Here is a 45,322-nt window from a genome sequence, read left to right as displayed (position 1 = left end):
CTATCAGACTCTTTCGTGTCCGATTCCCCGTCGGAGCGGGGTTCGCTTTCCAGTTCTTCGCTTTCGCGTTTCCCTTTCCGGCGGTTCCGACTCTACCAGACCCTTTCAGCGTGTTCTGCCTCAAGAATTCCGGTGGCCTTTGGATTGGCCTTTTGTCTTTCGACTGACCCGACTTTAGCAGAAGGATGGAGGCCCGAATTTCACAGGCCGGAATCAGCTGCTTGTCGAATCGAGGGGTGCTCCGTGGAAATTATGATCCATCAGGAGCAACGTAGATGTTAATCAGCGAACCCAGAGCTTGTCCAACTCCGAGGCAACCGTTCAAATCTACCTCCCCACTCCAGCCGTGTCAACGGTTTTTGTGGGGCGAAGAGGAGACTAACAGGTCGGGTACGCCTCATGCACATCAGCCTGCGGCAGGGAGCGCGGCGCTGCGGCCGGCTGCCTCCAGGTCGCCCGTCTCGCCTTCCCGGGCCGCCCTGCCACCGAGGACATAGACATAGGCGAGGAAGGCCAGTTCTGCGACTACTCCTATGGTGATACGCGCCCAGGTGGGCAGGCCGGACGGGGTGACGAAGCCTTCGATCACACCCGACACGAAGAGGACCAGCGCCAGGCCGATGGCCATGCCGAGCGCGGCGCGGCCCTGCTGGGCCATGGCTGTTCGGCGGCTGTACGGACCCGGGTCGATGAGGGTCCACCCCAGGCGCAGACCGGTGCCTGCCGCGACGAAGACCGCCGTCAGTTCCAGTAGGCCGTGGGGCAGGATCAGGCCGAGGAACGTGTCGAGGCGGCCCGCCGAGGACATCAGCCCGATGCCGACGCCCAGGTTGAGCACGTTGACGAAGAGGATCCAGATCACCGGCAGGCAGAGAAAGGCCCCCAGGACGAGACACATGGCCGCGGCCTGCGCGTTGTTCGTCCAGACCTGTGCCGCGAACGACGCCGCAGGATGGCTGGAGTAATACGTCTCGTACTCGCCGCCCGGCCGGGTCATCTGGCGCAGTTCCTCGGGTGCGCCGATCGCCGCCTGCACCTCCGGGTGAGCGCCGGTCCACCAGCCGATGGCGGCGGCGAGAAGGGTGGAGAGGAGCGCGGTCGGTATCCACCACCGCCGGGCTCGGTAGACGGCTGCGGGGAACCCCGCCTTAAGGAACAGCGCGGCGTCCCGCCAGCCGGCCCGGCGCGTACCGGTGACCGTCGCACGGGCGCGGGCCACGAGCTGGGTGAGGCGGGTGATGAGTACCGGATCCGGAGCACTGGACTGAACCAGCGAGAGGTGTGTGGCGGTGCGCTGGTAGAGGCCGACGAGTTCATCGGCCTCGGCGCCGGTGAGACGCCGGCCGCGGCCCAGGAGGTGGTCCAGGCGGTCCCACTCGGCGCGGTGGCTGGTCACGAAGACATCGAGGTCCATGGGCGGCTGCTGCTCCAGGCACTGGGTGCGAACGGTCCGTACGTACTACTGGCGTCCGTACTACTGACGTCGGCACGGCTGACTGCGGCGTGTTGTGGGCCAGCTTGGCAGACTGGCCTTCTCCAGAGCGGGGAAGGTAGGCGAAGGGTGGGCACCGGTGGATGAGCTTGTGACGGGCGACGCGGTCGTACTGGGGCTGCGCCCGGCGCGGCTGCCGAGCCGGGCGCTGGCGACGGCGATCGATCTCTCGGTGGCCGGTGCCGCGTATCTGATGGTGTCGGTCGGCATCGTGCTGTCGGCCGGCTCGCTGGACGAGGCCGCGGTCGCGGCCCTGGCCGTCGCCTCGTTCCTTCTGGTGCTGGTCGGTGGTCCGATCGCCGTGGAGACCCTCAGCCACGGGCGCTCGCTTGGCAAGCTGGCCTGCGGGCTGCGGGTCGTACGGGACGACGGCGGGCCCATCCGGTTCCGGCACGCGCTGGTGCGTGGGGCGATGGGCGTGGTCGAGATTCTGTTCTCGGTCGGGGTGGTCGCCTGTGTCGCGTCGCTGACCTCGGCGCGGGGGCGGCGGATCGGGGACGTGTTCGCGGGGACCCTCGTCGTACGGGAGAGGGTCCCGACGTCGTACATGGAGGCGGTGCCGCCGCCTCCGCCGTGGCTCGTGGGGCGCTTCGCGGAGCTGGATCTGTCTGCCGTGCCGGATGATCTGTGGCTCGCGATACGTCAGTACCTGACGCGGATGGGGCAGCTCGACGCGGGGGTGGGCCGGTCGATGGCCGAGCGTCTGGCGGGTGATCTGGCGGCTCGTACCGGTACCCCGGCGCCTCAGGGGGTGCCTGCGGGCGCGTATCTCGCGGCTGTGGTGAACGAGCGGCAGTCACGGGACGCGCGGCGGGCCTTCGGCCGCGCCCTTCCGACCGCGGGAGCCCCGGGGGCCATGGGAACCCCGGGGGGTCCGGGATCCGCTGTCAGTTCTTCGGCGCTTCCTCTCGCTCCGCCTGCCGTCCCTCCCGGGGGCTCCTCGTCTTCCCCCTCTACCCCTTCTTCCGCGTCTCCTGCCCCGCCCGTGGCCCCGGCGCCCGGCGCCGGGTCGCCCCCTCCGCCCACCACGGGGTTCGTCCCGCCCGCGTAGGCGTACATGGCTGTGGAACCGGTCAGGTCCGTGGCGAGGGCGGGGTTTCCAGGTCTTCCAGCTCGATGCCGGGGGCCGAGAGCACCACGTCGCCGGCGATGTGAACGGTGTGCTGTTCACCGGTGTCCAGTGCGCTGACCTGGTACTCGTCCACGATCAGAGGTCCGTTGTCAGTGGCGTGCGCTTCACTGTTCACCAGGGCCCAGGACTGGTCAAGCGTGCGGGGGGCGAGGACCGGATCGGTGAAGGCCACGAGGCGGACGCGCGTCGTGGGGGAATCGGGAGTGAGGCGCAGGAGGCGGGTCGTCGCGACGAGAAAGGCGGGGGATGTGCCGGTGAAGGCGTGAGCTTTGACGTTGCCTTCTGTGGCATGGGTGCCGGTGGGGTCGGTACGGACCCAGGTGACGCCGTCGAGGGCGGCGCCGCGGATCTGCCAGCTCGCCGCGTGGAGTTGCAGCCGGATGGGGCGGCCGAGCTCGTCGAGGGCCAGATCGACGGAGCCCGAGTGGTCGCCGGAGGGAGTGGTGATCTGGGAGACGTAGCGCCAGCCGGAGGGGCCGGGCGCGCAGTGGAAGTGTTCGTCGCCGAGAGGGGTGTGATCGTGCGGGTCATGGAGCGAATAACGGCCGCGGGGCATGGGGTCTTCCGGGTCCTTCGGGTACGCGGCGGCTGACAGCACACCGTACGTCAACGCCCTGGCGGCTCGGCGCCGTGTGCACGGAACAAGCCCCCGACACGGGGGTGCGGGGGCCTGTTCTGTGAGCTACGGAATGCCGGGTGCCGAGGGGCCGGGGCGGTGTCGGTGATCCGTCACCACCGGCCGGCCCGTCGGCGGGCGTGCCCGCGCGGGCGCACGCTGTGGATCAGTAGCGGTAGTGGTCCGGCTTGTACGGGCCCTCGACCTCGACACCGATGTACGCGGCCTGCTCCGGGCGGAGCGTCGTGAGCTTCACCCCGAGCGCGTCGAGGTGGAGACGGGCGACCTTCTCGTCCAGGGCCTTGGGGAGCACGTAGACGTCGGTCGGGTACTCCTCCGGCTTGGTGAAGAGCTCGATCTGGGCCAGGGTCTGGTCCGCGAACGAGTTCGACATCACGAACGAGGGGTGACCGGTCGCGTTGCCCAGGTTGAGCAGGCGGCCCTCGGACAGGACGATGAGCGTCTTGCCGTCGGGGAAGGTCCAGGTGTGGACCTGGGGCTTCACCTCGTCCTTGACGATGCCCTCGATCTTGGCCAGGCCGGCCATGTCGATCTCGTTGTCGAAGTGGCCGATGTTGCCCACGATCGCCTGGTGCTTCATCTTGGCCATGTCCGAGGCCATGATGATGTCCTTGTTGCCCGTCGTGGTGACGAAGATGTCGGCGATGCCGACGACGTCGTCCAGCGTCGAGACCTGGTAGCCGTCCATCGCCGCCTGGAGCGCGCAGATCGGGTCGATCTCGGTGATGATCACACGGGCGCCCTGGCCGCGCAGGGACTCCGCGCAGCCCTTGCCGACGTCGCCGTAGCCGAAGACGACCGCGACCTTGCCGCCGATGAGGACGTCGGTGGCGCGGTTGATGCCGTCGATCAGGGAGTGGCGGCAGCCGTACTTGTTGTCGAACTTGGACTTGGTGACCGCGTCGTTGACGTTGATCGCCGGGAAGAGGAGGACGCCGTCGCGCTGCATCTCGTACAGGCGGTGCACACCGGTCGTGGTCTCCTCCGTGACGCCGCGGATCTCGGACGCCAGACGGGTCCACTTCTGCGGGCTGTCGGAGAGGGTGCGGTTCAGCAGGGTGAGGATGTGGGCGTACTCCTCGCTGTCCGCCGTCGCCGGGTCGGGGGCCGCGCCGGCCTTCTCGAACTCGACGCCCTTGTGGACCAGGAGGGTGGCGTCACCGCCGTCGTCCAGGATCATGTTCGGGCCGCCGGTGGGCGTGTTCGGCCAGGTCAGAGCCTGCTCCGTGCACCACCAGTACTCCTCCAGCGTCTCGCCCTTCCAGGCGAAGACGGGGACACCCTTGGGGTCCTCCGGGGTGCCCTCGGGGCCGACCGCGATGGCGGCGGCGGCGTGGTCCTGGGTGGAGAAGATGTTGCAGGACGCCCAGCGGACCTCCGCGCCCAGCGCGGTCAGCGTCTCGATGAGGACCGCGGTCTGCACGGTCATGTGCAGGGATCCCGTGATGCGGGCACCGGCCAGGGGCTGCGTCGCCGCGTACTCCTTGCGGATCGACATCAGGCCGGGCATCTCGTGCTCGGCGAGGGTGATCTCCTTGCGGCCGAACTCGGCGAGCGAGAGGTCGGCGACCTTGAAGTCCTGTCGGTTGGCGACAGTCGTCATAACGAGCTGCTCCTCGTAAATCGGGTCGAGGGTGAATACGTACGGCTGACTCTGCGGCGGCGGGCATACGAATGCCCGGGCTACGCGGGGCAGTCCGTCGGAGGCCCTCTCTCCCTCGGCCGGTCCGCAGCGCGGACCGCCCGACCGCCATCAGCAGCGACGTCTGGCTCTGGTCACGAACCTACACCGATCGGCCCAGCGACCTACAGCCGAACCAGGAAGGAGCAGAACGCGTGTGGGGGAACACACGCCGGGAGAGAGCCCGGGAGAGCCGTACGGGAGGGAGGTGGGGGCCTCGGGTCGGCGCCGCGGGCTACTCCGTCGCGTCCGGGCTCGTGGAGGTGTTCGCGGAGGTGTGCGTGTCCTTGGCCGGGTTGGTGCCCGCGGCGGCGGCCGAGGCGCTGTAGATGTCCGGCTCCAGGTAGATCACCCGGGCGATCGGGACGGCCTCGCGGATGCGGGACTCCGCGGCGTTGATCGCGGCGGCCACCTCGCCCGCCGTGTCGTCGTGCTCGACCGCGATCTTCGCCGCGACCAGAAGCTCCTCGGGGCCGAGGTGGAGCGTGCGCATGTGGATGATGCCGGTCACGACATCGCCGTCGACGATCGCGCCCTTGATCTTCTCGACGTCCTCCGTGCCCGCGGCCTCGCCGAGGAGCAGGGACTTCGTCTCGGCCGCGAGGACGAGGGCGATCACGATGAGGAGGATGCCGATGCAGAGCGTGCCGATGCCGTCCCAGATGCCGTCGCCGGTCGCGAGGGAGAGACCGACGCCGCCGAGGGCGAGGACCAGACCGATCAGCGCGCCGAAGTCCTCCAGCAGGACCACCGGCAGCTCGGGGGCCTTGGCCCGGCGGATGAAGTCCTTCCAGGAGAGCGCGCCGCGCAGGGCGTTCGACTCCAGGATGGCCGTACGGAAGGAGATCGACTCGGCGATGATCGCGAAGACCAGTACCCCGACCGGCCAGTACCAGGCTTCGATCTCGTGCGGGTGCTTGATCTTCTCGTAGCCCTCGTAGATCGCGAACATGCCGCCGACCGAGAACAGCACGATGGAGACGAGGAACGCGTAGATGTAGCGCTCACGCCCGTAACCGAAGGGGTGCTCCGGCGTTGCCTCGCGCTTCGCCTTCTTGCCGCCGAGGAGCAGCAGCCCCTGGTTGCCGGAGTCGGCGAGGGAGTGCACACCCTCGGCGAGCATCGACGACGACCCGCTGAAGGCGAATGCCACGAACTTGGCTACTGCGATCGCGAGGTTGGCGCCGAGCGCCGCCACAATCGCCTTGGTTCCGCCGGACGCGCTCATGGGTGCGTGGTGTCCCTTCCTAGGTCTGCGGCCCTGGCGCCGCCGTACGGCGGGACATTGTTGCAGCCGCCGCAGCGGCCGGACCATCAGACCACCACTGTGGCCCTGAACACCGTGCCGGTACCGGACAGTTCGGTCTTCTCGCCCGCCGGTACGAAGACCGCGCCGCCGGGCGTCAGCCCGAGGTCGCCCGCCGTGGGGGCGCCCGCGGTGCAGAGCAGGATCTGCGGGGTGGCGGCCGTCAGGTCGCGCGGGGCGGCGCCCGGCGCGAGGGTGAAGCGGGAGAGCCGGAACTCGTCGATGGGGGTGTCGTACAGCTCCTCGCCGGAGGCGGACGCCTCGGGGCGCAGAACGGCCGGCTCGGTCGCTTCGAAGCGCACGATCCGCAGGAGTTCGGGGACGTCCACGTGCTTGGGGGTGAGGCCGCACCGCAGGACGTTGTCCGAGTTGGCCATGATCTCGACACCGAGGCCGTCGAGGTACGCGTGCGGCACACCGGCGCCGAGGAAGAGCGCCTCGCCCGGCTGGAGTTGTACGTGGTTGAGCAGCATGGCGGCGATGACACCCGGGTCGCCCGGGTAGTGGCGGGCGATCGACGCGTACGGGGCGTACGCGCCGCCGAGCCGGTCCGCGGCGGCCGCGGCCTCGGTCACCGTGGCGGCCATCTCCTGCGGGTCCGCGCCCAGTACGGCGGTCAGGACCTCGCGCAGCGCGGCCTCTTCGGGGTGGGCGCGCAGCAGGTCGACGTACGGCTTGAGCGCGTCGACGCCGAGCCCCGCGAGGAGTTCGGCGGCGTCCTCCGGGGCGCGGAATCCGCAGAGCCCCTCGAAGGGGGTGAGCGCGCAGATCAGTTCGGGCTTGTGGTTGGCGTCCTTGTAGTTGCGGTGCGCGGCGTCGATCGGGACGCCGCGGCGCTCCTCGTCCGCGTACCCCTCCTTCGCCTGGGCGAGGTCGGGGTGCACCTGGAGGGAGAGCGGCGATCCCGCGGCGAGCAGCTTGAGCAGGAAGGGCAGCCGGGGGCCGAACTTCCGTGTGGTGGCCGCCCCGAGCTCCGCCTCGGGGTCGGCGGTGATGAGGTCCGAGAGCGCCTGTTCACCCGCGCCGTGTCCGCGGTCGAGCCGCGAGGGGGCGCCGGGGTGGGCGCCGAGCCACATCTCGGCCTGCGGCTCGCCCGTGGGCGGGGTGCCGAGCAGTTCCGGGATGGCGGTCGTCGAGCCCCAGGCGTAGGGGCGCACGGTGTTCGAGAGGCGGTCCATGGGGTGAGCCTTCTGGTGCGAGGTGGCGGCGCGGTGGCGGTGGGATGGCGCCCTGGTGCTGGTGAGGTGCTGGTGAGGTGCTGGTGAAGTGCTGGGCGGATGCCGGTCAGGCGCCGGCCAGGTGCCGGTAGGGCTGAGCTGACCGGGCAACGGGGAGCGGACGTGCGAGGGCGTACGGGTGCGCGGGTGCGCGGCGCGCTGTCGGTACGGGACGGGAACGGCATGCGGGGGGCGTGTCAGGTCATACGGGAGTGCCCGCGGCCAGTGTCAGGTAGACCGTGGCGAAGTCGGTGACGGCGATCAGCTCGGCCAGGGCTTCGATGTCGGTGCCCTCCTCCGGCTCCAGCTCGCTGATGGCCGTGTCGTGGCCGAGGGCGAGTTCGCGGGCGGCGGGGGCGGCGGTGAGGCCGCCTGCCGGACGGTCCCTGAGCAGGACGACGCGGGCGCGCAGGGCCTGGCTCTCCTCGACCCGGTCGCGGAAGAAGTCGTCGGGGTCGGCGCCGCCCGCGAGGTCTCCGGCGAGCAGCGTGCCGTGGGCCTGCAGCGCCTCGGGCAGTTCGGCGGCGAGCGCGGGACGGCCGCTCAGCTCGGAGAGCACGGCGGCGAAGCGGCGTCCGGCGGGGGCCGCGGCCGTTCCCTCGGTCCAGATCAGCGGGAGGCTGTCGGCGAGTTCGGCGGCGAGGGTCTTCGCGGGATTGCTGTACGTGACGATGGCCGGGCCGCAGCGCTCGGCGGTACGGTCCAGCCGGTCGGCGACGCGCTGAAGGGTCTCCGGTGGCGCGGTGAGGAGTCCCACCCGGTCGAGCAGGGCGAGCAGCGGGACGAGCAGGGCCCAGAGTGCGCCGGGTCCGGTCGCGCGGGTGTCCTCCTCGACGGTGTCGGCCCATTCGTTCGGTGCCGTCGCCATCGGTACGAGCAGTCCGTGCGAACCGCTGAGTGACTCGCTCAGCGGGGAGTGGCCGGGTGCGACACCGACGACCGTGCAGCCGCGCCGGTACGCCTGCTCGGCGAGGAGGGCCAGGCCGGGCTCGCTGCCGTCGGTGGTGGCGATCAGCAGCAGGTCCACGGGGCCGGCCCAGCCGGGGAGCGCCCAGCGCAGGGCGCCCGCGGCGGGGGCGACACCCGTGGGGCGCAAGCGGGTCACCGGCGCGGTTCCGCCCGCCAGCGCGGCGACAAGGTCGGCGGCGGCGGTCGCGGCGGCGCCGGAACCGGCGATCAGCACACCACGGGGGCGGCCTTCCGGTGCCAGGTCGCCGACGCCGGCCTCGGCGGTCTGCCGCAGCGCGGTACGGACCCTGGCCCCGGCTTCGGCGGCGTCACGGAGCAGACCGTGGTGGTCGGCGCGGGTGAGCGCGTCGGGAGCGTCGAGCAGCGACTCGTCGAGCATGAGGGGTGGGCCTCCGCTGGTGTGGCACATGAGCAGGGCTGATGCGAGCGATGCAGTTGTTACGGGTGGTACGCGGCGTGTCTGCGCGGTGCGCGCCTACGTACCTGCGCGGTACGTACGCGGTGCGTACGTGGTGCGACTCTGCGCGTTGTGCGTGCGTGTACGAAGCGCGCTGACGCGAGGCGCGCCTGCGCAGGGCGCCGATTACGCGGGCCGGCGCGCCTCGTCCACGAGGAGCACCGGGATGTCGTCCCTGACCGGGTACGCCAGGCCGCACTCCGCACCGGTGCAGACGAGCTCGGGCGTCTCGGCCGTGGTGCGGTCGCTGAGCGGCGCGTGACAGGCCGGGCAGGCCAGGATCTCCAGGAGGCCGGCTTCGAGCGGCATGGGGTGGGTGTCCTTTCGAACAGGTGGCTAGACGCCTGTCAGCCTACCGCCGCGGGCCCCGCGCCCGCCGTCCCGGAGCCGGGAACGGCGGGTGTCCGAGGGGCGGTGGTGACGGTCGGTCCCGGTCAGTCTCTGATCAGGGCCAGGGCCTCGTCCCGGAGCCCCGCCATCGTCGCCGCGTCCCGCGCCTCCACGTTCAGGCGCAGCAGCGGCTCCGTGTTGGAGGGGCGGACGTTGACCCACCAGTCCGCCGACGCCACCGTCAGGCCGTCGAGGTCGTCGAGGGTGACCCCCTCGCGCGCCGCGAACGCCGCGCGGACCGCCGCCAGCCGGGCCTCCTGGTCGTCCACCGTGGAGTTGATCTCGCCCGAGCCCGCGTACCGGTCGTACGAGGAGACCAGTTCGGAGAGCGGGCCGTCCTGGCCGCCGAGGGCCGCCAGGACGTGGAGCGCGGCGAGCATGCCGGTGTCCGCGTTCCAGAAGTCGCGGAAGTAGTAGTGCGCGGAGTGCTCGCCGCCGAAGACCGCGCCCGTCGTGGCCATCTCCTGCTTGATGAAGGAGTGGCCGACGCGGGTGCGGACCGGGGTGCCGCCGTTCTCCCTGACGACCTCGGGGACCGACCAGGACGTGATCAGGTTGTGGATGACCGTCGCCCCCGGGTGCTTGGCCAGTTCGCGCGCCGCGACCAGGGCCGTGATCGCGGACGGCGAGACGCCCTGGCCGCGTTCGTCCACGACGAAGCAGCGGTCCGCGTCGCCGTCGAAGGCCAGGCCGAGGTCGGCGCCCTCGGCGAGGACACGGGCCTGGAGGTCGACGATGTTCTTCGGGTCCAGGGGGTTCGCCTCGTGGTTCGGGAACGTACCGTCCAACTCGAAGTACATGGGCACGACATCGAGCGGCAGGCCGGCGAAGACGGTCGGGACCGTGTGGCCGCCCATGCCGTTGCCCGCGTCCACGACGACCTTCAGCGGGCGCATCGCGGAGAGGTCGACCAGGGAGAGCAGATATGCGGCGTAATCGTCCAACGTGTCACGCCGCGTGAGGGTTCCCGTGCCCTCCGGTGTCTCCCCCGTGTCCCGCGGCGGTGTCTCCCCCGTGCCCCGCAGCCAACTCTCCACCAGGGCACGGATCTCCGCGAGTCCCGTGTCCTGGCCCACCGGCGCGGCGCCCGCGCGGCACATCTTGATCCCGTTGTACCGGGCCGGGTTGTGCGACGCCGTGAACATCGCGCCGGGGACGTTCAGGCTCCCGGACGCGTAGTAGAGCTGGTCCGTGGAGCACAGCCCGATGAGGGTGGCGTCGGCGCCGCGCGAGAGGGCGCCCCGCGCGAAGGCCGACGCCAGACCGGGCGAGGAGGGCCGCATGTCGTGGCCGACGACGATCGCCCCGGCGCCGGTGACCTCGACGAAGGCGGCGCCGAAGAGTTCCACGAGCCGGTCGTCGAGCTGGTCCGGGTACACCCCTCGTACGTCGTACGCCTTCACGATCTGCGCCAGGTCCGGCACATGTGGCACATGCGGCGCATGCGAAACGTCGGCCACGGTCACGCCCTCCAGAGGTTCCTGTCACCGCGGTCGGTTCACTGCGGTCAGTTCACCGCGCTCGGTTCAGTGCGGCAATTCGTGCGGTGCGGTGAGTCGGTTCAACCTACCCGGGCCGGATGACACCGTTACGGCAGCATCCACCCCAGTACCGCCGTACTCTGCCCCACCACGATCAGGCACATCACCAGCAGCAGCCCCAGGCTCCACGGCAGCACCTTGCGCAGTACGTCTCCCTCCTTGCCCGCCAGCCCCACCGCCGCGCACGCGATCGTCAGGTTCTGCGGGGAGATCATCTTGCCCAGCACACCCCCGGAGCTGTTCGCCGCGGCCAGCAGCTCCGGCGCCAGTCCCGACTGGTGCGCCGCGGTCACCTGGAGTGCGCCGAACAGGGCGTTGGCCGAGGTGTCCGAGCCCGATACCGCGACGCCGAACCAGCCGAGGATCGGCGAGAGGAACGCCAGCCCGGCCCCCGCCGCGGCGACGAAGTGGCCGATGGTCGCGGCCTGCCCGGACAGGTTCATGACGTACGCGAGGGCCAGCACGGAGGTGACGGTGAGGATCGCGTACCGCAGTTCGTGCACGGTCGCCGCCCACTCGCGCGCCGCGTCCCCCGCCCGTACGCCCAGCACCACGGCCGTGACCAGCCCCGCGAGGAGGACGAGCGTGCCACCCGTGCCGACCAGGGGCAGCGTGAAGACATTGGCGCCCACGCGGTCCCCGTCGGCGTTCGCGACATCCAGGAAGGGCCAGTCGAAGACCTGTGTCGCCTTGGCCAGCAGCTCCTTGACCGGCGGGATCTGCGCGACGGAGAAGATCGCGACGATCAGCGCGTACGGGGCGTAGGCGCGCACCACTTCGGGGCGCGGGTCCTCGCGGTCCAGGTCCTCGCTCCGTACGCCCGTGAGCACGGCGGCGCGTACCGGCTCCGCCGCGGGCCGGCGCGCCGAGGGCACCGCTACCAGCGCGGCGGCCCCGGCCAGCGCGGCCGCGATGTCGGCGAGTTGGGCCGAGACGTAGTTGGCGGCGGCGAACTGCGCGACGGCGAAGGCGACTCCGCACGCCAGCGCGGGCACCCAGGTCTCGCGCAGCCCGCGCCGCCCGTCGACGAGGCCGATGAGCACCAGCGGTACGACGAGGGCGAGGAGCGGGGTCTGCCGGCCGACGACGGCGGCGACCGTGTCCAGCGGCAACCCGGTGACCTGTGCGAGCGTCACGACCGGTGTGCCCATCGCGCCGAAGGCCACGGGCGCGGTGTTGGCGACGAGCGAGACGACGGCGGCCTTCACCGGGTCGAAGCCGAGCGCCACCAGCATCACCGAGCAGATCGCGACCGGCGCGCCGAACCCCGCGAGCGCTTCGAGGAGCGCGCCGAAGCAGAAGGCGACGACGAGCGCCTGGATACGGGGATCGTCGGAGAGGCGTCCGAAGGAGCGCCGCAGGATGTCGAAGTGCTGGGTCCTGACCGTCATCCGGTAGACCCAGAGGGCGTTGACGACGATCCACATGATGGGGAAGAGCCCGAAGAGCACGCCCTGCGCGCCGGCCGAGAGCGTCTGGCCGAGGGGCATCGAGAAGGCGAGCCAGCCGACGAGTACGGCGACGGCGAGGCCGGTGAGCCCGGCGAGGTGGGCTCGCATACGGACGCCGCCGAGCAGGATCAGCACGGTGGCCAGGGGCAGTGCGGCGACGAGAGCGGAGAGTGCGAGCGAATCGGCGACAGGTTCCAGTTGCTGTACGAACACGACAGTCCTCCGGAATTCCGCGATACGGAAAGTGATCTCTCACGGATGGAGGAATGGTCGTGTCCGCGCCAAGAGAAGGTCAATGGTCCGCACAGGATCCGTGGCGGAAACCCTGGACGGGCCCCCGGCCGGGGACCCGGAAGGCTTGTCGGTACGACGCGGGGGCCGGGCAGGGCGGCGCGGGGCTCAGGACTCGGGTGAGCGCAGCACCCGCAGATGCCCCCGGCGCCCGACCTCCATCGGGTCCGCCCCGCGCGCCCCCTTGCCGGGGCCCTCGGGTGACCGCTCCGGCGGGCGGGCGGCCTCCCGTACGGCATTGGCCAGGGCTTCGAGATCGTCGCCGCTCGGCTGCGCGGGGGCCGAGCCGTCCGTGAGCCGGACGACCTCCCAGCCGCGTGGCGCCGTCAGCCGCTGACCGTGTTCCGCACACAGGTCGTAGCAGTGAGGCTCGGCGTAGGTGGCGAGCGGGCCGAGGACCGCGGTCGAGTCGGCATAGACGTACGTCAGTGTCGCGACAGCAGGGCGGCCGCACGCGGTGCGCGAACAGCGACGTACAGGGCTCACGATGTTGGACGGTACCGCACTCTTGAGCGGGCTGCGACGACTCACCACCAGGTCACTCCACCGTGTCGCGGCGTGATATGCCGCACAAGTTGGCTGGAATCAACTGCCCTGACCTGCACGGAAAGAGGAGTGACGGGCCGACGACAGCCCGTGACACGGTCGCGACTTGGGACAAACCCGTCAATGCGCGAGGGATCGACGATCATGCGTACGTCGGGAATCGAGCTCAAGCTTGGCCTGAATGCTCAATATGCGACATGGCGTGCGACATGGCCTCCGACGAGGTCCGAGCCTCGATGGTGGAGGGCCCCGGAGAGCTACGCTGCGTCAGTGATGGACAGTCCAGTACCGCCCCGGTCGCCCGAGCCCCGGCCGCGCCGCCGCGACCGCCACGGCCGGGGGATGCGCGGGCCGGTCGCCCCGCCCCAGGTGCCGCTCTCGACCAGCCGCTCGGAGTCGTTCCGTGATCTCGTACGGGACTCCGTGGACCGGCTGGAGCGACGCTGGCCGCAGCTCGCGGATGTCGAGTTCCTCGTCATGGAGGTGCCCGGCACCCTGGAGGAGACCGTTCCGCTCGGCAGCTCCGCCCCGGCGGACAAGGATCATCCGGCACGCATCCTCGTCTACCGCCGCCCTGTGGAGATCCGTACCAAAGGCCGCGACGACCGCGCGCTGCTGGTGCACGAGGTCGTCGTCGAACAGGTCGCGGAGCTGCTGGGGCTGGCGCCCGAGTCCGTCGACCCCCGGTACGGGCAGGAGTGACCGGGGGTCCCTGAAGGGCGCTACTTTCCGTCGTCCAGGATGGACAGGTCTTCCCTGGCCCTCGGTACGGACACGGTGCCCCGGTCGTCCGGCAGCGTCTGCACCGTGAACATCGGCACCCCGTCCTCCGGCAGCTCCAGCGTGCGCGACGCGTGGACGGGGCCGCCCGACTCCGGCTCGACCGTCAGCGCGTACGCGCCCTTCAGCCCGGCCGGCGCCTTCGGGGTGACGGCCAGCGTCGACCGCGCCTTCACGTCGTACGTCTCCACCGTCGGCTCGCCCCCCTCGGTGCCCGGCGAGGACGTGACCCTGACCTTCGCGGCGGCGCCGGGGGCGGTCAGCGAGAGCGTCGAACCCTTGGCGCGGTTGTCGGCCACGGTCGCGCGCGCCGTGATGGGGGCGGTCGCCGGGATGAACGCGATCTCCCGCTTCTCGCCCTTGCCCCGCACGACGCGGAGCGCCGCGACCACGGGGGCGGGACTCCCGGACGGGGAGAGCACCAGGGAGCCGGCCTCGCCCTTGGTGACGTCCGCGAGTTCGAGCGCGGCCGTCATCTGCGACTTGACGTGAAGGCTTTCGAGTCCCGCCGGGGTGATCGTGCCCTCGGGGGTCGCGAGCTGCACCTTCAGGTCGGCGTCGGCGGACCCGGTCGCGAAGACCACCAGCCGCACGTCCGTCGCGTCCTTCGGGATGCCGGGCAGCACCACACTGCCCGCCGGGGCACCGGAGGCGGTCAGCCAGTCGCTGCCGCCCGCGTCGTCCGCGGCACGCACCGCCGCGCCGACCCGGCCCGCGCGGGTGGTGACATGGACGGTCACATTGGGCGCGGACTCACTGGTCAGCGTGGAGAGCAGCACCGGGACGCTGGACCTCGCGGGCACCGGAATGCCCTCCCCCGTCTCGGACTTGACGGCGCCGTCCGCCCCGTACAGCTCGATGTCCACGATGGCGACGGTGTCGTCGGGGTTGGTGAGGTGGACGTAGTCCTGGCGGGAGCGTTCGGTGCTGGCGCCGGGGAACCAGAAGTCGGTGTCGGGCGCGGTGCAGGTCATCCCGAGCAGCCCGCGCGCGCCGCCCACGGTCACCGTGGTGGTCTGCTGCGTGGTCCAGCCGGGGGCGAAGCGGCCGGTGGCCGTGCCGACGAGCGCGGGTGAGGTGGCGCCGCTCGCCTCGGCGGAGACGGGGGTGCCGGGTTCCTTGAGGGTCATGAAGGACTTCCCGTCCTCGCCGGTGGCCGCCTTCCCCGCGTCGTCCTGCGCCGATTCACCCTCCTTGTCGTCCTTCTTGCCGTCGTCCGCCTTGTCGCCGTCCGCTCCGCCCGGGTCGGCCAGCGTGACCGTGGACTCCTTGAGCTCGGCCGTGCCGCCCGCGTCGGCGGCGGGCGCGCTGTCCGCGCCGCCCTTCCCCGTGGGGGTGACGGAGGTGTACGTGGTCTCCGCTACGTCCGAGACGCTGGGCGCCGGGCATAGCTGGCTGGTGCGCTCGACGGGGAGCCGGGCAGCGGCGCCGGCGGCCGTCGTGTCCGCGTCCGCGGGGGCGGACAACGAGGCGAACCCGGTGACGGCGGCGAGGGCGGTGGCGGCCGCGATGAGGGAGAGGCTCGTACGGTTCACTGGTTGCTGCTCCCGTCGGGGCGCTGACGCGGCTCGTTCTGCCGGCCGTCGGCGTAGGGCTGCTGCTGTCCGTAGCCGTACGGGTCGTACTGCTGCTGGTGCTGCTGGTACGGCTGCTGGTCGTACGGGCCGGGCTCCGCGTACGTGCCCTGCTGCTGGTACGGATCGCCCTGATAGGGCTGTTGCTGTTGCTGTTGCTGTTGCTGTTGCTGGTACTGCTGCTGGTACGGGTCCTGGCCGGGCGCCGACGCGGGTGCGGGTGCGTTCGCGTACGTGGAGCTGTCCCACTCGTCGTACGCCGGCTGCGCGGGCACCGCTCCGTACGCCGCTTGCTCGTCGGTCTTGGTGGCTGCTTCGGCCGCCTCGGCCGCTGCGGCCGAAGCAGCCCCTTCGGCCTCGGCCCCGGCCTCGGCTCCGGCCTCCGCCTCGGCCGCCGCCCGGAGGCGGCGCGCCCTGCGGCCCTCGCCCTCCACGGGCTGGGCCGGGATCCCCTCGTCCTCGTCGGGCAGGTCGTCGTCGATCTCCCGGCGGCGCCCCGGCAGGGCGAGCACCAGCAGGACGAGGGCGAGCGCGCCCTGCGTCCAGACCCACGCGGTGTGGGTGATCGGGTCCTCGTAGGTGAGGTCGAGCCGGCCGCCCTCGGAGGGGAGTTCGAAGCCCTGGGCCCAGCCGTCGACGGTCTTCCTCGTCAGCTCCTTGCCGTCGAGGGTGGCCTGCCACCCCTCGTCGGCCCGGTCCGCGATCCGCAGCACGCGTCCGGCGGCGCCCGCCGGGATCTCCGTGTGCGCCTCGACCGGCCCCGCGGCGACCGCGAGCGACTCGCCGTCGCCCTTGCCGTCGACGATCGTGGCGCGCGAGATCTGCCGGTCGACCCGCCACAGCGCGCTGCCGTCGAGCTGGCTCAGCCGGGTCAGTCCCGGGGTGGTGTCGAGAACGCGGCCGGTCTCGGCGGGGGCTCCGTCCCGTACCAGGACGTAGCGGATCGCGAAACCGCTGAGCGTGTCGGTCTGGTCGGCGCCGGAGCCCGCGACGAGGTTGGCGACGACCTTGTCGAGCCGTGCGTCGCCGCCGCCCGCCGCGGTCAGCTCGGCGTCACCGAGGCGCCCGCCCGAGCCGCGGACCAGGGAGTACGAGACCTCTGCGGGCGAGGTGCCGCCGAGGACCAGGGTGCGCGGCTGGTCGCGGGTGATGCTCTCCTCCGCGACGAAGGCGGGCACCTGCACCGGGTCGCGGCGCTCCAGCGGGCCCGCCGCGCCGCTGAACATCCAGCCGACGGCGGCGATCAGCGGGCCGAGTCCGGCGGCGGCCGCGATGAGCACGGCGACGGGCTGGCGCCAGCCGAAGCTCTCGGCGGCGACCCGGATCCGGGCGCCGTCCGCGCCGAGGATGGCCGCGGCGATCATCGCGAGGCCGTAGACAAGGGTGGCGGGGCCCGCCCAGCCGGAGTTGTTGGTCAGGACGGCGAAGACCAGCGCGACCAGCGCGACGGTCCACGCCGAGCCGATGGCGAACCGCCGCTCGGCGCGGAGCAGCGCCGCCAGCGCGGCCAGCACGATGCCCAGCATCAGGACACCGCCGACGGCCTTCGGGCCACCGGGGCTCATCCCGAGCAGGTCGAGCGCGGAGGCCGAGCCCGTACCGAACTCCAGACCTGCCTCGCGGAAGAGCGCGGACGGGTCGGTGAGCAGCGAGAACGACCAGGGCGCGAGGAGCAGCAGCGGGGTGCCGAGCCCGGCGAGGACGCGCGATCCGTACGCGGCGATCTCACCGCGGCGCAGCACCAGTACGCCGATGCCGAGCACCAGCGCCAGCGGCCACACGACGGGCGTGAAGGCCATCGTGAACGTGAGCAGGAAGGCGTACGCCCAGGTGGCGCGCCAGCTGCCGCGCGTCTGCGGGTCGGCGCCGCCGCGCATCGCGTACGCGGAGACGGCGGCGCGGGCGAGCAGCGGCAGCAGCACGGCGAGGACGGCGGTGCCGAGCCTGCCGGTGGCCAGCGCGCCGGTCGCGGCGGGCAGGAAGGCGTACGCGACGCTCGCCCAGGCGCGCAGCAGGCGGGACGGGACGAGCGAACGGGAGGCGAAGTACGCGGTGACCCCGGCGAGCGGGACCGAGCAGACCAGGAGCACCGTCAGCGCGAGGCCGGTGGAGCCGAGGAAGAGGACCGACAGGGCGGCCAGTACGGCGAGGTAGGGCGGCGCGGTGTCGGTGACGCCCGTTCCGACGGGGTGCCAGCCGTCGGCGTACCGGGACCAGAGGTCGGAGATGTCGGCGGGCGCGGGCAGCAGGGCGCCGCCCGCGAGCGCGCCGCCGCCGAGCAGTCCGCGGCAGGCGACGAGCGAGACGAGGAGGAGGATCGCGAAGAGGACGGGGCCTGGCTTGTGCGCGAGCTTCTTCAGCCGGGCGAACTGCTCGATCTCCATGTAGTCGGCGTCGTCGCCGCCCGGTCCCGACTCGACGGCGCCGTGGCGGGAGCCGCCGGAGTCGGAGTCGGAGTCGCCGCCGAGGCTCGCGGCGATCTGCTCGACGGTGACGCGGACGGTCGCGCCGGCCGGCGGGAAGAGGGGACGCAGCTCGGCCGCCTCGACGACGCCCTTGCCGCGGTCCTTGCGGGCGCTGATGATCCGTCCGGGCCGCAGCAGGGTGCCGAGGAGTCCGGTGACCTCGTCGACGGCCTGTCCCGGTGCCTTGCCCACGAGATAGGCGAGGGTGCGCAGGACGGTGCCGAGGACGAGCCGGAAGAGCACGTAGGGGAGCACGGCGGCCCGCGCGTTGACGAGCATGGTGTAGACGGCGCCGGCCTTGTCGACGCGGTGCGGGTTGACGACGGAGCGGCCCGCGCAGTCGACCGTACGGCGCTCGCGCGCGGACGCCTCGGCGTGGCGCAGGACGGCGTCGGGGGCGACGAGGACCCGGTGCCCCGCGGCGTGCGCGCGCCAGCACAGGTCGACGTCGTCGCGCATGAGCGGAAGTCTGCGGTCGAAGCCGCCCAGTTCCTCCCAGACGTCGCGGCGGACGAGCATGCCGGCCGAGGAGACGGAGAGGACGGTACGGACCTGGTCGTGCTGGCCCTGGTCCTGTTCGCGGCGGTCGAGACCGGTCCAGCGGCGTCCGCTGTTGGCGATGGAGACGCCGACTTCGAGGAGCTGCTTGCGGTCGTACCAGCCGCGGAGTTTGGGGCCGACGACGGCGGCGTACTCGTCGGAGTCGGCGACGCGCAGGAGTTCGGCGAGCGCGTCGGGGGCGGGCGCGCAGTCGTCGTGGAGGAGCCAGAGCCACTGCACCGGTTCGCCGTGCGGCAGTTCGGGCAGGTCGTAGTTCTCGTCGCGCCAGGTCCTGGTGGCCGGGTCCCAGCCGCCGGGCCGCTTCAGATAGGGCAGATCGTCGGGGGTGAGCACCCCGGCCGTCGTGGCGGCCTCCTCGACCGCGGTGCCGAAGCCGGAGCGGCGCGCGAGGTGCAGCACGCGCTCGTCACCGAGTGCCTCGGTGAGCAGCCGGGCCGAGTCGTCGGCGCTGCCGGTGTCGGCGGCCATGACGTTCTGTACGGGGCGTTCCTGGCCGAGCAGCCCCGCGAGGGCGTCGGGCAGCCAGCGCGCGCCGTCGTGGGCGACGAGCACCGCGGTGACGACATGGCGCGGGAACTCGGGGGCGCTGGTGGTGGCGGGAACGAACGCGGCGGTGGTGGGGGACATTGAGGTGGCGGGCCCTCCGGCCGGGGGTCGCCCCGAAGGGGCGTTGGAGCGTCTCGGACGGGGCCCCACACTAACGGTAGGAATACGCGCGGGGCGCCCGGCGCTCGATGTCCCCGGCGCAGCGGCCCGCCGGAGCGCTCGGCACGCCGCCCGGCGGAGCGCCCGGCGTGCGCGCGGGGTCGCGCGGGGACGCGGGGGCGCGGGAGTTGCGGGGAAGGCGCGGGGAGCGCGGGCCCGGGAAACACAACGGTCCGCCGTCTGCGGGGAGGAGCAGACTGCGGACCGCGCCATATACGTATGCGTAAGGGGTCGTACGGTGGATCTCCGGTGTCGCGGCCGCCCGGCGGCCCGACGGCGTTCAGATCGCGGCCTTCTTCAGGCGGCGCCGCTCGCGCTCGGACAATCCGCCCCAGATGCCGAATCTCTCGTCGTTGGCGAGGGCGTACTCAAGGCATTCCGACCGGACTTCACAGGCGAGGCAGACCTTCTTGGCCTCGCGGGTGGAACCGCCCTTCTCGGGGAAGAAGGACTCGGGATCGGTCTGGGCGCACAAGGCGCGCTCCTGCCAGCCGAGTTCCTCTTCCGCGTCCTCGACCAGCAGTTGCTGGAACAGCTCGGTCATGTGCGCCCCTCGTCTGTCTTTTGCGTCCCCGTGGGTATGGCCGCTGTCGAGTCGGCCGAACGACACGAGTGAAATTACAAGTGTGTGCTCCGGTCCGGTCAAGCCGAGATCTGCTATTGGGCCCGGTATTCACTCTGCGGAACCAAGGCTATGCGGAAAGTGTTCAAATCGCCAAAAACCTGACACATGCCACTGGCCTGACCGCACCACCGCAATCACCCCTTCCGATCACCTCCTGGCCTCTCCTGACAGGAGAGACGCCGCACACCCCGACCCTGTTGCGGATCCGGGCACGGAAGCGATCTGGATCACAGTCCGATCACGAGGGCGCCGAGGTGTTTACGAGCGCGGTCGCTGCCCCATGTGTCCGCACCCCCTCATGGGCAAACCTTTCTCCGGACGGAGCAACCGGATGTGGTGAAAGATTGCGGCCAAATCGGTCATTGAGTTGACATCCGGAAGGGGATTCGCGACCTTAGGTCTCATGCCAGCGCACCGCACGCACCCCGCGACCCACCTCCGTGGATTCCGCAGTGCTGTCCAGGCGCGCTGTTGCTGCTCAAGCTGTTCCGGCTGTTGAAGCCCTCCCGGCTCCGGTCGAACCTCTCCTCACCACCCCCCTTTTTCCGGTAGCGCACGCCCTTTCCCTGCCGAGGAACCACAGCACCCCATGAACAGCGACAGCGACATCCAGATCGCCGGTGACCTCCTTGAGGTCCAGCACCTTCTCCGCCCCGCCCGGGAGCACCCGGTCACCGTGGCCGAGTTCGCCGGCCTCGCCCGTACCCTCGCCGCCGACCGCGCCCAGTGGGCCCCGCACGTCCGGTACGACGCCACCAGCCGCTGGTACCACCGGCTGCGTACCGGCCCCGGCTACGAGGTGTGGCTGCTCTCCTGGGTGCCGGGACAGGGCAGCGGATCGCATGACCACGGCCGCTCCTCCGGCGTACTGACAGTGCTCGACGGGGAACTGACGGAGCGTTCGGAGAGCGGGAGCCGGACGCTCACGCCGGGCGCGCAGCGGGTCTTCGCCCCCGGTTATGTCCACGAAGTGGTCAATGCCGCGATCGAACCGGCCGTGAGCCTGCACATCTACTACCCGGGGCTGACCGAGATGCCGATGCACTCGGCCCGCTGCGCCCCGGCGGCCCAGGATGTCGTACCCGCCTGACAGTATTCAGGGCATGCGCATCGTGGTTCTGGCCGGCGGCATCGGCGGCGCCCGTTTCCTGCGCGGCCTCAAGCAGGCCGCGCCCGACGCGGACGTCACGGTGATCGGCAACACCGGCGACGACATCCATCTGTTCGGGCTGAAGGTCTGCCCGGACCTCGACACGGTGATGTACACCCTCGGCGGTGGCATCAATGAGGAACAGGGCTGGGGACGCACCGACGAGACGTTCCTGATCAAGGAGGAGCTGGCCGCGTACGGCGTGGGGCCGGGCTGGTTCGGGCTCGGCGACCGCGACTTCGCCACCCATATCGTCCGTACGCAGATGCTCGGCGCGGGCTATCCGCTCAGCGCCGTCACGGAGGCGCTCTGCGCCCGCTGGAAGCCGGGCGTGCGGCTGCTGCCGATGTCCGACGACCGCGTGGAGACCCATGTCGCGGTCACGCTGCCCGACAGCGGCTCCGCCACGGGTGAGGGCGAGCGCAAGGCCGTGCACTTCCAGGAGTACTGGGTGAAGCTGCGGGCGTCCGTGGACGCGCAGGCGATCGTCCCCGTCGGCGCCGATCAGGCCAAGCCGGCGCCCGGGGTGCTGGAGGCGATCGGCGCCGCCGACGTCATCCTCTTCCCGCCGTCGAACCCGGTGGTCAGCATCGGCACGATCCTGGCCGTCCCCGGAATACGGGAGGCCATCGCCGAGGCGGGCGTGCCGGTCGTCGGCCTCTCCCCCATCGTCGGGGACGCGCCGGTGCGCGGAATGGCGGACAAGGTGCTCGCCGCGATCGGTGTCGAGGCGACGGCTGCGGCGGTCGCGCTGCACTACGGCTCCGGGCTGCTCGACGGCTGGCTGGTCGACACGGTGGACGCCGGTGCGGTGGCCGCGATCGAGGGCGCGGGCATCCGCAGCCGGGCGGTCCCGCTGATGATGACGGACGTGGCCGCCACCGCCGCGATGGCACGCGAGGCGCTGGCGCTGGCCGAGGAGGTACGGGCATGAGCTCCGGCACGGATCAGGCGTCCGCCGCGCCGGCGGTCCCCTCGTACGGGGTGCGCGCGCTGCCGGGGCTGCCCGAGGTGCGCCCCGGCGACGACCTCGCGAAGCTGATCGCGGCGGCCGGGGCCGGGCTGGCCGACGGTGATGTGCTGCTGGTCACCTCGAAGATCGTCTCCAAGGCCGAGGGCCGGATCATCGAGGCGACGGACCGCGAGGCGGCGATCGACGCGGAGACGGTACGGGTCGTCGCCCGGCGCGGCCCCCTCCGTATCGTCGAGAACCGGCAGGGGCTCGTCATGGCGGCGGCCGGGGTCGACGCCTCCAACACCGCGCCCGGCACGGTCCTGCTGCTGCCCGAGGACTCCGACGCCTCGGCGCGGGCGATACGGGAGGGGCTGCGGGACGCGCTGGGGCTCGACCTCGGTGTGATCGTCACGGACACCTTCGGGCGGCCCTGGCGCAACGGGCTGACGGATGTGGCGATCGGCTCGGCGGGCGTACGGGTCCTGGAGGACCTGCGCGGCGGGACGGACGCGCACGGCAATCCGCTGGCCGCGACGGTCGTGGCCCTCGCGGACGAGCTGGCGGCCGCCGGTGACCTGGTGAAGGGCAAGACCGGGAATCTGCCGGTGGCGGTGGTGAGCGGACTGGGACACCTCGTGAGCCCGTCCGCCGCGTCCCCCGCGTCCGGCGCCGACGACACGGACGACGCGGACACCGGTGCCCGCGCGCTGATAAGGGTCGCCGCCGACGACATGTTCCGGCTCGGCACCTCGGAGGCGGTACGGGAGGCGGTCACCCAGCGCCGTACGGTCCGGGACTTCACCGACGAGCCGGTCGACCCGGGCGCGGTCCGCCGCGCGGTCGCGGCGGCGATCACGGCCCCGGCGCCGCACCACACCACACCGTGGCGCTTCGTGCTGCTGGAATCCCCCGGGTCGCGGCTGCGGCTCCTCGACGCGATGCGCGACGCGTGGATCGCCGACCTGCGCCGCGACGGCAAGTCCGAGGAGTCGATCGCCCGCCGCGTCCGGCGCGGTGACGTGCTGCGCAAGGCGCCGTATCTCGTGGTGCCGTGCCTGGTGACGGAGGGCTCGCACACCTACGGCGACGCCCGGCGGGACGGCGCGGAGCGCGAGATGTTCACGGTGGCGATGGGCGCGGGCGTGCAGAATCTCCTGGTCGCACTGGCCGGCGAGCGGCTGGGCTCCGCGTGGGTCTCGTCGACGATGTTCTGCCGCGAGGTCGTACGGGACGTCCTGGAGCTGCCCGAGGAGTGGGACCCGATGGGCACGGTCGCGGTCGGCCACGCGGCGGCCCCGCCGAAGGAACGGCCGGGGCGGTCGCCGGAGGCGTTCATCGAGGTGCGTTAGCCGGCACCGTGGCGGTCGCGGCCGGGTGCGCCGCGGCCTCGACCGCCGCGAGGAGAGAAGAAGAGGGAGCGGTCCCGGAGCGTGGACCTCACCGACATCCTGATCGACGTGGCGGTCGTCGCCATGCCGTTCGGCGTCGTCCTGCTCCTGGTCAAGGCCGTCCATCTGCTCGTCCGCCGGCGCTGGTTCCTCGCCCGTACCGCCGGCGGGCCCTGGCGCGGGGTGGAGCTGATCGCGCTGAGTCTCGGCGCCGGGCTCCCGGCCTATGTGGCCGGGCTGTCCGTCGGCTGGGACAGCGGCGGAACCGGCACCGCCTGCGAGCGGGCGGTCAGCGTCCCCCCGGGTGGTGAGGGTCCCCCGGGTCCCCTCACCGTGGCCGAAGGGTTCCTGCCGCTGTCGAGCCACTGCCGCTGGGGCGACGGCACCCACCTCGAACTCGTCCCGGGCTGGGTGAACGTCGTGGTCCTCGCCGCCCTCGCGGGGGTCGCCGTCGGCACCGCCGTGGCCGTACGGGGCCGAGCCCGCGGCGAGGGGGCGAAGCTTGCCGGGAAGGGGCGCTAGAGCCGGGCGATGTCGCGGACCGGCATGCGGGGTGCCCGGCGGGCCGGGACGCGCCCGCTGAGGAGGATCAGCCGGGTCGCCCGGTGGCGCTGGCCCGCGTACGGGGTGAGGAGGTCCAGCATCGCCGCGTCGTCCGCGTGCCGGTCGTCGGCCAGCGCGTGGCCGACGATGCCCGGCAGGTGGAGGTCGCCGACCGTGACGGCGTCGGGGGCGCCGTTGGACCGCTGGATCACCTCCGCCGAGGTCCAGGGTCCGATGCCCGGGATCAACTCCAGCCGGGCGGCCGCCTGTTCGGGCTCCATGGCGGCGGCCTCCTCCAGCCGTCCCGCGACCCGTACGGCGCGCAGAACGGTCGAGGAGCGCTTGGCGTCGACCCCTGCCCGGTGCCACTCCCAGGAAGGGATCAGCGCCCAGGTCCTGGCGTCGGGCATGACGTGGAGCGGCTCACCGGAGGCGAGGGGCGGCCCCGGCGCGGGCTCGCCGTGCGCACGGACCAGCAGGCGCCAGGCGCGGTACGCCTCGACGGCGGTGACCTTCTGCTCCAGCACGGACGGGATCAGCGACTCCAGTACGAGCCCGGTCCTGCAGAGCCGCAGTCCCGGCCTGCGCCGCAGGGCCCCGACGAGGAGCCGGTGGCGCGGTACGAAGGCGTCCGGCTCGTCGGACGCGCCGAGCAGCTCCGGGAGGTGCTCCAGCAGCCACTCCGCGCCCGGGCCCCACGCCTCGGCATCCACGCCGCCGCCCCGCGCGACGAGCCGCAGCGCGCCGGGCCCGGCGGGCGTACGGCTCGCGCGGCGCACCGCGCCGCCCGGCTCGGCCCGGAAGGTCGGGTCGCCGGGGCCGCGCCGCAGCGGCCCCAGGGTGAGCCCGAGGTCGTACGCACCGTCCGGCGGCGTCCAGCGGCGGCGCAGGCCCTCCGGCGCGGGCGCGGAGCGCACGGCACCCGTGGGGTACGGGGCGCGCGCGGGGCGGGGGGCGAAGCGTCCTGCCACGGGTGGGGTCCTGGGGCCTCTCGTCTCGTCCGGATCGTGAAGTCCCCGGGGGCTACCCTCGGGGTCCCCCGAGGGTAGCCCCCGGGAGGGCCTCCCCCGCCAGGGCGGTCCACCCGGACCCCACGGGGGGCCGGAAGACGACGCGCGGCGGGCCCGGCGCGGTCGGCTACGCGTCGGACGAGAAGCGCACCGCGCCCGCCGGGAGCACCGCGTCGCACCACACCCGTACACCCTCGCGCAGTTCGTTGTCGGCGCCCACCACCGCGCCGTCGCCGACCACCACCCCCGACAGGACCGTACGGGCCCCCACCCGCGCGCCCGCGCCGATCAGCGAGTCCGTGACCACCGCGCCGGGCTCCACCACCGCGCCGGCCAGCAGCGCGCTCCCCGCGACGCGCGCGCCCGCGCCGACCCTCGCCCCCTCGCCGACCACCGTGCCGGCCGTGAGCTTCGCGTCGGCGGCCACCGACGCCGTCGGCAGCACCAGCCGTTCGCCGCAGCGGCCCGCCACCGCCGGGGACGGGGCCCTGCCCAGCACGAGGTCGGCGGAGCCCCGTACGAACGCCTGGGGCGTGCCCAGGTCCAGCCAGTACGTGGAGTCGACCATGCCCTGGAGATGGGCCCCCTCGGCCAGCAGCCCCGGGAAGGTCTCCCGCTCCACCGAGACCGGCCGGCCCGCCGGGATGGCGTCGATCACCGAGCGTCTGAAGACGTACGCGCCCGCGTTGATCTGGTCGGTGACGATCTCCTCCGGGGTCTGCGGCTTCTCCAGGAACGCCGTCACCCGCCCGTCCCCGTCCGTCGGCACCAGGCCGAAGGCGCGCGGGTCCGCGACCCGGGTGAGGTGCAGCGAGACATCCGCCCCCGACGTGGTGTGCGTCGCGACGAGCGCCCGGATGTCGAGGCCCGTCAGGATGTCGCCATTGAAGATCAGCACCGGCTCGTCGGGCCCCGAGCGCAGCCGCGACGCCACGTTGCGCAGCGCGCCGCCCGTGCCGAGCGGATCGCGCTCGGTCACGTACTCCAGGCTCAGCCCGAGCGCCGAACCGTCCCCGAAGTACGGTTCGAAGACCTCCGCGAGGTACGACGTGGCGAGGACGACATGCTCGACCCCCGCCGCCCGCGCCCGCGCCAGCTGGTGCGTGAGGAAGGGGACACCTGCCGCCGGGACCATGGGTTTCGGGGTGCGCGCCGTCAGGGGCCGCAGCCGGGTGCCCTTGCCACCGACCAGAAGGATCGCTTCAGTCACCGTGTCGTCTCCGCTTCCCGCTGGGGCCGATTCCTCGTGCATACGTACATACGCACATACATACAGGCGTACACCCGAGGAACCGGCCGTTGTCAGCGGCCTGTTCGACGTCAGCGGCCCTGGGGCCGACGTCAGCGACCCTGGTACCCGGCCGCCTTCGTGCGCACGGAGCCGAGCTTCCCGTAGAGGCGGCTTCCCGGGCAGTCGGTGCTGAACCCGTCCCGGTGACCGGAAATGGAGTGCAGGCGGACCCGCGCGCCCTTCCCGTACTTCCCGCTGCCCCCCGACGTCAGGGTCACCTTGGCACGCGGGTTCACCCCGTGCAGACCGAGCTTCCACGCGGTGAGCCTGGCGACGGCGGTGGTGGCCGCCGACGGCGGGTTCGTGCGGTTGTACGAGCCGAGGACGGCGATGCCCGTCGTGTTCGTGTTGAACCCGAGGGTGTGCGCGCCCAGCACCGGCCTGGCCACGCCACCGGCCCGCCCTTCGTAGACGGTTCCGCACTTGTCGACGGCGAAGTTGTAGCCGAAGTCCCGCCAGCCGCTGCTCTTGACGTGGTACCGGTAGATACTGCGCAGGACCGAGGGCGCCTGCCGGCAGGTGTAGTTGTTGCCGGTCCCGCTGTGGTGCACGAACGCGGCCTTCACCGTACCGGTGTAGCCGAACTTCCTCTCGCGCAGCGACTCGTCCGCGCCCCACCCCTTGCGAGTGACGATGCGCGGGCGCGGCGCGGCGTACGCCCGCAGCGTGGCGTCGGACACCGCCGCCTCGGCCTCCGCCTTGGTGAGGGCGGGGATCTCGGCGGCGCCCGGCGCCGCGAGCCCTTCGTTGGCGGACGAACTGGCCATGTCCGCGGCGGACATGGCGGAGGCGAGGCCCGTCGTCCCGCCGGTCATGGTGCCGTTCGCTGGGGACGTTCCCGCCTCCATGTTGACGGCGGTGCCGACGGGGGTGCCGACCGCCGTACCGGACACCTGCGCTGCCGACTGTGTGCCTGCCTGCGTCCCCGGCTGCGCTGCCGGCTCGTCGCCCGGGTCGATCAGCTCCAGCCGCAGTCCCTGCGGCAGCAGCGGGCGGGCCGGTCCCGTCCCGTCCGGTTCCGCGGTGGCCCGTACCCGCAGTTCCACCCCGTCCGAACCGCCGACCCACAGCGGCGCGGTCGAGCCGCGCACCGTCCCCGAGTCGCGCTCCTGCGTCCCGGGGTCGGCACCGTGCTCCTGGTTGTGCGTCTCGACGTCCTGCCAGTCGGACCACACGTGGGTGGCCGCCGAGCGGGTACGGACCTGGACGGTGCCGCGCAGCTCCTCGTCGGCGTCGTCCCAGACGACGCCGAGCAGCGAGAACGGCCGTACCTTCCGGGAGGCCACCCCCTCCTCCGCGGCGGAGCCGGGCGACCGCGGGGAGCCGAGCGGCCGCAGGGGTACGGACTCGGTGGAGCCCGGCACGGCCCCCGGGGGCGGCACGGCGGGGTGGGCGGCCCCGGGGCCGGTCCGGGGGCCGGCCTGCTGACTGGCCGGCGGGGCGGCCGGGGACGCGGCGAGCGCCCCCGACGGCTGCGACAGCGGGAGAACGAGTACGGCGGTGCACACCACGCCGATCGAGGTTGCAAGGTAGGCACGCATGGGCCGATCCTCGGCGCGCGCCACACGGCCCGCTCGGCGGGAAAACTGACGGCCCGTCGGCCGACCGGTGTACCCCGTCACCGGTACGGGGGCCCTCGCGTAGGCCGTCCGCGTACCCTTTCTCCGATGAACGCCAACGACCTCACCCCCGCCGACCTGCTGCGATCCGCTCTCGCCGCGGACCCGGTCCGCCCCTTGATCACCTTCTACGACGACGCCACCGGTGAACGCGTCGAATTGTCCGTGGCCACCTTCGCCAATTGGGTGTCCAAGACCGCCAATCTCCTCCAGGGCGAGCTGTCCGCGGAGCCGGGCGACCGGCTGGCGCTGCTGCTGCCCGCGCACTGGCAGAGCGCGGTCTGGCTGCTCGCCTGCTCCTCGGTGGGCGTGACGGCCGAGATCGGCGGTGACCCGGCCGCGGCCGATCTCGTCGTCAGCGGGCCCGGCCCCGAGTCGCTCGCCGCGGCGCGCGCGTGCACCGGCGAGCGGGTGGCGCTCGCGCTGCGCCCGCTCGGCGGCCGGTTCCCGCAGCCGCCGGAGGGGTTCCTCGACTACGCCGTGGAGGTGCCGGGCCAGGGCGACCGGTTCGCGCCGTACGCCCCGGTGGACCCGGACGCGCCCGCGCTCCGGATCGGCGGTACGGAGCTGACCTCGGCCGCGCTGCTCGCGCGGGCGCGCGGGGACGCGGCGGAGCGGGGGCTCGGACCCGGTTCGCGGCTGCTGTCGGGGCTCGGGTACGACAGCTGGGAGGGGCTCTCGGCGGGGCTGTTCGCCCCTCTCGCGGCGGGCGGCTCCGTCGTACTCTGCCGCCATCTCGACCAGTTGCCGGCGGCGGCGCTCGCGGAGCGCGTGACCAATGAGCGGGTGACCGACAGCGCCGTATGACCGGGGCCCCGGCCCGGCCCGTTCCTCCTTCATGAGCCACCGCTCGTAGCGCCGTGACCAAACCGCAGCACATGATCGGCGAATCCTGCGACGCGCAGCACAACCAAGCGTGGTGCTCGCCCGTCTACGACAGCGACCGGCGGCCCGTGTGTGCCGCCGATGCCTTGAAGGATGGACGAAGACGTGACCGAAAGTGCTGGCACGCCGCCCGAGCCGGAGAAGAAGTCCACGGATTCCACCACGCCGGAGGACCCCGAAGAGGCCGAGGCGGGCACCGCACTCCGTGACGACAGCGCTGACGACGAAGACAGCGCCGACAGAACCAGAACCAGCGGGAGCGCCGACCAGGCCGCGAACACCGACCGGGCCGGGAAGACCGAGCAGGCCGGGAGCGCCGCACGGGCCGACAACGATGCCGAGGCCGCCGTACCGCCCCGCCGCAAGCGGCGCTGGCTGCGCTGGGCCGCGGCCGCGACCTCCGTCCTCGTGCTCGGGGCCTCCGGCGCCGGCTGGTGGGCCTACCGCACGCTCGACCGGAACATCACCACCGACACCACGGCCGCCGCCGAACTCCACACGTACGAGCGGGAACGCCCCACCCCGGTCGCCCTGGACGCGCAGAACATCCTGCTCATCGGCTCCGACAGCCGCGCGGGCGAGGGCAACGGCAAGTACGGGCAGGACGACGGCGGTTCGCAGCGCTCCGACACCACGATCCTGCTGCACCTCGCCGCCGACCGGAAGAGCGCGACGGCGATGTCGATACCGCGCGACCTGATGGTGGAGATACCGAGCTGCCGTTCCGCGGACGGCAGCCGCACCAGTGCCCGGTTCGCGCAGTTCAACTGGGCGTTCCAGTTCGGTGGCGCCGCGTGCACCATCCGTACGATCGAGAAGCTCACCGGCATCCGCGTCGACCACCACATCGTGATCGACTTCAGCGGCTTCGAGGACACCGTGGACGCGGTCGACGGTGTCGAGGTCTGTCTGAAGGATCCGGTCGACGACCGGCAGGCACGCCTCAAGCTCCCGGAGGGCCGCCAGACGCTCACCGGGGAGCAGGCGCTCGGTTACGTACGGGCGCGGCACGGCATCGGCGACGGCAGCGACACCCAGCGCATGGACCGTCAACAGCGTTTCCTCGGAGCCCTGTTCAAGAAGGTGCAGAGCGACGGGGTGCTGCTCAACCCGACGCGGCTCTATCCGGTGCTGGACGCGGTGACGCGGTCGATCACCACCGACGCGGGGCTGAACAGCCTGACCGACCTGTACGACCTGGCCAGTTCGATGCGGGGCGTGCCGGTGGAGAAGGTGCAGTTCCTGACCGTGCCCCGGCAGCCGTACGCGCTGGACCCGAACCGTGACGAGCTCGTCGAGTCCACCGCGAGGAAGCTCTTCGAGCGGCTGCGTGACGACGAACCCGTCACGATCGACACGGAAACCTCACCGACGGAAACCGACGCCGACACCGTCGCGGACACCAGGACGGACACCGGGACGGACGCGGCATCCGACGCGGCGTCACCGTCGGCCTCGGAATCGGCACCGGAATCGGACTCGAAATCGCCGTCGGACAAGAGTTCCCCGGCCGCGGCGTCCTCGTCCGGCGCACCCTCTCCGAGCAGCACTCCGGCGCCGACTTTCACGGGTTCCAATGCGGAGGCGGGCATGTGCGGGTAAAGCAATTGGCAAAGAGAAGCGCACACTCCATGGAGATTGGGCAGATTGCCCGCTTGTAAGGGGTGAGGAATTTGTCACGGACGTCGCTCGACGTTGAACTGGGCGGATAGTGTGACGCGATCCGGTGCGTCCGGCCGTACGGTCGCACACTGCTGGATCGAAAACCGAGCGTCTTCGGGGGAAGACGCCTCGCGTGGCACCGACGGAGGATTCAAGCAACCGTGGATGCGCAAAGCCGTGGACAGGCGGACGAGATCGACCCCGCCGACCAGTGGGTCCTCAACCCGCAGACAGGTAACTACGAGCTGCGACTGGACCACTCCGAAGGGCAGTCGCCGGCCGCCCCCGCAGGCGCCGGTGGCAGAAGAAAGAAGCCTGCCCCGCAGGACGGCTCCGCCACGCCCCCGGGTCCCCGGTCGGGCGGCCGGAGCCGCAACGCCGCCCCGGCCGGGGGCGGGAACGGGAGCGGGGCGCAGCGCGCCGACGTCCCCGGACAGCGCAGCCGGCGCGCGGGCAAGGGACCGGCCGCCGACTCCGCGGCGGCGGCCCCGGGGCGGCGCAAGCGCAAGCCCAAGAAGACCGGCAAGAAGAAGGCGCTGGTCTGGACGGGCGGGGTGATGGGCTTCGTCCTGGTCGGCGGCTCCATCGCCGGGTACCTCGCGTACGAGCACTTCAACGGCAACATCGCCACGATCGATGTCCAGGGTGCGGGCAGCGGCGGCTTCAAGAAGGACCAGCCCGTCAACATCCTGGTGATCGGCACGGACAAGCGGACCGGCGCGGGCAACGAGGGGTACGGGGACAAGGGCAGCGTCGGCCACGCCGACACCACGCTGCTCTTCCACGTCGCGAAGGACCGTTCCAACGCGACGGTGGTCTCCATCCCGCGCGACCTGATCACCGACATTCCTGACTGCGAGACCAAGACGGACTCCGGCACCACGGTGATCCCCGGCTCGCAGCAGGTCCGCTTCAACACGAGCCTCGGCCAGGACGACCGGGACCCGGGCTGCACGATGCGTACGGTCAAGGAGCTGACCGGCATCGAGGTCGACCACTTCATGATGGCCGACTTCAACGCGGTCAAGACGCTGTCCACGGCCGTCGGCGGGGTCGAGGTCTGTGTGGACAAGGACATCGACGACCCGAAGTCCAAGCTCAAGCTGAAGAAGGGCAAGACGGTCATCGACGGGGAACAGGCGCTCGCCTTCGTCCGCACGCGCCACGCCTTCGGCGACGAGAGCGACCTCACCCGGATCCAGACCCAGCAGCAGTTCCTCAGCTCGATGATCCGGACGATGAAGTCCGGCGACACCCTGACCAGCCCCAGCAAGCTGTTCAGCCTGGCGGAGGCGGCCACGCAGGCGCTGACGGTCGACACCGGCATCGGCAGCATCAAGAAGCTGAGCGATCTGGCCCAGGAGATGGCGAAGGTCCCGGCCAAGAACATCACCTTCACCACGCTGCCGGTCCTCGACAACCCGGCGGAGGTCGTCAAGGCCACCGTCGTCGTCAACGAGGCCAAGGCGCAGCCGCTGTTCTCGATGATGCAGAACGACGTCTCGCTGACCGAGGTGGAGGCGAAGGAGAAGGCGGACAAGGAGGCCGCCGCGAGCAAGCAGGAAGAGCTGCTGAAGGGCGACAAGGCCGATCCGGCCGATGTGCGGGTCGACGTCTTCAACGGCGGCGGTCCGCAGGGCTCGGCGCAGGAGACGCTCAACTGGCTCCAGAACAGCGAGGGCGTGCCGAAGTCCACCAACAAGGGCAACGCCCCGGCGAACGTGGCGAAGACGACCCTGGAGTACGCGCCGAACCAGGCGGACCAGGCGCGCGCCCTCGCGGAGATGATGGGGCTGCCCGCCTCGGCGCTCAAACCCGGCACGGAGGACGCGGTGGGTCTTGAGGCGATGACGCTGACCCTCGGCGGGGACTTCAAGGGCGCGGGAGTGCCCATCACCGGAGCGGCGAAGACGCCGGAAGGTGTGCAGAAGGTCGAAGCGGACAAGCAGATCTGCTCGAAGTGACACGTGAACACCGGCTCGTACGGCCGGCCTGAGGGGGATCCGGTGGGTACGAGCGGTGTACGGCGGGAAGAGGCGCGCGAACGCGGCCCACACGCCGGGGAACTGGGCTGGGACGACAGCCTGTACGAGGGCGGCGCGCCCGGCGGCGGGAGCGCGGAGGGCGGAACAGGCGACAAGGACACCGGTCCCACCGCGGACGGCACGGACCGTACGGTGAACGCGAACCGTACGGTGAACGCGCGGAACGCCGGGAGCACGGCGGTCGGCACGCTGACCGCGAGCGACACGGGTGGCGCGGGTGGCGCGGGTGGTGGCACGGGCGGAACCGGCGCCACGAGCGGTGCGGACGGCACAGGCGCCACGGACGGCACAGGCGGAACCGGCGGCGCGAAGGGTGCCAAGGGCGCCAAGGGCCGGCGCCCCCGGGTCCGGCGCATACTCCGCTGGGCCGCCGCCGTGCTCTCGCTCCTCATACTCGGGACGGCCGGCGCCGGTTATCTGTACTACCGCCATCTCAACGGCAACATCCGCAGCGGCGAGCGGAGCAACGGCTCCAGCGGCCTGGACCAGCCCGCGGCCAACTCGGCGGGCCAGCGGCCGCTGAACATCCTGCTGATCGGCTCCGACAGCCGTAACAAGCCGGAGAACGTCGAACTCGGCGGCAGCAAGGGTTCCGTGGGCAGCCCGCCCCTCGCGGACGTCCAGATGCTCGTCCATGTCTCCGCCGACCGGAAGAACGCGTCGGTCGTGAGCATCCCCCGGGACACCCGGGTCGACATCCCCGAGTGCAAGGACGCGGAGACCGGCAAGGTCCACCCCGCGACGAACACGATCATCAACGAGACGCTGGCGCGCGGCGGCCCCGGCTGCACCCTCTCGACCTGGGAGAAGCTGACCGGCGTCTACATCGACCACTGGATGACGATCGACTTCTCCGGTGTGGTGAAGATGGCCGACGCGATCGGCGGCGTCGAGGTCTGCGTCAAGGACAACGTCTGGGACCGGCCCCTGCCCGGGGTGCCCGGCGGCTCCGGCCTCAAGCTCACGGCGGGCAAGCACCGGATCCAGGGCGAGCAGGCCCTCCAGTGGCTGCGTACCCGGCACGCCTTCGAGAGCGACCTCGGCCGGGCCAAGGCCCAGCACATGTACATGAACGCGATGATCCGCGAGCTGAAGTCGCAGAACGTCTTCACCGACACGCCCCGGCTGACCGGTCTGGCCGAGGCGGCCACGAAGTCGCTGGAGGTGTCGGAGGAGATCGGTACGGTCAAGAAGCTGTTCGATCTCGCCATGCAGCTCAAGAGCGTGCCGACCGACCGGCTCACCATGACGACGATGCCGACCGTGACCGACCCGCAGGACGCGAACCATCTCGTGGCCGGCGGCGCCGACGCGGAGCACCTGTGGGCGATGGTCCGGGACGACGTCGCCTTCGACAGCAACGGCGACTCGGCCGAGGACAAGGCGGCCGCCGCCGCGGCGGCCAAGCGGAAGAAGGCCGCGGAGGACGCCGTCCAGGAGCCGACGACGACACCCGCCGAGACCGGGGTGATGGTACGCAACGGCACCGGCGGCGCGCAGACGCCCGTGAAGGGCCGGGCCGCCGACATCGCGGGCGCCCTCGCGGCCAAGGGCTACACCCTGGCGAGGGCGGACGGGCAGCTCTCGCCCCAGGAGTCGACCACGGTCAGCTATCCGAGCGCGGACCTGGAGGGGAACGCCCAGGCGGTCGCCAAGGCCCTCGGGATCCCGACGAGTTCGGTGAAGCGGTCCACGGACGTCTCGGGCGTCACGGTGATCGTGGGCGCCGACTGGCGCGACGGCCCGTCCTTCCCGAAGGAGAGCGCGCCGGCCGCGGGCGGGGTCCCGGACACGGCGGACGCCCTCAACGGCTCGGAGAAGGACGCGTGCATGGACGTGTACGCGCCCTACCGCTTCTGAGGCCCGTACACCCTTCCGACCGTACGCACACGGCCTGAACACACGCGACCGCGCCCCCGTACACGGCTGTACGGGGGCGCGTCGGCGTTCCGGGGCGGGCTCCGGGTCCTGCGGGGCCTGCGGAGCCTGCGGGGTCGTCCCTACGCCTCGGCCTCGGCCCCGACCGTCCGGGCGGCCGGGCGGCGGCTCGCGATGACCTTCCTCGCCAGCGCCTTCGGGCTGGTGAGGAAGCCGTACCCCCACGACATGTGCATGGTGGCCAGCGCCACCGGGATCTGGAGCCGGGCCTTGAGCGGCAGACCCTTGCCCGCCGGTACGGAACCGGCCACGATCGCGGCGAGGTAGCCGCCCGGCACGACGAGGCCCCAGGGCGTGAGCACCACACCGACGACGAGCCCCGCGGCCATGGCGCAGACGGCCGCCGGCGGGGCGAGGTAGCGGAGGTTGATCGAGCCGGAGTGGTAACGCGCGACGACATGGCGCCAGCGGCCGTAGTCCTTGTACTGCTTGGCGAGCGCGCGGACCGAGGGGCGCGGGCGGTACTGGACGCGCAGCTCCGGGGAGAACCAGATCGCACCGCCGGACTCACGGATCCGGAAGTTCAGCTCCCAGTCCTGGGCCCGGATGAACTCTTCGTTGTAGCCGCCCTGCTGCTCCAGCGCCTCGCGCCGGAAGACACCCAGATACACGGTTTCGGCGGGGCCCGCCTGGCCTCCGGTGTGGAAGGCCGCGTTGCCGACGCCGATCTTCGACGTCATGGCGGCGGCGACCGCGTGCTCCCAGTCGTTCTCGCCCTCGGCGTGCATGATGCCGCCGACGTTCTGCGCGCCGGTCTCCTCCAGCAGCCGGACGGCGGTCGCGATGTAGTTCGGCGAGAGCATGCCGTGGCCGTCGACCCGTACGACGACCGGGTGCTTGGACGCCTTGATCGCCGCGTTGAGCGCGGCGGGGGTGCGGCCCGTCGGGTTGGGCACGGTCTGCACCTTGGCGCGCGGGTGGGACGCGGTCTCCCGTACCAGCTCCGCGGCGATCTCGTCCGTACGGTCCGTGGACGGGCCCAGGGCGATGACCACCTCCATCTCACCCTCGTACTCCTGCTCCAGGATGTGCCGGACGGAGTTCCTCAGATGACGTTCCTCGTTGAGCACCGGCATGATCACGGAGACTGCGGGAGGCAGGGCAGGCATGGGGTCCTTCGGGGCCTTCGGGCGGGGGCGCGTTCGAGACGGCAGGGCAGTGGTCGGTCCGCCCACGTTACCGCGAACGGGGGACAGCGAAGCGCGCCGCCCGGTTGCGCACCGGGGGCGCTGATCGTATGGGCCTACCGTGCTCACGGTCCGCTCACGGGCCACCGCTATTGCGCTCACGGTCCGCTCACGTTCACCGCGGAGGTGTCCCTCGTGCCCACGCCGCCCCGCACCACCCGCCGGCCGGACGCTCGCCGCCGACCGGACGCCCCGACGGCGCGCGCCGACACCCGCGCCGGCGCCCGCGACGGTGCCCGGGGCCGTGGCGGGAACGGGCCGGGGAAGGGCGGCAGGGCCGGGCGGCCCCGCTGGGGGATGCGGATGGCGACGGCCCTCTCCGTCCTGGTCCTGGGGGCGGGCGGGATCGGCCACGCCGTCATGACCAGCCTGGACTCCGGGATCGGGCGGATCGACCCGTTCAAGGACATGAAGAACCGGCCGGGCGCGGGCCGCGGGCTGAACCTGCTGCTCGTCGGCACCGACGGCCGCGACAAGATCACCGAGGAGGAGCGGCAGAAGTACCGCCTCGGGGGCGAGCCCTGCCACTGCACCGACACGATCATGCTGGTCCACCTCTCGGCGGACGGGCGGCGCGCGAGCGTGGTGAGCCTGCCCCGCGACAGCTTCGCCGAGCTGCCCGACCACACCGACGCCACCACGGGGAAGCCGCACGACCCGCACCCGGTGAAGCTGAACGCGGCGTACGCGGAGGGCGGGCCGAATCTGACCGTCCGTACCGTCGAGCGCATGACGGGGGTGAAGATCAGCCACTACCTGGAGGTCGACTTCACGAGCTTCATGAAGACGGTGGACGCGGTGGGCGGGGTGGAGATCTGCACGACCCGGCCGATGAAGGACTCGTACACCGGCCTCGATCTGGCGCCCGGCACGCACCGGATGAACGGCGGCGAGGCCCTTCAGTACGTACGCTCCCGTCATGTCGACGGTGCCGCCGACCTCGGCAGGATGGAGCGCCAGCAGCGCTTCGTGGCCGCCCTGATCAGCCGGGCGACCAGCAGCGGGGTGCTGCTGAACCCGGTGCGGTTCAAGGAGGTCACCTCGACGGTCCTGGGCTCGGTGCGGGCCGACACCGGATTCGGCGCCGAGCAGATGCTCGCCGTCAACGAGGCGATGCGCGGCTTCTCCCCCGCCTCGTCGGAGTTCACCTCCGTACCGCTGGCCGGTGGCGGCGCCTCGGTCCCGGTCAAGGGTGTCGGCGCCACGGTGAAGTGGGACCCGGTGAAGTCGAAGCGGCTCTTCCAGGCGCTGCGCGAGGACAGACCGCTGACGCCGCCGCACCGGCAGGGGTCCGGCTCGCCGGCCGCCGGGAAGGCCACGGTCGTCGCGGTGAGCCCGCGGGAGATCCGCGTACAGGTCTACAACGGGACGCGGATCGACGGCCTCGGCCAGCAGGTGGACGCCGCACTGCACGCCACCGGCTTCCGGACCACCGGCACGCCGCTCGGCACGGACGGGAGCGAGGTGCAGCGGACGGTGGTGATGTACGACCCGCGCTGGGACCGCTCGGCGAAGTCACTGGCGGCGGCGCTGCCGGGCAGCGAGCTGCGGGCGGTGAAGCAGCAGGGCGCGACGCTGAAGGTGATGGCGGGGACGGACTACACGGCGGTGCGGCCGGTCCGTGCGGAGGAGGCGGCGAAGGGCGAGTTCGACGCGACGACCGGCGACCAGGTGGCCTGCCCGTAGGGGCCGACCCGTAAGGGGCCGGCCCGAGGCTTTCCAGCATCGGCGCGGCCAAACCTCCGGGACGGCCCCAGTCCGGTTCGCATTGCATCAGATTCGCAACGGGGCCGACCCTATTTCCCACCTCCCTGTATGGGGCCCGGCCCGGCCCGGCACACTGTCCGCATGACTGATGGATGGACCGGCGACCGTGGCGACCGATACGGGCGCGGCAGTGGAGGCACGCAGCCCGAGGGAGCGCAGGTCATGCCGCATGTGCGGCGCAGCGGCGTACCCCAGCAGGCGCAGGGGTACGGCCAGGGCCGGGATCCCGGTTACGACAGCGGGTACAACACGGGCCAGGTCTACGGCTCCCCCGGGGGCGGCGGGGGCGGCGACGGCGGGCGGGGCGGCTACATCCCTCCGCAGGGCGGCGGGCCCTCCCAGCCGCGGTACGCGCCCGACTGGGGGCGCCGCATCAAGATCGGCGCGCTGGTCCTCGTGGTGCTGCTGCTGGGCACGTCCATCGGTACGTACTTCTGGGCCGACGGCAAGCTCCGGCGCGAGGTCGATCTCTCGAAGGTCATCGAGCGGCCGGAACAGGGCGACGGCACCAACTATCTGATCGTGGGCTCCGACAGCCGCGAGGGCATGACCGACGAGGACAAGAAGAAGCTCCACACGGGCTCCGCCGAGGGCAAGCGGACCGACTCGATGATGATCCTGCACGACGGGTCGAACGGCCCGACGCTGATCTCGCTGCCGCGCGACTCGAACGTGACGATCCCGTCGTTCGTGGGCTCGGAGTCCGGCAAGCAGTACCCGAGCACGGGCCGCCAGACCAAGCTGAACGCGGCGTACGCGGAGGACGGCCCGGAGCTGCTGGTCCGTACCGTCGAGTTCAACACCGGGCTGCACATCGACCACTACGTGGAGATCGGCTTCGCCGGATTCGCCAACATCGTGGACGCGATCGGCGGGGTGGAGCTGGACATCCCGAAGGCGTTCAAGGACAAGAAGTCGGGCGCGGACTTCCAGGCGGGCAAGCAGACCCTGGACGGCGAGCAGTCGCTGGCCTACGTACGGACGCGGTACGCGTTCGCCGCCAGTGACCTGGACCGTACGAAGAACCAGCAGAAGTTCCTGGCGGCCCTGGCCTCGCAGACGGCCACGCCGGGCACGATCCTCAACCCGTTCAAGCTCTATCCGACGATGGGCGCGGGCCTGGACACCGTGATCGTGGACAAGGACATGTCGCTCTGGTCGCTGGGCCAGATGTTCTTCGCGATGAAGGGGATCACGGGCGGCGACGGTACCTCCATGAACATGCCGATCTCGGGCAGCGTGGGCGGCAACCTGGTCTGGGACAAGGCGAAGGTCAAGGAGCTGGTGAACCAGCTCAACAACGACGAGAAGGTCACCGTCACCAGCGACTGACACCGGCGGCCGTCATCAGCGGCCGACACCGGCGTCGTCGTCCGTAGCCCCCGTGCACCCGCCGCTCCGGCGGCGGCGCGGGGGCTACGGCGTTCCGGGCCCGGCGTTCGGGCGGTCCGCGTTTGTGCGGGTCCGCGCGTACAACCTTCCTCCTGGTCGACGCGTCGAATGTGCCGTAGATCCACGCACATGTCCGATGGAGGACCTTTGAGAAAGATCCTGGCCGTGGTCGGCACGGCCGTCGCGCTCTCCATGTCCACGCTGGTGGTCGCGCCCGGCGCGCAGGCGGCCGAGACGGACCTCCGGTCGTTCGCGTGGAGCGCCGAGAAGGACGGCCGGATCCATGTGCTCTACGAGCACTGGGAGCGGAACTCCCTGCCGTCCGACGTCACCGTCCGGATCCGGGCGAAGGGCAGTGACGCGGTGCTCGCCACGCTCGGCCTCAACGACGCCGACAGCTGCCCCACCGCGTACGACTGCCTGGAGCAGCAGTTCTGGACCGACCCGGTCGAGCTGCCCTCGATGGGCGTGTACGCCATCGACCTCGTGGTCAAGGCCGGCACGGCGGGCGAACTCGTCGACCGGGACAACGGTGAGCTGAACTACGGCCTCGACCCGAAGCTGACCGCCACCGCCGACCGTCGGACCGTTTCGTACGACCACCGCGTGGTCACGGTGAACGGCACTCTCGTCGCGCAGGACCCGAACACGCGCGAGGTCAAGCCGTTCACAGGAGCCTCGATCTACTCCCGCTACATGCTGCGGGACCAGCCGCTGAAGACGGTCGACAAGGCGGGACGTTTCTCCCTTCCCTTCGAGTTCAGCGGTTACGAGGCCGACGAGCGGATCAACGTCTGGTTCCAGGAGAACAGCGCGTCGTTCCCGGTGTCGGTCCAGCGGCAGCCGCTGAAACTGACGGTGGACACCCCCGCCGGGTCGGTCACGGCCCCGTCGGGCAGCGACGTCCCCGTGCGCGGCAGGGTGACCCGTACGGCCGACGACGGCACCGAGAAGCCGGCCGGCGGCGTCGGCGTCGTGGTCGGCGGCCTGCCCGTCACCAGCACCAAGGAGGACGGCACCTTCGCGGGCGCCTTCCCCGCCGCGAAGAACGGTACGACGCGCGTCGGCGTCGGCCAGGAGCCGTGGTTCGCGGGCGCCTCCCCGTACGACTTCCAGCTCACGACGGCCGCCACGAGCACCTTCTCGGCGGTCGAGGCCGCTGTGGACAAGTACCGGAAGGTCACCTTCAGCGGCAAGCTGGGCGTCACCTCGGGCTCGTACCCCGCCGGGACGACCGGACAGGTCTCCATCGACCACTCCACGGACGGCCAGAACTGGTCGAGCGTCGGCCGGTTCACGGCCGTGTACGGAGCCACGTTCCACCAGACCGCTCCCACGAAGGGGGGGACCGGCAGCTACTGGCGCCTGCGTCACCTCGCCGCCCCGGGCGTGGAGAGCCGCGTGTACCACCTCGGCCGCGCGTACACCGAGATCCGGAAGGACAGCGTCGCCCCCGAGGGCATCCGCAAGGGCACGAGGCTGACGGCCAAGGGCACGCTGATGCAGAAGTCCGGCACCACCTGGAAGGCGTACGCGGGCCGGAAGGTCCGCGTCTACTTCAAGGCCGCCACGCCCGGCGCGGCCTGGAAGGAGCTGGGCACCGCCACGACCCTCACGAACGGCACGTTCAGCAAGCAGTTCACGGTGTCGCAGAACGGCACCTGGCAGATGCGCCACGTCGACACGGTGAAGACGCACTACGCGTCGAGCGGCCGTGAGATCCCCGTCACCATCCGCTGACTTCGCAGGTCTCCGGCGCCCGCGGCCCCCGGTGTGACGCCGGGGGCCGCGGCCGTTCGCGACCGCCCTACGGGAGGTTGCGGGCCATGACGATGCGCTGGACCTGATTCGTGCCTTCGTAGATCTGCGTGATCTTGGCGTCGCGCATCATGCGCTCCACCGGGTAGTCGCGCGTGTAGCCGTAGCCGCCGAGGAGTTGGACCGCGTCCGTCGTGATCTCCATGGCCGCGTCCGACGCGTAGCACTTGGCCGCCGCGCCGAAGAAGGTCAGGTCCTCCTTCGCGGAGCCCGCCGTGACCCGCTCCGACCTGGCCGCCGCCGCGTAGGTGAGCTGACGGGCGGCCTCCAGCTTCATGGCCATGTCGGCGAGCATGAACTGGACGCCCTGGAAGTCGCCGATCGGCTTGCCGAACTGCTTGCGCTCCTGGACATAGCCCTTGGCGTAGTCGAGCGCGCCCTGGGCGATGCCGAGGGCCTGGGCCGCGATGGTGATGCGGGTGTGGTCGAGGGTCTGCATCGCGGTGGCGAAGCCGGTGCCCTCCGCGCCGAGCAGACGGTCGGCCGGGATGCGGACGTTGTCGAGGTAGACCTCGCGCGTCGGTGAGCCCTTGATGCCGAGCTTCTTCTCCGGGGCGCCGAACGAGACGCCCTCGTCGGCCTTCTCGACGACGAACGCGGAGATGCCCTTCGTCCGCTTGTCCGGGTCGGTGACGGCCATGACCGTGTAGTAGTCGGAGACGCCCGCGTTGGTGATCCAGCGCTTCACGCCGTTGAGGACGTAGTGGTCGCCGTCCCGTACGGCCTTGGTCTTCATGCCGCCCGCGTCGGAGCCCGCGTCCGGCTCGGAGAGGCAGTACGAGAACATCGCGTCGCCCTGGGCCAGCGGGCGCAGGTACTTCTTCTTCAACTCCTCGCTCCCGGCGAGGATCACGGGCAGCGAGCCCAGCTTGTTCACGGCCGGGATGAGGGAGGAGGAGGCGCAGACCCGGGCGACCTCCTCGATGACGATCACGGTGGCGAGCGCGTCGGCGCCGGCGCCGCCGTACTCCTCGGGGACGTGGACGGCGTGCAGGTCCGACGCGACCAGCGCGTCCAGCGCCTCCTGCGGGAAGCGGGCCTCTTCGTCCACCGCCGCGGCGAACGGCGCGATCTTGGCCTCGGAGAGCGCGCGCACGGTGTCGCGGAGCATGTCGTGCTCTTCGGACGGGCGGTACAGGTCGAAATCAGCTGATCCGGCCACTGTCTCTCACTCCCCATGATGCTAACTACCGTTAAGTAACCCAATTTTAGTCGGCGGTGACGGTGCAGGTACAGGTGAGTTTGCCGACAGCGTCCCCGGAGATTCCCCGGAGGGAGACCGGAGAGCCCCCGGAGGGAGATGTGCCCCTGCGGGGCGTCTCCGACGCGCGGCTATGCTCGGGCCCGCACCTGCCCGTCTCTCCTTGGAGCACCCACATGGCCCTCAAGATCACCGTGATCGGCACCGGCTATCTCGGCGCCACCCACGCCGCGGCCATGGCGGAGCTGGGCTTCGAGGTCCTCGGGCTCGACGTGGTGCCGGAGAAGATCGAGCTGCTCTCCACGGGCCGCGTCCCGATGTACGAACCCGGCCTTGAGGAGCTGCTGCGCAAGCATGTCGCCGGGATCGAGGGGTCGACGGGGCGGCTGCGGTTCACCATGGACTGGGCGGAGGTCGCGGACTTCGGCGATGTGCACTTCGTCTGTGTGAACACCCCCCAGAAGCACGGCGAGTACGCGTGCGACATGAGTTACGTTGACGCCGCGGTCGAGAGCCTGGCCAAGCATCTGAGCCGGCCCGCACTGGTCGTCGGCAAGTCCACGGTGCCCGTCGGCAGCGCGGACCGGCTCGCGGCGCGGATCGCCGAGGTGGCGCCGGCGGGGCGCGAGGTGACGCTGGCCTGGAACCCGGAGTTCCTGCGCGAGGGCTTCGCCGTACAGGACACGCTGCACCCGGACCGGATCGTGATCGGTGTCCGCGGTACCGGCGGCGCGGACGGTGCGGGCGGCGCGGACGGTACGAGTGTCACCGAGGCCGAGCGGACGCTGCGCGAGGTGTACGCGACGCCGATCGCCGAGGGCTCGCCCCTCGTGGTGACCGACTTCCCGACCGCCGAGCTGGTGAAGACCTCCGCCAACTCCTTCCTGGCGACGAAGATCTCGTTCATCAACGCGATGGCCGAGGTCTGCGAGGCGGCCGGCGGCGATGTCGTGAAGCTGGCGGAGGCGCTGGGGTACGACGACCGCATCGGGAAGAAGTTCCTGCGCGCGGGCATCGGCTTCGGCGGCGGCTGCCTGCCCAAGGACATCCGGGCGTTCATGGCGCGGGCGGGCGAACTGGGCGCGGACCAGGCGCTGACGTTCCTGCGCGAGGTCGACTCGATCAACATGCGGCGGCGCGGCCACATGGTGGAGCTGGCGCGGGAGGCGGTGGGCGGCGACTCGTCGTTCCTGGGCAAGCGGGTCGCCGTGCTCGGCGCGACGTTCAAGCCGGACTCGGACGACGTACGGGACTCCCCCGCGCTCAATGTCGCGGGCCAGATCCACCTCCAGGGCGGCCAGGTCACGGTCTACGACCCGAAGGGCATGGCCAACGCCAAGCGGCTGTTCCCGACGCTGGGTTACGCGGAGTCGGCGCTGGACGCGGTGCGCGGCGCGGATGTCGTGCTGCATCTGACGGAGTGGCGCGAGTTCCGCGAGCTGGACCCGGCGGTCCTGGGCGCGGCGGCGACGCGCCGGCTGATCCTGGACGGCCGCAACGCGCTGGACCCGGAGCGGTGGCGCGCGGCGGGGTGGACGTACCGCGCGATGGGGCGCCCGCGCGCCTGAGCGGGCGGCCCGCGTCGGTGTGCCCGCCCCTCGGCGGCGGGCCGGTGCCGCCCCTGGGCATCACCCGGGGCTCAGGGGGGCGTTGCGCCGCCGTCCGTCAGCCGGGCCCGGTACGCGCGCATCTTGGCGCGGGCTCCGCAGACCGACATCGAGCACCAGCGGCCGCGGCCGGCCGGGCTGCGGTCGTAGAACGCCCACTGGCAGTCCTCCGCCTCGCACGCCTTGAGCCGGTGCCAGGTCCCGTCGGCGGACGCCTCCGCGATGGCCGCCGCGACGCGGGACAGCAGGGCGTCGGGCGCGGCGGCGGGGCGGAGCGCCGCCCCGCCGGCGGGGTCGACGGCGACCCGGAGCGGCGCCTCGGCGAGCAGTCCGTCCAGGGCCGCGGTGGAGCGGCCCCGGGGGTGTACTCCCGCGTGCGCCAGGCAGGCGGTGCGCAGGGCCTCGCGGAGCGCGCGGGCCGCCGGGACCTCGTGCTCCGCGAGGCCGAAGGCGGCGCGGCCCTCCGCCGTGCCGAGCCGGTCGGCGCCCGTCTCGATGTCCAGGGAGTTGACCAGGGACTGGACCAGGGCGAGCCCTCCGGGGGCGGGCGGGCGGTCATTCATGGTTGCGACGTTACCTCCGATACGGGACCATGCAGTAACGGTTACCTCTTGAGGTCGCCTAGCAGTAACCATCCATCGAGGAGGAGCGAACACCATGGCCATCGCCACGCTCGGCACCGTCGTCCTGGACTGCCCCGACCCGGTCGCGCTCGCCCGCTTCTACGCCCAGGTGCTGGGAGGTGAGGTCGAAGAGGTCCAGGAGGGCAACGACAGGTGGGTCGACCTGACGGGCTTCCCCGGCACGCCGCTCGCCTTCCAGGCCGCGCCCGGCTTCGTACCGCCCGCGTGGCCCGCGGCGGAGGGGTCGCAGCAGTTCCATCTCGACCTGACGGTGCCCGACCTGGACGCGGCGGAGCGGGAGGTGCTGGCGCTGGGCGCCGTACCGCTCGACACGGAGGACCGGAGCCGGTCCTTCCGGGTCTACGCGGACCCGGCCGGGCATCCGTTCTGCCTCTGCGCCGGCTGACGAGGCACCCGTACGCCGGACACCGCTGCCCGGGTACGCGGACGGGCGCCTCCCCCTGTTCCGGGGAAGGCGCCCGTCCGTACGGGTGGGCCCGGCCTCAGCCGTCCAGGTCCGTGATCGTCGCCTGCGACGGCGGCCGCTCCGCGCGCAGCGTCCGCGAGACGTCCTCCGCCGCCCGCAGCACCCGGACCGCGTTGCCCCAGGTCACCTTCGAGACGTCCGCCGTCGACCACTTCCGGGCCAGCAGCTCCGCGATCAGGTTCGGGTAGCCCGCGACATCCTCCAGGCCCCGCGGAGTGAACGCCGTGCCGTCGAAGTCGCCGCCGATGCCGATGTGGTCGACGCCCGCGGCCTCGCGCATGTGGTCGAGGTGGTCCGCGACCGTGGCGACCGTCGCGACCGGGCGCGGGTGCGCCGCCTCGAAGTCCTCGTGGACCCGCATCGCGTCGGCGGTCGTGTCGAGCGGGTGCAGGCCGTGCGCCAGCATGTTCGCGTCGGCCTCCCGCGTCCACGCCACCGCCGCCGGGAGGATGAACTTCGGTACGAACGTGGCCATCGCGACGCCGCCGTTGGCGGGCAGCCGCTCCAGGACGTCGTCCGGGATGTTGCGCGGGTGGTCGCAGATCGCCCGCGCCGACGAGTGCGAGAAGATCACCGGCGCCGCCGTCGTGTCGAGCGCGTCGCGCATCGTCGTGGCGGCCACGTGGGAGAGGTCGACCAGCATGCCGACGCGGTTCATCTCGTGGACCACCTCGCGGCCGAAGGCCGAGAGACCGCCCACCGACGGGGCGTCCGTGGCGGAGTCCGCCCAGCGCACGTTGTCGTTGTGCGTGAGCGTCATGTACCGGACGCCCAGGGTGTGCAGGGCGCGCAGGGTGGCGAGGGAGTTGTTGATGGAGTGGCCGCCCTCGGCGCCCATCAGCGACGCGATCCTGCCCTGCCGGCGCGCGCCCTCCATCTCATCCGCCGTCAGCGCGCGGACCAGGTGGTCGGGGTAGCGGGCGAGAAGCCGGCC

Annotated in this window: 35 protein-coding genes (1 of these 35 cut by a window edge); 15 read left to right on the top strand and 20 right to left on the bottom strand. The window is 71.9% G+C overall.

What is annotated here, in order from left to right; translation table 11 throughout:
- Nucleotides 1-406: 406 nt before the first annotated feature.
- Entirely contained in the window at nt 407-1,414 is a 1,008-nt protein-coding gene (locus ACFTZC_RS27505; RefSeq protein WP_382894152.1) for a stage II sporulation protein M, read from the bottom strand.
- 157 nt (nt 1,415-1,571) lie between these two features.
- Between ACFTZC_RS27505 and ACFTZC_RS27500 the strand changes: the two genes are divergently transcribed.
- On the top strand, nt 1,572-2,543 hold the full coding sequence (locus ACFTZC_RS27500) for an RDD family protein (protein ID WP_382894150.1): 972 nt from the start codon (nt 1,572-1,574) through the stop codon (nt 2,541-2,543).
- Between the two features lie 22 nt (nt 2,544-2,565).
- Here ACFTZC_RS27500 and ACFTZC_RS27495 read toward each other — a convergent pair whose 3' ends face one another.
- The 9 genes from ACFTZC_RS27495 to ACFTZC_RS27455 form a co-directional block, all read right to left on the bottom strand.
- Complete coding sequence (locus tag ACFTZC_RS27495; protein ID WP_382894148.1) at nt 2,566-3,180, bottom strand: hypothetical protein; 615 nt, start codon at nt 3,178-3,180, stop codon at nt 2,566-2,568.
- A gap of 226 nt (nt 3,181-3,406) precedes the next feature.
- On the bottom strand, nt 3,407-4,864 hold the full coding sequence (gene ahcY, locus ACFTZC_RS27490; protein WP_382894146.1) for an adenosylhomocysteinase: 1,458 nt from the start codon (nt 4,862-4,864) through the stop codon (nt 3,407-3,409).
- Between the two features lie 313 nt (nt 4,865-5,177).
- The gene (locus ACFTZC_RS27485) at nt 5,178-6,170 is read right to left on the bottom strand and encodes a cation diffusion facilitator family transporter (protein WP_382894144.1); all 993 of its coding nucleotides are present in this window, start codon (nt 6,168-6,170) and stop codon (nt 5,178-5,180) included.
- 86 nt (nt 6,171-6,256) lie between these two features.
- Nucleotides 6,257-7,426, bottom strand: coding sequence for a mannose-6-phosphate isomerase, class I (gene manA / locus ACFTZC_RS27480; protein WP_382894142.1), 1,170 nt, complete (start codon nt 7,424-7,426; stop codon nt 6,257-6,259).
- A gap of 241 nt (nt 7,427-7,667) precedes the next feature.
- Nucleotides 7,668-8,813, bottom strand: coding sequence for an SIS domain-containing protein (locus ACFTZC_RS27475; RefSeq protein ID WP_382894140.1), 1,146 nt, complete (start codon nt 8,811-8,813; stop codon nt 7,668-7,670).
- 204 nt (nt 8,814-9,017) lie between these two features.
- Nucleotides 9,018-9,200, bottom strand: a complete 183-nt coding sequence (locus tag ACFTZC_RS27470; protein WP_365808440.1) for a Trm112 family protein — start codon at nt 9,198-9,200, stop codon at nt 9,018-9,020.
- A 125-nt stretch (nt 9,201-9,325) separates the two neighbouring features.
- Complete coding sequence (locus ACFTZC_RS27465) at nt 9,326-10,741, bottom strand: phosphomannomutase/phosphoglucomutase (protein WP_382894138.1); 1,416 nt, start codon at nt 10,739-10,741, stop codon at nt 9,326-9,328.
- 128 nt (nt 10,742-10,869) lie between these two features.
- Nucleotides 10,870-12,486, bottom strand: coding sequence for an L-lactate permease (locus tag ACFTZC_RS27460; RefSeq protein WP_382894136.1), 1,617 nt, complete (start codon nt 12,484-12,486; stop codon nt 10,870-10,872).
- A 186-nt stretch (nt 12,487-12,672) separates the two neighbouring features.
- Nucleotides 12,673-13,098 carry a DUF3499 domain-containing protein gene (locus ACFTZC_RS27455; RefSeq protein WP_382894134.1) on the bottom strand — a complete coding sequence of 142 codons (426 nt, stop codon included), beginning with the start codon at nt 13,096-13,098 and terminating at the stop codon, nt 12,673-12,675.
- A gap of 285 nt (nt 13,099-13,383) precedes the next feature.
- Here ACFTZC_RS27455 and ACFTZC_RS27450 point away from each other — a divergent pair, with 285 nt between their 5' ends.
- Complete coding sequence (locus ACFTZC_RS27450) at nt 13,384-13,812, top strand: metallopeptidase family protein (RefSeq protein ID WP_382894170.1); 429 nt, start codon at nt 13,384-13,386, stop codon at nt 13,810-13,812.
- Nucleotides 13,813-13,832: 20 nt separating this feature from the next.
- Here ACFTZC_RS27450 and ACFTZC_RS27445 read toward each other — a convergent pair whose 3' ends face one another.
- The 3 genes from ACFTZC_RS27445 to ACFTZC_RS27435 all read right to left on the bottom strand — a co-directional run bounded on the left by ACFTZC_RS27445 (nt 13,833) and on the right by ACFTZC_RS27435 (nt 19,739).
- A complete protein-coding gene (locus tag ACFTZC_RS27445) occupies nt 13,833-15,425 on the bottom strand; it encodes a DUF5719 family protein (RefSeq protein ID WP_382894132.1) in 1,593 nt (530 codons plus the stop codon).
- Nucleotides 15,422-19,117, bottom strand: coding sequence for a glycosyltransferase family 2 protein (locus tag ACFTZC_RS27440; protein ID WP_382894130.1), 3,696 nt, complete (start codon nt 19,115-19,117; stop codon nt 15,422-15,424). Before ACFTZC_RS27440 ends, ACFTZC_RS27445 begins: the two co-directional genes overlap by 4 nt.
- Nucleotides 19,118-19,475: 358 nt before the next feature.
- On the bottom strand, nt 19,476-19,739 hold the full coding sequence (locus ACFTZC_RS27435) for a WhiB family transcriptional regulator (RefSeq protein ID WP_030742398.1): 264 nt from the start codon (nt 19,737-19,739) through the stop codon (nt 19,476-19,478).
- A 670-nt stretch (nt 19,740-20,409) separates the two neighbouring features.
- On the opposite strand from ACFTZC_RS27435, the gene ACFTZC_RS27430 reads away from it, so the two are divergent.
- From ACFTZC_RS27430 to ACFTZC_RS27415, 4 genes are all read left to right on the top strand, one after another.
- On the top strand, nt 20,410-20,910 hold the full coding sequence (locus ACFTZC_RS27430) for a cysteine dioxygenase family protein (RefSeq protein ID WP_365808428.1): 501 nt from the start codon (nt 20,410-20,412) through the stop codon (nt 20,908-20,910).
- A 13-nt stretch (nt 20,911-20,923) separates the two neighbouring features.
- Nucleotides 20,924-21,904 (top strand): 2-phospho-L-lactate transferase, encoded by a 981-nt coding sequence (cofD, locus tag ACFTZC_RS27425; protein WP_382894128.1) that lies wholly within the window; start codon nt 20,924-20,926, stop codon nt 21,902-21,904.
- Nucleotides 21,901-23,274, top strand: a complete 1,374-nt coding sequence (locus ACFTZC_RS27420) for a coenzyme F420-0:L-glutamate ligase (protein ID WP_382894126.1) — start codon at nt 21,901-21,903, stop codon at nt 23,272-23,274. Before cofD ends, ACFTZC_RS27420 begins: the two co-directional genes overlap by 4 nt.
- An 81-nt stretch (nt 23,275-23,355) precedes the next feature.
- Nucleotides 23,356-23,835, top strand: coding sequence for a hypothetical protein (locus tag ACFTZC_RS27415; RefSeq protein ID WP_382894125.1), 480 nt, complete (start codon nt 23,356-23,358; stop codon nt 23,833-23,835).
- Here the strand turns inward: ACFTZC_RS27415 and ACFTZC_RS27410 are convergent.
- The 3 genes from ACFTZC_RS27410 to ACFTZC_RS27400 all read right to left on the bottom strand — a co-directional run bounded on the left by ACFTZC_RS27410 (nt 23,832) and on the right by ACFTZC_RS27400 (nt 27,698).
- Nucleotides 23,832-24,827 carry a DNA-3-methyladenine glycosylase family protein gene (locus ACFTZC_RS27410; protein ID WP_382894123.1) on the bottom strand — a complete coding sequence of 332 codons (996 nt, stop codon included), beginning with the start codon at nt 24,825-24,827 and terminating at the stop codon, nt 23,832-23,834. The genes ACFTZC_RS27415 and ACFTZC_RS27410 overlap by 4 nt on opposite strands.
- A 166-nt stretch (nt 24,828-24,993) precedes the next feature.
- Nucleotides 24,994-26,076, bottom strand: a complete 1,083-nt coding sequence (locus tag ACFTZC_RS27405; protein ID WP_382894121.1) for a sugar phosphate nucleotidyltransferase — start codon at nt 26,074-26,076, stop codon at nt 24,994-24,996.
- Nucleotides 26,077-26,207: 131 nt separating this feature from the next.
- Complete coding sequence (locus ACFTZC_RS27400) at nt 26,208-27,698, bottom strand: peptidoglycan recognition protein (protein WP_382894119.1); 1,491 nt, start codon at nt 27,696-27,698, stop codon at nt 26,208-26,210.
- Between the two features lie 126 nt (nt 27,699-27,824).
- On the opposite strand from ACFTZC_RS27400, the gene ACFTZC_RS27395 reads away from it, so the two are divergent.
- The 4 genes from ACFTZC_RS27395 to ACFTZC_RS27380 all read left to right on the top strand — a co-directional run bounded on the left by ACFTZC_RS27395 (nt 27,825) and on the right by ACFTZC_RS27380 (nt 34,228).
- On the top strand, nt 27,825-28,583 hold the full coding sequence (locus ACFTZC_RS27395) for a TIGR03089 family protein (protein ID WP_382894117.1): 759 nt from the start codon (nt 27,825-27,827) through the stop codon (nt 28,581-28,583).
- 183 nt (nt 28,584-28,766) lie between these two features.
- Nucleotides 28,767-30,263 carry an LCP family protein gene (locus ACFTZC_RS27390; RefSeq protein ID WP_382894115.1) on the top strand — a complete coding sequence of 499 codons (1,497 nt, stop codon included), beginning with the start codon at nt 28,767-28,769 and terminating at the stop codon, nt 30,261-30,263.
- A gap of 221 nt (nt 30,264-30,484) precedes the next feature.
- Nucleotides 30,485-32,287, top strand: coding sequence for an LCP family protein (locus ACFTZC_RS27385; RefSeq protein WP_382894113.1), 1,803 nt, complete (start codon nt 30,485-30,487; stop codon nt 32,285-32,287).
- 42 nt (nt 32,288-32,329) lie between these two features.
- Nucleotides 32,330-34,228, top strand: coding sequence for an LCP family protein (locus ACFTZC_RS27380; protein ID WP_382894111.1), 1,899 nt, complete (start codon nt 32,330-32,332; stop codon nt 34,226-34,228).
- Between the two features lie 140 nt (nt 34,229-34,368).
- Here ACFTZC_RS27380 and ACFTZC_RS27375 read toward each other — a convergent pair whose 3' ends face one another.
- Complete coding sequence (locus ACFTZC_RS27375; RefSeq protein WP_382894109.1) at nt 34,369-35,415, bottom strand: glycosyltransferase family 2 protein; 1,047 nt, start codon at nt 35,413-35,415, stop codon at nt 34,369-34,371.
- A gap of 375 nt (nt 35,416-35,790) precedes the next feature.
- On the opposite strand from ACFTZC_RS27375, the gene ACFTZC_RS27370 reads away from it, so the two are divergent.
- The 3 genes from ACFTZC_RS27370 to ACFTZC_RS27360 all read left to right on the top strand — a co-directional run bounded on the left by ACFTZC_RS27370 (nt 35,791) and on the right by ACFTZC_RS27360 (nt 40,392).
- Nucleotides 35,791-37,179 (top strand): LCP family protein, encoded by a 1,389-nt coding sequence (locus ACFTZC_RS27370; RefSeq protein ID WP_382894168.1) that lies wholly within the window; start codon nt 35,791-35,793, stop codon nt 37,177-37,179.
- 162 nt (nt 37,180-37,341) lie between these two features.
- Complete coding sequence (locus ACFTZC_RS27365) at nt 37,342-38,592, top strand: LCP family protein (protein WP_382894107.1); 1,251 nt, start codon at nt 37,342-37,344, stop codon at nt 38,590-38,592.
- A gap of 207 nt (nt 38,593-38,799) precedes the next feature.
- Nucleotides 38,800-40,392 (top strand): hypothetical protein, encoded by a 1,593-nt coding sequence (locus tag ACFTZC_RS27360; RefSeq protein WP_382894105.1) that lies wholly within the window; start codon nt 38,800-38,802, stop codon nt 40,390-40,392.
- A gap of 67 nt (nt 40,393-40,459) precedes the next feature.
- Here the strand turns inward: ACFTZC_RS27360 and ACFTZC_RS27355 are convergent, their stop codons facing one another.
- Nucleotides 40,460-41,632, bottom strand: a complete 1,173-nt coding sequence (locus tag ACFTZC_RS27355) for an acyl-CoA dehydrogenase (protein ID WP_382894103.1) — start codon at nt 41,630-41,632, stop codon at nt 40,460-40,462.
- A gap of 215 nt (nt 41,633-41,847) precedes the next feature.
- Between ACFTZC_RS27355 and ACFTZC_RS27350 the strand changes: the two genes are divergently transcribed.
- The gene (locus tag ACFTZC_RS27350; RefSeq protein ID WP_382894101.1) at nt 41,848-43,239 is read left to right on the top strand and encodes a UDP-glucose dehydrogenase family protein; all 1,392 of its coding nucleotides are present in this window, start codon (nt 41,848-41,850) and stop codon (nt 43,237-43,239) included.
- A 71-nt stretch (nt 43,240-43,310) separates the two neighbouring features.
- Here ACFTZC_RS27350 and ACFTZC_RS27345 read toward each other — a convergent pair whose 3' ends face one another.
- On the bottom strand, nt 43,311-43,841 hold the full coding sequence (locus tag ACFTZC_RS27345) for a CGNR zinc finger domain-containing protein (RefSeq protein WP_382894099.1): 531 nt from the start codon (nt 43,839-43,841) through the stop codon (nt 43,311-43,313).
- Between the two features lie 94 nt (nt 43,842-43,935).
- On the opposite strand from ACFTZC_RS27345, the gene ACFTZC_RS27340 reads away from it, so the two are divergent.
- Nucleotides 43,936-44,307 carry a VOC family protein gene (locus ACFTZC_RS27340; protein ID WP_382894098.1) on the top strand — a complete coding sequence of 124 codons (372 nt, stop codon included), beginning with the start codon at nt 43,936-43,938 and terminating at the stop codon, nt 44,305-44,307.
- A 97-nt stretch (nt 44,308-44,404) separates the two neighbouring features.
- On the opposite strand, the gene ACFTZC_RS27335 is transcribed toward ACFTZC_RS27340, so the two are convergent.
- Nucleotides 44,405-45,322, bottom strand: the 3' portion of a protein-coding gene (locus tag ACFTZC_RS27335; RefSeq protein WP_382894097.1) for a dipeptidase. Its footprint extends 294 nt past the window's final position; the window shows 918 of its 1,212 coding nt (coding positions 295-1,212); its start codon lies beyond the right edge, outside the window; it ends in the stop codon at nt 44,405-44,407.

The sequence above is a fragment of the Streptomyces sp. NPDC056987 genome, assembly GCF_042673865.1.
Taxonomy (GTDB): Bacteria; Actinomycetota; Actinomycetes; order Streptomycetales; family Streptomycetaceae; genus Streptomyces.
Note: the sequence above shows the minus strand (reverse complement) of the source record. Positions and strands in the feature narration are given on the sequence as shown.

Excerpts from the sequence above, each read along its gene's own strand:
- ACFTZC_RS27505 (WP_382894152.1), bottom strand. The coding sequence starts at position 1,414 with ATGGACCTCGATGTCTTCGTGACCAGCCACCGCGCCGAGTGGGACCGC.
- ACFTZC_RS27495 (WP_382894148.1), bottom strand. The coding sequence starts at position 3,180 with ATGCCCCGCGGCCGTTATTCGCTCCATGACCCGCACGATCACACCCCT.
- ahcY (WP_382894146.1), bottom strand. The coding sequence starts at position 4,864 with ATGACGACTGTCGCCAACCGACAGGACTTCAAGGTCGCCGACCTCTCG.
- ACFTZC_RS27485 (WP_382894144.1), bottom strand. The coding sequence starts at position 6,170 with ATGAGCGCGTCCGGCGGAACCAAGGCGATTGTGGCGGCGCTCGGCGCC.
- manA (WP_382894142.1), bottom strand. The coding sequence starts at position 7,426 with ATGGACCGCCTCTCGAACACCGTGCGCCCCTACGCCTGGGGCTCGACG.
- ACFTZC_RS27475 (WP_382894140.1), bottom strand. The coding sequence starts at position 8,813 with ATGCTCGACGAGTCGCTGCTCGACGCTCCCGACGCGCTCACCCGCGCC.
- ACFTZC_RS27470 (WP_365808440.1), bottom strand. The coding sequence starts at position 9,200 with ATGCCGCTCGAAGCCGGCCTCCTGGAGATCCTGGCCTGCCCGGCCTGT.
- ACFTZC_RS27450 (WP_382894170.1), top strand. The coding sequence starts at position 13,384 with ATGGACAGTCCAGTACCGCCCCGGTCGCCCGAGCCCCGGCCGCGCCGC.
- ACFTZC_RS27440 (WP_382894130.1), bottom strand. The coding sequence starts at position 19,117 with ATGTCCCCCACCACCGCCGCGTTCGTTCCCGCCACCACCAGCGCCCCC.
- ACFTZC_RS27435 (WP_030742398.1), bottom strand. The coding sequence starts at position 19,739 with ATGACCGAGCTGTTCCAGCAACTGCTGGTCGAGGACGCGGAAGAGGAA.
- ACFTZC_RS27430 (WP_365808428.1), top strand. The coding sequence starts at position 20,410 with ATGAACAGCGACAGCGACATCCAGATCGCCGGTGACCTCCTTGAGGTC.
- cofD (WP_382894128.1), top strand. The coding sequence starts at position 20,924 with ATGCGCATCGTGGTTCTGGCCGGCGGCATCGGCGGCGCCCGTTTCCTG.
- ACFTZC_RS27420 (WP_382894126.1), top strand. The coding sequence starts at position 21,901 with ATGAGCTCCGGCACGGATCAGGCGTCCGCCGCGCCGGCGGTCCCCTCG.
- ACFTZC_RS27400 (WP_382894119.1), bottom strand. The coding sequence starts at position 27,698 with ATGCGTGCCTACCTTGCAACCTCGATCGGCGTGGTGTGCACCGCCGTA.
- ACFTZC_RS27395 (WP_382894117.1), top strand. The coding sequence starts at position 27,825 with ATGAACGCCAACGACCTCACCCCCGCCGACCTGCTGCGATCCGCTCTC.
- ACFTZC_RS27375 (WP_382894109.1), bottom strand. The coding sequence starts at position 35,415 with ATGCCTGCCCTGCCTCCCGCAGTCTCCGTGATCATGCCGGTGCTCAAC.
- ACFTZC_RS27370 (WP_382894168.1), top strand. The coding sequence starts at position 35,791 with ATGCGGATGGCGACGGCCCTCTCCGTCCTGGTCCTGGGGGCGGGCGGG.
- ACFTZC_RS27365 (WP_382894107.1), top strand. The coding sequence starts at position 37,342 with ATGACTGATGGATGGACCGGCGACCGTGGCGACCGATACGGGCGCGGC.
- ACFTZC_RS27350 (WP_382894101.1), top strand. The coding sequence starts at position 41,848 with ATGGCCCTCAAGATCACCGTGATCGGCACCGGCTATCTCGGCGCCACC.
- ACFTZC_RS27345 (WP_382894099.1), bottom strand. The coding sequence starts at position 43,841 with ATGAATGACCGCCCGCCCGCCCCCGGAGGGCTCGCCCTGGTCCAGTCC.
- ACFTZC_RS27340 (WP_382894098.1), top strand. The coding sequence starts at position 43,936 with ATGGCCATCGCCACGCTCGGCACCGTCGTCCTGGACTGCCCCGACCCG.